Source organism: Pseudomonas sp. GM55, assembly GCF_000282395.1.
GTDB lineage: Bacteria > Pseudomonadota > Gammaproteobacteria > Pseudomonadales > Pseudomonadaceae > Aquipseudomonas > Aquipseudomonas fluorescens_CC.
On sequence record NZ_AKJJ01000036.1, the window covers coordinates 1 to 57671 of the forward strand.

Below are 57671 nucleotides of genomic sequence, written 5' to 3' on the forward strand. Positions count from 1 at the left end.
TCAGGCGCCGGTTCTGTGGCGAAAAAATCTTTGTCAGTTCCATTAACAAATGTCCTGCGGTATCAGCAACCCGTGTTCGCCCCAAGCGCTGCCAGCACCTGTGACGAACTCAAAGACGGGGATTAAGGCGCGCAGGAATTTGTTTGTATGTAGGACGCTTCTTTTTTTGAGGCGGATTGATCGACACAATCGCGATCGACGTAGCGGCTCTGTCTTTTTTTTTGTTTTAGAGGACGGAAGATACGTGGGTACTGGGGGGAGCGAGTCCTGAAACAGGAGTAAACCTGTTTCAGGACTAGACAAAATGGCACGCAGCGGCCATCAATTTCCGGTTTGCTTGTTCAATGCCGCTTCCGCCGCAGCGATATCAGCCTGGCGCTTGACGATCATGTCACCCACTGGCGGCCCCTGGAACCGTCGTGCTTCAAAACCGAACCAGACGATGGCGGTCAGGATCAGAAAACCGATGGTGATGTACAGCGCCCAATCGTTCGGTGGCTGGATGCCGATGACGAAGATGATGATCATCGACAGGATCGAGAGGATGGCGAACACCGAGTACCAGAAGCGCCCCATGTTCCATGGCCCCATGGTCGGCCACTTCGACGTCCCGTAGGTAAACAGGCCGAGCACGATGGGAATGGCGAAGGAGAAGAACAGGAAGATCACCGTGCAGGACACCACGATGGTATAGACCGGCGTTGCCCCGATCGAGATCACCGAAGATCCCCAGTCGAACAGCACCGCGAGGGTGGCACCGGTCCAGATGGCCGCGACCGGGCTGCGATGGGTCGATGAAACCGAGGACAGCGCTTTTGAGCAGGGCAGGCCACCGTCCCGGGAGAACGCGAAGATCATGCGCGAAACCGAGGTCACGGTGGCCAGTCCGCAGAGCACCTGCGAGATGAAAATCGCCACGTACAGCACGTCCCGAAGCAACGGGTTCACTTGCGTATTCATGGCCCAGAAAAACACGTTCCAGCCTTGTTTGGCCGCCTCGTCCATGCTCGGCAGCATCAGCACGAACGCGCTGAGCATCAGCCAGCCGAACAGCAAAGACCAGACCACCGACATGACCATGCCACGGGGCACCGACATGGCCGCATTGCGGGTTTCCTCGGAGGTGTGCGCAGAGGCGTCATAACCGGTGATGGTGTAGATCGGCAACAGCAGGCCAAGCATGAAAATCCAGCCGTTCGAGACCTGCGGCCAGACGCTGCCGCCCACCTCGCCGGAATAGTTGTTGAAGGTCCACAACCGGGCGAATTCGTAGCTGGGTGCCGAGATCAGGCAGACGATGGTCAGCGCCAGCGCCGTGGCGAAAATCAGGTAGCCGGAGAAGTCGGTGAGCTTGGCGGTGAGTCCGATGCCCAGGTGGTTGCACAAGGCCTGCAGGCCGGTGAGGATCGCCAGGAAAATCACCCTGACCGTGGTCGTGTCCTCCATGCCCAGTGCCGGTCCGAAGGCCCCGAAAAAGAAGTAATAGGTGCCGACGTTGATCGCCCCGAGCACCGTGACCAGCCCCAGCAGGTTGAACCACGCGGTCAGCCAGCCCGTGAAGCGGTTACCCAGGATCGAGCCCCAGTGGTACAGGCCGCCAGCGGTGGGGTAGGCTGAGGAAATCTGCGCCATGGCCATGGCGAACACCCCGGAGATCAGGCAGCCGATCGGCCAGCCGATGCCGATGGATATACCCCCCGCGCCCGAGGTGCCCTGGGCCAGGGAGTTGATGCCACCCGAGAGGATGCAGATGATCGAAAAGGAAATGGCAAAGTTGGAGAAAACGCCCATTCGTCGTGACAGTTGCTGGGCATAGCCCATGCTGTGCAGCACTTTGACGTCATCGTCGTGCGCGTCGGTGCCGGGCTGGCTTGCTGGGTTCATGATGTGTGCCCCTTCAGGTTTTGGACAGGCCGAACTGAGCCGCCGTAGGCTCGACCTTGGTTTTCTGTAGGAGCGAGCTTGCTCGCGATGAACGTCAACGATGACGCGGGGAGCCTGACACCCCGCGTCATCCTCAAGTCCATCGCGAGCAAGCTCGCTCCTACAGACGGCCGTGAAACGCCGCGTCGAAAATCCTTGCCACGCCGTCCCGGGTCAATGGCAGCGGGTTGCCGCCGGCGGAGGGGTCGACAATCGCCATGTCCGCGATCAGATCGGCCTGCCGGTCATCCACGCCCAGTTCAACCAGGGTATGGGGCACGCCGATGTCCTTGCGCAGCTTGAGGACGAAGGCCTGGAAACTGTCGAATCCCGGGGAGGGCAGGCGCAGGTACGCCGCCAGGCGGGTGATGCGCTCCTCGATGGCCGTGCGATTGAACTGCAGGACATAGGGCATGAAGGTGGCGTTGGTCATGCCGTGATGGGTGTCGTACAGCGCGCCCACCGGATGCGAGAGCGCATGCATTCCGCCCAGGCCTTTCTGGAATGCCGTGGCGCCCATCGCCGCCGCCGCGAGCATCTGCGCGCGCGCCTCAAGGTCCGACGGCGTGTGTACTGCCTTCACCAGTGAATTGGCCACCAGGCGCATGCCTTCCACGGCAATGCCATCGGCCAGGGGGTGAAAGCCGGGGGCGCAGTACGCTTCCAGGCAGTGGGAGAATGCATCCATGCCGGTGCCGGCGGTGATTTTGGCCGGCATGCCGACGGTGAGGGCCGGGTCGCTGATCACCACGCGCGGCATCATTTTCGGGTGGAAGATGATGCGTTTGGTGTGGGTGCGCTCGTCGATGATCACCGCCGCACGACCGACTTCGGAACCGGTTCCCGCCGTGGTTGGCACCGCAATGACCGGGGCGATGCGGCTGTCGTCGGCGCGGGTCCAGTAGTCGCCGATGTCTTCGAAGTCCCAGACCGGGCGGGTCTGGCCGCTCATGAAGGCAATCAGCTTGCCCATGTCCAGGCCACTGCCGCCGCCGAAGGCGATCACGCCGTCGTGCCGGCCGGCACGCCAGGCGTCGAGCCCGCCAGCCAGGTTGGCTTCTACCGGGTTGGGCTTGAGGTCACAGAACAGCGCGACGCCAAGGCCGGCGGCGCGCAACGCGTCCAGGGCCGCCGTGGTGATCGGCGCGCGCGCCAGGCCGCTGTCGGTCACCAGCAACGGCCGCTGGATACCCTGGCTGCGACAGACGTCGGCCAGTTCGGCGATGCGCCCGACACCGAAACGAACGCTCGTGGGGTAGTTCCAGTTTCCTGTCAGGTTCATGGTCTACACCTCGTGACGCAGATGAAAGGATTTGGCCCGGGTCAGGTGCTCGTAGCCCAATGGCGACAGAGTGACGCCGCGCCCGCTGTGCTTCACGCCGGTCCAGGCCAGTGCCGGATCCAGGTAATCGCAGCGGTTCATGAACACTGTGCCGGTGGCGATTTCGTTGCCCAGGCGCTCGGCCGCTGCGAGGTCCTGGGTCCAAATGGAAGCGCTGAGCCCGAATTCGCTGTCGTTCATCAAGGCAATGGCCTCGTCATCGCTGGCCACCGGCATGATGCCGACCACCGGGCCAAAGCTTTCGTCGCGCATGACCGACATTTGATGGGTGACATCGACCAGGACCTGCGGCGCGAGGTAGGCGCTGCCCGGTACGTCGGCGGCAAATGCCTGCGGATCGATCAGCGCCGTCGCACCCTGGGCCAGCGCTTCGGCGATCTGGCCACGAACGAAGAATGCGGCGCCCGGTGTCACCAGCGGACCGAGGGTAGTGGCTTCGTCCAGCGGGTTGCCCAGCACGTACTGGCGTGTCAGTTCGGCGAAGCGCTCGACAAACACCGGGAAGATTTTCTGGTCGACGTAGATACGTTCCACGGCGCAGCAACTCTGCCCGGAATTGAAGAAGCTGCCGTCCACCAGATTTTCCACCGCATGTTCAAGGTTGGCGTCTGCGCGGACATAGGCCGGGTCTTTTCCGCCGAGCTCCAGGCCCATGCCGAGAAATTGTCCGCTGGCGGCGCTTTCCATGACTTTGCCCGCCTCCACGGAACCGGTGAAGTTCACTTGCTGCACACGCCCGGAAGCAATGATCGCCCCGGTCGATACATGGTTGAGCAGCAGATTCTGGAACAGCCCCTCGGGCAGTTTTGCGCGACGCATGGCCTCGGCAAAACGCTCGCCCACCAGCAGCGTCTGGGACGCATGTTTGAGGATCACGCTGTTGCCGGCCATCAGCGCCGGGATAATCGTGTTCACCGCCGTCAGATAGGGGTAGTTCCACGGAGCGACGACCAGCACCGTGCCCAGCGGCTCGCGTTTGATATAGCGTCGAAATCCCGCGACAGGCTCGGGTTCTACCCGGTCAAGGACCTGCGGCGCGATGGCGATCATGTGCCGGGCGCGTTCGGCAAAACCGCGCAGTTCGCCGGCGCCATAACGCACCGGTCGGCCCATCTGCCAGGCCAGCTCCGGCACGATGTCCGCCTGCATCGACAGCATCGCGTCCACCGCGGCAGTGCAAAACGCTGCGCGTTCGCTCAGTGAGCGGCGTTGCCATGACGCCTGTGCACTGGCAGCGGCCGTCAGCGCCTGTTCGACCTGCGCCGCATCGGCCACCTCGCGTTCGACGTACACCCGGCCATCGACCGGGGAGATCAGTTGAACCGTCTCAGTCATGATGTTCTCAATAGCGCTCGAAGCCGCGCTGCAATTCCCAGTCGGTGATTCGCCGGTCGTACTCTTTCTGCTCCCACTCGGCGGTGTGCACGTAATGGTCGACCACCTCATCGCCGAACGCCTTGCGCAACATGCTGGAGGCCTTGAGTGCGGCGCTCGCCTCGCGCAGGGTCTTGGACACTTCCGGCAAATGCTCATCCAGGTAGGCGTCACCTTCGAACGGCGGGGCGAGGTCGAGCTTCTCGTCGATACCGGCCAGGCCCGCCGCGATCAATGCGGCGAAGGCCAGATAGGGGTTGAGGTCGGCGCCACCGATGCGGCATTCGATGCGGATGGCTTTGCTGCCTTCGGCGCACAAGCGAAAGCCGGCGGTGCGATTGTCGCGGCTCCACACCGCCCGCGTTGGCGCAAAAGTGCCAGCCTGAAAGCGCTTGTAGGAGTTGATATAGGGCGCGAGAAAGCAGGTGATGTCGTTGGCGTACCTGAGCTGCCCGGCGACCCAGGCACGCATCAGTTTCGACATGCCGAACTCGGCTTTGGCATCGAAGAACAGCGGCTTTTTGGCGTTCTTGTCCCACAGCGAATTATGGATGTGGCTGCTGGAACCGGCGGCGTCGTAGCGCCACTTGGCCATGAAGGTGATCGCCTTGCCCTGCAACTGGGCGATCTCTTTGCAGGCGTGCTTGATGATGACGTGGTGGTCGGCCATGGTCATGGCATCGGCGTAGCGGATGTTGATCTCTTCCTGGCCCGGGCCCCATTCCCCCTTGGAGTTTTCCACGGGAATGCCCGATGCCTGCAGATGCTTGCGAATCGCCCGCAGCACCGGCTCTTCGCGGGTGGTCTGGAGGATGTTGTAGTCCTCGATGTAATGGCCGGCGGTTTTCGGTTTGTGATAGTTGCGCTCGTGGATCGCCTCGTAGCTCTCATCGAACAGATAGAACTCGAGTTCCGAGGCAAACATGCCGGTATAGCCGCGCGCGTGCAGGCGCTCGACCTGTTTTTTCAGAATCGCCCGAGGGCTGTGGGGCAGGTCCTGGCGATGGTGATGATCGAGTACGTCGCACAGCACCAGCGCCGTGCATTCAAGCCAGGGCACGCGCCGCAGGGTGGACATGTCTGGCTTGAGCACGAAATCGCCGTAGCCTTTGCTCCAACTGGCCGCGGCGTAACCCGGCACCGGCTCCATGTCGATGTCATCGGCCAGCAGGTAGTTGCAGCAGTGGGTTTCTTCGTGGCCGCTGTCGATGAAAAACTCGACCTGGAATCGTTTGCCGACCAGGCGTCCCTGCATGTCGATCATGCAGACCAGCACGGTATCGATTTCGCCGGCAGCCGCGGCGCGTTTGAGTGCATCAAAACTGAGGAGGGGCTCGGTCATCACGTCAATCCTGCGTGAAAGGTTTGGGCCAGTCTGAGATCGCTGTTGCAGACGCTCTCCAGAAACACCCAAAACCTGCAGAACCGAGCATCATGAGCAACGAGTAGTTCCAAGCTTAGCCTACCGTTGCAAACTGTGAGTTTTGCCAGGTGAAAGCCAACGCACGACCGAAATGGCGCATGAGGTTTGATGCTGAACGCTGAACGCTGAACGCTGAACGTTGAACGTTGAACGCTGAACCCTGTAGGAGCGAGCTTGCTCGCGATGGTCGTTAACGATTACGAGGGGCTACTGGCTAATCGCAGTGCTCTTGAGTTCTTCGCGAGCAAGCTCGCTCCTACAGGTACAGGTACAGGTACAGGTACAGGTACAGGTACAGGTACAGGTACAGGTACGGGCGCCTTCACTCCGGCAACCCGGCCAGCCGCAGTCCATCGACGAAACGGGCGAAGTCCTCGGGCCGTTGAATGGGTAACCAGTCCTTGAGGGTGGCGAGGCGCAAAGAGGGATCGAGCTCTCGCAGGCGTTGCATCGCCCACTTCGCTTTATCCATACGCCCGCCGAGTGCATGACTGGCTGCCACCAGCGTCGCCGCGGGCAGCAGGCTGGGCAGGTTGCCCAGTGCCTTTTCCGCCCAGTCTGCTGCGACATCGAAGTGCCCGGCGAAGAAATGCGCGAGTGCCATCCCGACTTGCATCCTGAACATTTCCGGATCCAGCGGGCTCAAGCGAACGGCATGGTTCAAATGCTCGATGGCGGCGTCTGTTTCACCGTGCAGCGCCCGCAGGATACCGCCCAGAAACCAGGCGGGGGCGAGGTTGGGATTGAGCAGGCGCGCCCTGTCGAGCAGTGCGATGCCGCCGTCGATTTCACCGGCGAGATGGCTCAGTGCATGTCCGCCGCGTGTCAGTGCGACCGCATCGTCCCGGCCGAGGGCCACCGCCAGACGCGCCAGCCGTATGCCCTCGGTGACTTCTGCAGGCCGATCGATCATCCAGCCATTGATCTTGCGCCAGAAGTGGCACCAGGCGGCCATGCCATAGGCCGAGGCGAATTCCGCGTCGAGTTCGATGGCCTTGTAAAACATCGGCAGTGCCTGCTCGATGGCTTCCCGGCTGCCGCTGTGCAGTTTTGCCATGCCGCGCAGGTAATAGTCGTAGGCGTCCAGGCTTTCCGTCGGCTTGCGCTTGGCGCGTTCGATTTCCGCCCGTTCCAGTTGCGGCGCGATCGCGCCGACGACGCTTTCGGCAATCTGGTCCTGCAGCTCGAAGATATCGTCGAGCGTGCCTTCGAAGCGCTCCGCCCAGATGTGCGTCCCGCTCGTCGCGTCGATCAGTTGCCCGGTAATGCGCACCTTGTTCCCGCACTTGCGCACGCTGCCTTCGAGCACGTAGCGAACGCCCAGCTCCTGGCCGACACCCTGGGCGTCCACCGCCCGGCCCTTGTAGGTGAAGCTCGAATTGCGCGCGATGACGAACAGCCAGCGAATACGCGACAGGGCAGCGATGATGTCCTCCACGACGCCATCGGCGAAATATTCCTGCTCCGGATCGCCGCTCAGGTTCTGGAAGGGCAGGACGGTGATCGAGGGCTTATCCGGCAGGACGAGGGTAGAGGAGGGGATTTGTTTCGGGGCGACGGTCGAGTCTTCATCGATGTCAGGCTGTCGCGCTTGCCCGGTCATCTCACCGTTGATCCGGCCAACGAAGCGGTAGCCCTTGCGGGCGACGGTGCGCACCAGGCGCTGTTCCTCCCCGGTGTCACCGATGGCCTTGCGCACCGCATTGATGTGGCTGGTGATCGTCGATTCCGAAACGATCCGGCCACCCCATACCGCGGTGAGCAATTCGTCCTTGCTGACGACCCGATCGGGGTTGTTGACGAACAGCAGCAACAGGTCGAAGACCTGCGGTCCGACGGCCACGACTTGCCCGCGCAGGGTCAGCTCCCGGCGCTCCTGATCGAGTACGTAGTCTTCAAACGCGAATGGCAAGTTGAGCATCCCCTGGCGAAGCGCCCTCAACTCCGTGTTCCAGGCGGCTGGCGGTTGGTAACAGGGGAAGATGATAAGGCAGCTCGACATCCGCTGCACAGTCTGCGGCAAGGGCGGCTGGAGCAGCCTCAGTAGCCTTGGACATAAATCCAAGCGTTCGCCAAGGCAAACCCAAGCCCGGCGCAAGGACTTGCCCGGTGCGCGCAGGCAATCTCTCTACACCGACGCAATGGTTGCGTTCGACAAGTGGAGAGAAAAAACCATGAAGATCGTCGTCATCGGAGGCTCCGGCCTCATCGGATCGAAACTTGTGAACACCCTGCGCGAGCGAGGCCATGAGGCGCTCGCCGCCAGCCCCAGCACGGGCGTGAACAGCATCACCCGCGAAGGCCTGGCCGAAGCGATGGATGGCGCTGATGTGGTGGTCGACGTGGCGAACGCGCCGTCGTGGGAAGACCAGGCCGTTCTCGATTTCTTTGAAACGTCGAGCCGTAACCTGCTGGCCGCCGAAGCCGCTGCCGGGGTTCGTCATCATGTTGCCCTGTCGATTGTCGGCAGCGAACGGCTTCCCGATACCGGCTATTTCCGGGCCAAGGTCGCGCAGGAAGCCCTTATCAAGGCGTCCGGCATGCCTTACTCCATTTTGCGTGCCACGCAGTTCTCCGAGTTTGCCGGCGGCATTGTCCAGTCGTTCGCCGTTGGCGAGGAAATTCATGCTTCGCCGGCGCTGATCCAGCCGATCGCGTCCGACGACGTGGTAGCGGCGCTGGCCGATGTCGTGCTGGCAGCACCGGTCAATGGCACGGTTGAAGTCGGCGGCCCGGAAACCATGCCGATCGATGAACTGGCCAGGCGTTATCTGCGGGCGACCCAGGACAGCCGCAAGGTCGTGCCGGACGTGCATGCGCGTTACTTCGGTGCCGTGCTCAACGATCAATCGCTGGTCACCGGCAAGAATGCACGCCTGGGGGCGATCCGCTTCGACGACTGGCTGGCCCGGTCGACAGCGCAGTAACGGATCTCACCTCACATTTCCCTACGCACCCAGGAGAAATCCAATGGTTACCCGATTGCTTATGGCCGCTGTCTTTGCAGCGCTCTCGATCAGCGCGTCGGCCGCCGAGCCGCCCCCCGGCAAGGTGACGGTGGTGTTTGACCGTCCCATTCCCAACATCCCTGGCAAGAGCATGAGGGGCGTGGTCGTCGAGTATGGGCCGGGTGCCGCGTCGCCGGCCCACACCCATCCGAAGACGGCCTTCATCTACGCAACGGTGCTGGAGGGCTCGTTTCGCATCCAGGTCAAAGGCCAGCCGGAAAAGATCTACAACGTCGGCGAAAACTTCGTAGAGGAGCCAGGCTCCGTGCACCTGGTCAGCGCCAACGCCAGCGACACCCAGCCTGCACGCCTGTTGGCGGTGTTCGTCCTCGACACCGACGAAAAGGTGCTTGTGACACCGATCAAACAGTGAGCCGACCAACGCGCTCATGAGGGCTCGACAGCCGGGCGGCAGGCCCTGCCGCCCTGTGGCTGCTGGAGTACAAGGCACTGCACAGGAAATGAAAAAATGAACTCGCTCCAGGACAACGCGGCCATTGCCGCCAGCACCAGCCCCCCGGGCGGCGTGGCACGACGTAGCCGGCGCAAGTCCATCGGCCTGTTGCTGTGCGTCAGTGCCCTGGTGGTCGTGGCGGCCTGGGGGGCGCTGGCGTTTTCAAGTGGCGTGACCTCGACCGACAACGCCTATGTCCGCGGGGACGTCACCTCGCTGGCCGCCAAGGTCGCCGGCTATGTCACGGCGCTGGAGGTCGAGGACAACCAGACCGTGCACGCGGGAGATGTGCTGTTTCGGATCGATGACCGCGACTATCGCGCCAGACTCGCGCAAGCCGAGGCCAATGTCAGCGCCGCCCAGGCGCGCCTGACCCATGTCGATGCACAGGTCCAGCTTCAGCATGCGCTGATCCGGCAGGCCGAAGCACAAAGACGCTCGGCCACCGCCGACATGAGCCTGGCGACCAAGACCCACGACCGCAGCCGCAAGTTGATTGTCAGCAACGCAGTCAGCCAGGCACTGGTCGATGAAACCGGCACGGCGCAATCCAGAGCCGCCGCCTCGGTATCGGCCGCTTCGGCAACGGTCGAGGCGCAACAGCAAAACATCGCGGTGTTGGTGGCCGAAAGAGAGGCGGCCGTGGCGGCTGTGAGCCAGGCACAGGCCGCCCGCGATCTCGCCCGGATCGATCTCGAGCACACCGTGGTGCACGCGCCGGTCGATGGCGTGGTCGGTAACCGTCAGGTTCGCCTCGGCCGCTTTGTCACGCCGGGCGTATCCCTGCTCGATATCGTGCCGGTCAACGATGTGTGGGTCGTGGCGAACTTCAAGGAAACCCAACTCGAACAGATTCGCCCTGGCCAGCACGTGCGCGTCACGGTCGATGGCTACCCCGATGCAGCACTCAATGGTGTGGTCGACAGCTTCGCACCGGGCAGTGGCTCGGCGTTCAGCCTGCTGCCGCCCGACAACGCCACGGGAAACTTTGTGCGTGTCGTGCAGCGTGTTCCGGTGAAAATCCGCCTGGCCGGCAACCCGCTGCCGGGGCGCATCGTGCCGGGTCTGTCCGCACGGGTGGAGGTATCGCAAGGAGCCGGCTCATGAACAGCGTTGCCTGCGCCACGCCGAGTAGCACCAGGGCGACGACCGGCATCCTGCTCATCGCGGGCATCGTGCTGGCGGCATTGACGGAAGCGATCGCCAGCACCGTGCTGGCTCTCGGTCGCAGCGACATCATCGGCGACACCCATGCCACGCCCGACGAGTTCGCCTGGCTGGATGTCGGCTACATCGCGCTCAAACTGATCGGGTTCATGCTCGCCCCTTGGCTGATGCAGCGGTTTACTGCGCGAAACGCGATCATCGGCGCCACCCTGGTCATGGGCCTGGCGTGCGCAGTGGCTGCCATCACCGCTCGGCTGGAGTTGCTGATTGCACTTCGCATCCTGCAAGGCTTCGCCGGCGGTACTTTGCTGGTGGCGGGCCAAGCGATCATCTTTCGCGCCTATCCGCGCGCGCTTCAGCCGATCCTGCAAGCCCTGTTCGCCATGGCGGCCGTGGTTGCGTCCGCGACCCTCGCACCGGCCTTGCAAGGGTGGTTGATCGACAGCCAGTCCTGGACCTGGATCTTCTTCAGCGTGGTGCCGCTGGCCCTGGCGGCGGCCGGCCTCTTGCTCATCGCCGAACACCCCGTGCCTGCCCGGGTCCGGCAACGCTCGTTCGACTGGCTCGGGTTCTCGCTGCTCTCTGCGGCCCTGTTCTGCTTCACCTACGTACTCAGCCAAGGCAGCCGCTGGGACTGGTTCGAGGAACCGCGCATCCTGGTGCTGACGGTGATCGGTGCCGCCGCGCTGCTGGCCTTTCTCGGCCAACAGGTTCTGGCCAACGGCCAAGGGCTGCTCGACTTCAGCCTGTTCAGATCAAGCGATTTCACCTTTGCTTTTTGCGTCAGTTTCGTTGCCGGTGCCGCTCTGTTCGGCAGTGCGTACCTGATCCCGGCGTTCGCCCTGTCGGTACTCGCGTTCACACCGACCGATGCCGGTTTGCTGCTGTTGCCCAGTGGCGGTTTTTTTGTCGGCTCGCTGCTCATCGCTGCCTATCTGTTCAAGGTACGCCGCGTGCCGCCGGTGGCGACCGTGCCCTTGGGCATCCTGCTGATCATGGTGGCGATGTGGATGCTGTCCGGCTCCACCAGCGAAAGCGGCAGCGGAGACATGATGGCGGCCATCCTGCTGCGCGGCCTGGGTCTTGGCTTCCTGTTTCTGTCGATCACGCTGATCGCCTTCAGTCACCTCAACAGCCGCAACCTGGCCAGCGGCATCGGCCTGTTCAATACAGGGCGTCAGTTGGGGGGCTTGATGGGGGTCGCCGGGCTACAGACCTTGATCGACCATCAGGTGGTCAGCAATGGCGTGGTCCTGGGCGCCAACGTCACCCCGGGAGGGCACGCGCTCATCGAACGGCTGATGACCACAAGCGCGATGCTGGCAGGGAAGGGCATGGATCAGGTGGCCGCTGGCCGGGCAGCCACCAGCCTGCTGGGCAAAGCGGTGTCAGGTCAGGCCACGGTGATTGCCTTCGATACGGCATTCTTCGCCGTGGCCCTGCTGTTTGTCTTTGCCGCGCCCATCTTGGTCGGCATCAAGATTGGCCTCTCGCGATACGCGAAAGTGCATGAGCAAGCGGCGAGTTGATGACCTACTCACTGTAGGAGCGAGCTTGCTCGCGATGGACTCAAGAGCGCCGCGTTTAGCCAGTAAACACGCGTAATCGTTAACGTCCATCGCGAGCAAGCTCGCTCCTGCAATGAGGGGGGCATTCAGGCCTCGCTGATCTGGCTCACACTGGTGATCTGCCCATTCCACACCATCTCGTAATGCGCCGTCTGCACAATCGACGAAACCGGACGCGGCGTCATCATTGCCCAGCAATGACTGCCCGGCATCCGCACCGAGTGATATCGCAGACCGGGACAACCGGCGTCCCGCACCGCCCGCCCCAGGACACGGGAGTGGCTGTAGTCGTCCGGCGCATACACAGGATCGCTTATCGGCAGGGCCGCAGCGTCCTTCATCCCGCCATTGCCAAAGGCGCAGGTCAACCCACGAAACACAAAGCGCTCATAGTTCAGGCTCGGCACCTTCGACCAGTACAGGGCCTGGTGATGCCGTACTTCGGCCAACGCCGCTTCCATCGAATCCGCCAGGTACAACACACCAAAACTGCCATCACTGAAGCGCGAACCTGCCGGGTTAACGTGGGTAAACGGCGCGATAGCGTAAGAACAACCCGCAATTCCGAACGGAATCTCGCTGCGCGCAATCAACTCAATCTGACCCAGCTCATTCTTCAACCGCGGATTGGTCAGCGCCTGAATCTCGAACAACACTTCAAATTCATCCGCGTCTGCCACGTCATCAAACAACGCAATGGGCGGAAACTTCGAATTGACCAGGCGATAGGCCTGCAAAGACTGGCCGGCAAACACCGCCAGTTCACTGACCATCACCATTGCGCCCCCCGCAACATGTCGATGCGGCGGAAGGTTTCATACAGCGAAATCATGTCGCCCTGCGCCATGATCTCCAGCGGCGAACGCCCGTTGAAAAACTCGTTGTCGTTGGTCATCGAGGCAAAGCCATACACGTTGTCCGGGTTGTCGAACACCAGCCGCAACGTCGCATGAATGTTCAGCACAAAACTGATGCGCTGCATCTGGTCCGCATCCAGCGCCACCGCCCAATCCGGGTCACTCTGGCGGGCGCGGGTGTAGGTGCTGCGGGAAATGCGCAGGATGCGACAGGCCTGATCGCCGGTGGCCTTCCACTTTTCCAGAATGCCCACGGCGGCGCGCAGGCCGGTGACGCATTGGCTTTTTGTGAAGGATTGAGCCTGGATGGGGACGGCCATGTTTGTGTGCTCGATTTGCATCTGTAGATTTAAATGTAGGTATATTGAATCTATAGAGCAATATTGGTGCGACCAATGGGCAAAGGATCCCGGCGCGCCAATGCGATAGAGCTGCGATTTTGCTTAGGAGATGCGTTACTGAAATCGGCAATGCAGGTCTGGAAAAACATCCTGGGCAAACCAGGCGGAACAACTGTAGATTTTTTCGGCAAAGGGGGGGGATTCAGGTAAGCCCATGACGGTAGGGCAGCGAAGGTATCAACTGATAGCGAGGTCTGTTTGGAGGCAAAAGCTTGACTGAATGTGTTACAGCATCGCCTCAAAAGCTGAAACATCCGGTGCATCATGATTGCCGACGGTGGTTCTTCACATTTCATTTCACATAGATAATCGTTTAGAAAGCCTTAAATTGTTGGGTGATAGGTGATTTTGTAGAGGTTCTTAACGGGGTTACCTTCATATTTTTTGCACAAATTTTCTGAAGTGTCTTTAGAGGTAAAAGTGCCAATCGCCAACTAATACAGATCAGGCACCCGTGTTCAATTACTTCGCTGCAGTGCCCTCAATCACCGCCTGCAACTTGCCCAACAATCGGGTTACCCGCCGCTTTCCCATTGGGAATAAACGCCGCACTGCCATTTTCCTTTGAATGAAACAACCGGGCGCCGTTGTTGGGTTTGGTGGTGATCAGTTGATGGTCCGCCGTCAGATAATCCAGCGGCAATTGATGGAGGTCCTTGTACTGCTCCACGATGATGGTGCGGTCTGGATTCCAGGTCTCGCCACTTTTCCTTTCCAGCCACGCCATCAGCGCAGCACTGCCGCCGGTTTGTGGAATGTCCGAATCCGGGAGCACGTAGTAGAACGGTGAGCCGTGATTTTGCAGGTACATGGGCAGCTTGTTGTCGACATCCACCAGCACCATGCGCCATTCGTTCCACGGCGCGGTCTTGATGGCTTCGGCGCGCACATCCTGGGCGAACTGCATGACTCCGCCGTCACCGCCGTTGGTCCAGGGGTAGACAACGCCAAGGATCAACAACAGGAACCCGGCCGTCCCGGCAATGCCCTTCGTCCAGCCGGGGCCGCTGACTTTGCCGGCCGCCTGACGCGCAGCCATGCGCCGGGTGACCCACCAGGCCGCCAGCAATTGCGCAAACGGCACCAGCGGCAACACGTAATAGCTGCGCCGGCTGCCACTGGCGGTGAAAAACAGAAACAGCAAGCCGAGGCCCAGGATCAGCCAGCGAACGTTGGCTTCGGTGTGCTTCCAGCTGCGTACTGCCACCCACAAACCGAACATCCAGCAGGGAGCCCAGGGCAGGGTATACACCGGCAGATACAGCAGGTAGGTATAGATCGGGCCGATGTTGTCGAACGGTTTGAAGAATCGAACCACGTTCTCCTGAAACACCAGGCCCAGCCCACTCGGCCCGAAAGTCGGCGTGCCATAACGCTGCGACAGCATGAACGGCAGCATGTAGACCACGCCGCCCACCAGGATCGCCAGGAACAGGCGTGGATTGAGATGGTTTTTCCAGCGTCCCTCGCCAAGCAGATGCGGCAACAGCATCAGCCCCGGCAGGATGAACCCGATCAAGCCCTTGAATAGCGAGGTCAGTGCCAGCATCAGGAAAAACACGCAGTACCGACTCAGCCGTGTGTCATCCGGGCCGCGCCAATACCACCAGACCGCCGCCAGCACACCGCAAACCGTCAGCACGTCCGCCGTGGCGACCCGCGCCCAGAACACGAAAAAGAACGTCGTCGCCAGAAACCAGCCGGCAATCAAACCGGTGCCTTTGCCATAGAGCCGTTCACCGATCAGGTAGACCAGCCACACACTCAGCCACGCCGCCAGAACCGAAGGCAGACGCAGCGACCAGTGCCCGAGGCCACCCATCAGATGGGCAGTGGCCGTAATCAACCAATAGGACGGCAGTGGCTTGTCGTAATAGGGCATGCCCTTGAGGTAAGGGTCGAAATAATCGCCGGTCTGCAACATCTGCAACGCGATATTCGCCCAGCGGGTTTCCGCCCCCCAAAGCTCCCTTGCCCCCAATCCGGACAGCAACAGCAGCGCAGACACGCCAAGCAAGAGGATCAGCGCACCCTGGTCACTTTTCACAAACCTGACTAACGAATTTTTCATCAGTGTTTCGCACGTGGCGCTCACCGTGGCGACGGAGAAGCGGCTGGAACTGCAAGGTTATCGGGCGAAATGTGATGGGATTGTCAGCAGATTGCGAATAAACCATTAGCTCCGGTTGAGGGGGGCGCGACATCAATAGGCGCAAGGCCGTGATCTGCACGATGAACAATTGTTCATGCAAACCACGCCGCATTCATTGATGAAAGGTACGCCCCAGCGCATCCAGGCGCGTGGCAATAGGCGGCAAGCGCCGACTGCTCGACGCCAGCGTCTCTACGTCATTCGCGGTGTTCTGCGCAATGCTCTGCACCGACTGCAAGCGCCCGACAATCTCGAAACTCGCCGTGGACTGCTCCCGGGTCGTAGTGACAATTCGCCCATTGAGCTCATCGATCTGCGAGATATCACTGCCCACGGCCTGCAACATCGCCGCCGCCAACTGACTGTCCTCGACACAACGCTCCACACCTTCGCGACTGTCCTGCATGGCCTCCACGGCTTTGCGGCTGCCTTGCTGCAGGGCCTCGATGATGGTCCGGATTTCCTTGGTGGACACCGCCGTGCGCTGCGCCAGGCTGCGCACTTCATCGGCCACTACCGCAAAGCCCCGGCCTTGCTCGCCGGCGCGCGCGGCTTCGATGGCAGCGTTGAGCGCCAGCAAGTTGGTCTGCTCGGCAATGCTGCTGATCACCTCCAGCACCTTGCCGATCTGCTGTGCCTGTCCGGCCAGCACCTGCACGGTTTCATTGGTGCCCTCCAGACGCGAGGCCAACAGAGTGATTTCCTGCTGCGCACGGTTCACGCTTTGCTGCCCGCGGGTGATCTGCGCAGTGGCCTGGCCCGCATGCTCAACGGCATGCTCGACATGCACCACAATGTGCTCCATCGCATCGCCCATGCGCTGCATCGACCCGGTCATTTGCGCGATTTCGGTCAACTGATGCTTCGCGCCTTTCTCCAGCGTGTTACTGGCCTTGGCCAACTCCTGGCCCAACTCACCCAAACCCTGAGAGTCACGCACCACGCCGTCCACCAACGCGGTGATCTGCATCAAGAACTGATCGAAGCGCTGGGCCAGCGACACATGCACCCGCGCCTTGTCACCCTGGCCGGCACCAGCAGTGAACTGGGACGTGGTGGCGAGCATCTTGTCCAGCATGTCCTGGCTCTCCACCGCGTCAGCCTGGCTGTGCACCGCCAGATAGAGCAACGCGACCGTCTCCATTACCACATAAAAAGCGTGAACGAACACCATCGTCCAGCCCCCGTGATGGGCCATCACAAATACTGGATAACCCTGATGCTGCAGCACATGAAACACCACGTGATGCAGCGCAATCGTCACCGCCGCCACCAGGATCGGCAGCCAGTCCCGATAAAACGTCAACACCGCCAACAACGCAAAAATCCCGAAGTGCGACTCAATGACCCCCTCGGCCTGATTGATATGCAGCGCCGCCATCACCATCAGGCCAACCCCCAGCAAACAACGCATTAACCGCGACCCGCCGATGGCGCGATACAACAGCGTCAACAGCACACTGGTGCCGCCACCCACCAGCAACGCCTGCTTGAACGTGTCGTGCCAGAGCGCCAGGCCCACCGCGAAGACGAACATCAGCCAGATCAGGCCCAGCATGATGCGGTCGGCTTTGCGGTAGTGGTCGAGGAAACGAGGGGGAAAGGGCATGTACGCTTACTCCATGTAAATGAGCCAGAAAAAAGCAGGGTTTATGGCAACACGGGACATCGCGAAAGACTTGGGTGCGTTAAGGGGGTAGACGTTTTCAGAGTCAGGGATGCGAATCTGTTGGCGGCATGGTCGGGCTGTATTTGAGACGCCGTGAAGAGCGTAGCCCTTGGCCATCATTCTTGGCGGATACGACGTCGCTCGTGGAAAAAAATGTCCGATATAGAGGCATGTAATGCTGAATTGGCGGGGAGTACGACAGGCTCCATTGCAAAGCCTGTCGTACTCCAGGGGCCATTACGATTTCTTCGACGGATAGTTACCGCGCAAGCCACCGGACTTGTTGCCGGTTTTGCTCGGCAGGTTCGGCACGAGCGGGCGGGACCTGGGTTGGGGGTTGGAGCGGCTTTGGGGTTGAGGTTGCTTGCTCATTGCTCGCCTCCTGACTTTCAGGGATTCGCGAAGTGGTTTACTGAGAAAGTTTAGCTAATTGACTGTGGGTAGGGTTGTTTGGCACTTGGGGAAGGTGCTCTGAGCGACCAAAACCCGCTACATGCAGCGCAAGCAAAACAGGCGTCTGATCAGGCACCCGTTTTCGTTTATTCCACTGCTTGTGCTCGCAAGCGTCGACTGATCGCATCCATCAAATCGCAGCCATCGCGCAATGGAATGGCCAGTGCCTGGAAAAGTCGGCCAACACCATCGTGTCGCAACCGAGTGCGCAACGGTAGGCGATGTTTTCCAGCACCTGCGTGACCGCCAGAGCACGACAATCAGCCATTGCTTACTGAACATCGTTAAAAAATCAGACCCCTTTGTTCTTCAAATTTCAAAGCCCTCCGCCGAAGCGATACTGCCAGGCTATGCCAATAGCATCGTATTCGCTGCCGGTACGGGTATGCGCACCTTCACTCGCAAACAGCTTTAGCGAGTTATTTCGGTTCAACGGCAGCGAGAGGGTGCCCCCATAGCGTGTATTTTCCTGAAAGTCGTGGTTACCGACCCCATCGACTGAGGTACTCCCGCCAGCGAAGTAGGTCCCATCCAGCGACGCCCAGACACCGTTACTAAAGGCATAGATAAGATGCATCTGTGCCTGGTAAGTCGGGTTCTGGGAAAATGTACGGTCGCCAAGGTACTGGTCATTGTCGGTGTAAAAGGTTCCCGCACCGGATAATTCCAGGGTCACGGGTCCCAGGCGCTTGGAAATTTCAAGTTCGGGCTTGAATGACCAGCGGTTGTTACCGAGATTTACCAGCTTACTGGAGTCGTATTGGCCAAGTGGCGCCGTAATTGCCAGGCTGGCGCCGATAATCACATCCTGTTGATAGCTGGGGAACTCAGCCAGGGACATCGCCGGGGCGCCATATAAGTTGACCGAGAGCCGGAATCTTGGATCTATCAACCCAGTCACATTTCGTTCCTTGGGTTCACCGGCGAACAGAGCTGAGCCCGTCAATCTGGCTTCAGGCACGACGATATCGAACTTCCCGGAGCGGCCCCAGATGTCCAGGGACCTGGCAAAGGCAAACACGACAGTCTTGATGTTGAGCTTGGCATCCTGGAGTGGGACTGAGGGGTTGGCGGTCACGCTACCATGGAGATCGCTGTAGCCCATGAGCAGGAAATTGATATCGACCGGCGTATTGGCGTAGGACCTGGGTTCGAGATCCTCTGCGACTGCACTGGGGGCTACCATGATGAGCGAAGCGGATGCGAACCGAGCCAGCCTGACGACGCAGAGTTTGTGTTTCATCCACATTCGCTCGCTTCCTGTCAGGACCTCAAGGCTCTATGTATTGTTGTAGTGCATCTGCATTCGTTTAGCACTTATGGCTGCCGCCAGCATTGTGTGACGGCACATACTGTTTGATCGGATACTCTTGGTCGATCAGTGACCAGGCATACTGTTTAACGGATGAGGGTTGCCTCCCTGGTTTCGTGGACAGCTCGAACTCTTATAACAAAGCGCTGCAAGAGACAGATTGCCAGGGTTTCCTGAGACGAAATCGACGGGCAGATTTTGGCCGATTGGTGCCTGTTGTGAGGGGCTTCAACCGACCCATTGCAGCCACTCCCCAACAACTTTGATCGGGACAAAGCTACCTGCCGCAAACGGCACCAAATGCGGCCCGACCGATTGTCAACAATTGGATCAAAGTGAGTGCAGGATACCAATGGTAAACAACCAGCCGATGCTGAGGGTAATAGTCAGGTAGACAAACGTGAGCATCAGAGGGTGATTCCACATGATACTAACCTCCCGTAACCGTTGTCTTTACATGGGTGCTTGGTAAATTGGGAGCTGTGAAGCTCATGAGCTCGTATGGGCAGTAACGCAATAATTAAGCCATTTGAGTGAAGGGCGCCTGGATGCGCTTTTGGCCTGTAAGGCTGCGTTCCCGGCTACTTCTTTCAGACGAAAACTGTCCCTGAATCCCCCCCAAAAAAACAAGATTCCCCACATGCGGGGGAACACGCGTCCAGATGGCAATCAATGGGATTGAATACCTGAGCTAACGCTTTGCCGCAGGGAGGCACACGGCAGAACAAGGCATATAGGAAGCCCGGGGACGATTTAGCAGGCGGGCAATGTCAAATGGCTGTTTTTGGCCGATTGCTGCCTGTATCGAAGGGCTGCAACCGACCTGCAACTGTCAGGCTGAATCCTCTCACATGCATTCGCGACTAGAATTTCACTGCCGACTCTTCTAAAGCCAGGTCAGATTTCAACCGTGCAACGTCAGGTCTCGAGCGTTATTTCGGTCTATGGGAATCCGGTATGACAAATCCGCATGAAAAAGCTGAATCCGACGAGGATTTAGGTCAGATGGTAATAGGGCAAGGGCCCTGCACCTATCTATTGCTGCTCTTGCTGGGATTGATCCTCCTGTTCCCCTTTCTTGAGGAGGGTATATTTGCTCGTACGTTGCTCGGCATTCTGTTTTCAATCGTGCTGCTCGTGGGCGCTTTCGCCACCAGGCAGACTCGGCGGGGGTTTATCCTCAAACTGGGCCTGGCGTTGCTTGGAGTTGGCCTTCAATGGGTAGCGTTGTGGGCTCAGAGCATCGCGATTCTTGACCTTGCCGGGATATCTTATGCGGCGTCTCTTGCCGTCTCGTTTAGCGGAGTGCTTCGCTATATTCTCAAACGCGGGCCGATTACCGCCGACAAGCTGCATGGCGCGCTTGCGGGCTACATCATGCTGGCCTTCGTCTGGTCCTTCGTTTATGCCCTGGTCGAGATATCCAGCGCTGGCTCATTCGGCCCGGAGCTCCTCGACTTCGGACAGCCCGGCACTTTCTTCAAACTCATCTATTTTAGCCTCACGACGCTCACAACCACTGGTTATGGCGATGTTCTCCCGTTGACTAACCACGCCCGCTCACTTGTGATGGTCGAAGAGTTTTCAGGCGTCTTTTACGTTGGTGTTGTGATAGCGCGGCTTGCCGGTCTGTACCCGTCGAATCAGGTTAAGTGACTTTCGACTTTACTGAGCCGCCTCCAGGTATTAGTGATCGGTTGCTACCTGTTACGACTGGTCGAAATCGACCCATTGCAGCCACTCCTCAACGACTGTGATCGGGACAAAACTACCTGCCGAAAACGGCACCCATTGCGGACCGACCGATCGTCACCAGTTGGATCAAAACCAATGCAGGAGCGCAATGGTATACAACCAGCCGATGCAGAGGGTGATGATCAGGTAGACCACCACGAGCATCAGCGCGTGATTCCACATGACACTGACCTCCCATAACCACGGTTTGAGGCGCGTCAGGGGCGTCTGATAAACCGAACAAACATATGTTACGTACCACAGCATCCGCGCTGCTCCTGAATCGGCGGGCATTTCACCGTGCCAAACGAACAGAACACACAGCAGTCTCCGGGGTTCGGGCGTAGCAGGGTTTTGCAATTGCCACACTCGTAGAAGAACTGGCAGGCATCCGTAGGCATGGCTTCCTGCTTGGCGAAACCGCAATGTGGGCAGGTCAGCACGGATTCGAGGATGACGGCGCTCATGATTGCCTCGTTTGTGCACGGTGGAGGGATAATCCGCATTCGTCGTCGCTTTGGTTAACGCCTCGGAATCTGCCGATCTGTTGAGTCATCGTTTTCTCCTTTGAATCGATCTAACCTAGAGTCACTCTACACTCCGTACCCGGGTACAGAATCAAGGGGCATGTGATGACAACAGGGCTGAGTATCGGCAAGTTGGCGGCAGCTGCCGGGGTGAACATCGAGACCATTCGCTATTACCAGCGACGCGGCTTGCTGGATGAACCGCCAAAGCCGCTCAGCGGTTGTCGGTGCTATCTACCGGAGCAGGTCAAACGGTTGCGCTTCATCAAGAGGGCGCAGGCGCTGGGGTTCACGCTGGATGAGGTGGGCATGCTGCTGACGCTTGATGCGGCCTGCACTTGTAGCGAGACTCGGGCACTGGCCGTGCGCAAGCTGGCCATGATCGAGCAAAAGATGGCCGACCTTGCCGCCATTCGGCAGGTGCTGGGCGGACTGGTGCACAAATGCGATGCAGGCGACGGCGGGGCTGATTGCCCGATCATCGATGTGCTGAACAGGGAGTGATGCCTGGATGCGGGGGCATCCTGCACAGGCGTCAGGCCAGCACCCCGTACCCTGTAATCGTAAGGCTGCTTGCTAGCGGTCAGAACGGACCGATTCTGGCCGACAGGCTCCAGCTGCAAAGGGGGCGCAACCGATCCATGGCTGCCGGTCAACACCGGCAGAAATCGGCCAACAGCAGTTACGGTTCAGCATGTTTCACCGGCAGCACCCTATGACGCTTCGCCGCCCAGACGACCCCGCCCACCAACAACACGATTGACATCACTTCCATCAAGCCAGGAACCCGCTGGCTGAACAGAAAACCGTATACACAGGCAAACAGCGTTTCAAACACGATCATCTGGCCACTCAACGACGTGGCCATTCGACGCGAGCAAGCATTCCACAGCCCATTGGCAACCCAAGAACCACAAAGTGCAAGGAACAGGCAGACCCACAGCAAAGTCATCCAGCGGCTGCTTTCTACCTGAGCGGGTACCAGATTCGGGAACAACATCAAGGCAGCGATGCCGAACACGACCGCCACGATGCCCGTCACGATACCCAGCAGCGTCGACCATTCGCCGCTGTTGAAATGGCTTTGTTTGAGATAACGGGCATTGTGGGTGGCGTACCACGACCAGCAGACAACACCGCTGAGTCCGCAGGCAAGGCCCAGCAACAGGGAAGACAGTGAGGTACTCTCCGCCCGCGCGCCGGAATGTTCCAGGTTGACCGATACGATGCCCAGGAATACCAGCAACAAGGGCAGCTTGAGCTTTGTCGGGGGCAGGGACCCTGTATCGCCACGCCCCAGAAAGGTAATGGCAACCGGCATCATGCCGTTGATGAGGGCGGCCGCAGTCACCCCGCTCAGTTGTACGGAGGCGCCCAACAGCGCGTAGTTCAGGACATTTCCGGTCAATGACAGACGCAACAGCATCAAGGCATCGCTGCGCGTCAATCGTGAGAGCAGGCGGGATGCGATCGGTAAGGCTACGAGGAGCGAGAACAGCCCGTACAAGGCAAACCGCACACTGCTGATCAGCACGGCATTGAATTCCGGCAGCAGCGAAGGGGCGATAATCACCCCACCCCAGATGGCACCCGCCAATATCGCAAATACAATCCCGCTGTTCATCATCTCGGCTCTGACAGGCTATTTAGCGGCATTCTAGCCATGGTATATAGGCGCCACCTGCGATAAAAAGTTGGCCACCCATTCCTGTGCGGAATGTCGTTGCACAGTCATCAGCCTGGGAGAATCCTCATCAACCGTTACCTGCGTACCTTGCCCCCATTGGAGACTCTGATCACGTTTGAGGCCGTGGGACGACACGCCAGCTTCACGGGTGCCGCCGGCGAGCTGTTTCTTACCCAGAGCGCCGTGAGCAAACAGATGCGCCAGCTTGAGGACTGCATGGGCGTTCCGCTTTTCGAGCGAAAACCACGGGGTGTCAAGTTGACCGGCGCAGGAGATGAGTTGCTGATGACAGTCAACGTTCTCCTCGCCACGATGTACCAAAGCGTCACGCGAATTCGCAATGTCCATCAGTCCAACGCTGTCTCGGTGCTGGCGACCCATGCCCTGGCCCAGTTCTGGCTGTTCCCGAAGCTGATCGAATTCAACAAGGCGTACCCCGACATCGCCGTGCATGTTCACGCGATCAACGAGTTCGATGAGGCCAGCCTCAATGATTACGACCTGGGCGTTCTCTATGGTTCTGGCGAATGGCCCTCGCTTGACAGCGACTTCCTGCTGCCTGAAATCGTCTATGCGGTGGCTCATCCTTCACTGGATGTCTCGGGGATCAAGACGCTGGAACAATTGGCGCAGGCCAACCTGGTGCAGATCGACACTTGCGCCTGGCAGTGCCTGGACTGGCATCAGTGGTTCAGCCACTTTGGCATCGACTACGTACCGCAGGACAAAGCCCCGGTCTTTAACCAGTTGACGTTGGCGTATCGGGCCGTGCAGCAAGGCATGGGCATCGGCCTGGCGTGGACGTTCATGGCCGATGAGGCGCTGGCAAAAGGAGAATTGCAGCGGGTGACATCTTTCGAATGCGTGACAGGCAATGGCGAGTTCCTTGTGTCGCTGAAACATCGCAAACGTTCTGCCTGTGCCGAGATATTTCGGCAGTGGCTCCTGGGATCGAGGGGCGACTGACAACCCAGGCAGTGAGTCGTGAAGGGCAGAAAACGGCCGTTCTTGTTGATTCGATCGAGACATGGAACGGTTCTTTTCTGGTCAACGTCTGAGTCCGGATGCCGTTGCGTGGTCTTCATGTTGACGCTCACACATTCGCCGAACACGCTCACGTCATGCGGCTCCAGCGACTAAGACCCTTGCCAGTCATTAATCAACGGCAAGGGACTCGTTTCAAGCAACTTGAAATAGTCGGAGATACCGGGATCATTGAATGTGTTTCTTGACGAAGGTAGCTGTCGTCGAAATCAGCTCGTCGATCTGCTTCTCGTCTTTGGTCATGTTGAAGGCATGGTCCATGGGCCGGACAAACAGCTCATGTTCTCCAGGGTGATAGCTGATAAAGCTTTTCCCGAGGGTTGGCTGCGGAGAAACGATGTCGTCGTCAGTGCCGACGGCGACGAGCAGTGCTCCCTTGTAACGGGTGATCTCGGCGGCGGCATCGAGGGTCATCAAGCTGACAAAGAACGCGGATTTAAGCTTGACCTCGCCACCACCCGGTACTGCCAGTGCGACGGGGGTGTCACCGCTGTGCAACGCTTCCTTTATCTTCTCGGAGCCCCACAACAGCGGGAAAGCGGCTCCCATATTGGTCGCGGGGTTCCAGAGTGCGACCGCGTCGAGTTCATGCGGGGTCCGTCCTGCTACAGCAGCACCAATTGCTCCGCCCATACTCCATCCAACAAGCGCCATGCGGTTGGCGTCGACGCGCCCGGACCTGGCCAGAAAGTCGAGCGCAGCCAGCCCATCCTCAACATCCGTATCGAGTGTGCCGTCGCTCTTGGCACCATCACTGTCGCCATCAAAACGGTAATCGATGCGCAGGCTGGCAATGCCTTGTTCGGCCCAAAGACGTGCGGCACGGGCATAGACACCTTCATTGACGGCCGGAATGATCCTCTCATCCCTACTGCCCCCGAAACTGTGAAGTAACAGAATTACCGGGGGCTTCTTGACGCCGTCGGGCAGGTTCAGAGTGCCGACGACGTTCATTCCCTCAACGGAAAAGGTGACTTTTTCTTCAGCCGCAGACGCGAGATACGGGGCTGTAACCAGGCTTGCGAGAAGTACTATACGGGTCAAAAAAACAGGCATGGGGGGATCCTCAGCTAGACGCGTAAAGTTAAATTCCCGGGCTTGGGGACAACGTCCGAAGATGCAGTCGGGGCTCCGAGCAGTCCGAAAACGCTGTACCAGAGCGGTCCTTGATTGATGCGATCGGGGTGGAGTTCGATCATCTTGTCGAAGAACTCCTGTGGGGGGCTGCTCCAGAATGACTGGATCATCGGCACGATTTTTCTGTTTGTGCCCAGCAATAACGATGCGCGGTTTCAAAGCTTCTACTTGGTCAATCACCTTGATCCAGGTTTGTAGCCCCCCCGTTGCCGCCTTCGAGGAGATATTGGTGTACGCCGTTGCAGGCAAAGTCGCCGGCCACCACCCGTCCCATGTGCGTAAAACCAGAAGGGCGGGGGCTGGTGTATTCATTCAGGGGATGGTGGTTTCCAGGGGCAAACAAAATTGCCCCCCACCTGGGCTGAGTGTGGGGCAATTGAACGAATGTCCCGTTACTCGTAAAGCGTGGGACTTCCTACGCGACGGTAAATCCGCCCGACTTTGGCGCGGTGTTGTCTTTGGGCTTACCCACCACGTAGTGCACCTGGATGCGCGTCGGGTCGGTCACGCTCGATGCTGACATCACGGCCAACAGCTTCCAGCCGTCCTGTAACGCCATGTTCACCTCGCGGTAATTGGTCAATTCATTCACGACGTGGGCTTCATGTAACTGCATTGTTCTGCCTCCTGGGGGATACCTTCAGCGTAGCAGGGCCTCGGCTAGCGGCGCGGGGGTTCCTTTCTGGTTGAGCGAAGTGGGACTTTCTCACTTCGGTTCGGGTGGTTACGGGTAACGCTGTGGATCAGTCCGGAAGGCGAGCGGCCTCATCCACCCGTTGGCGCATCCACTGCGAGTCTCCCCGCTGCTCGACCCGGTTCGTCAGTTCCATGATGGCAGCTTCCAGGGGGAGTTGATTTTCGTTGATCTTGAAAAGCAAGGAGGGGAGCAGGTCTGAATTGGGCATCGCGATTCCTCCGTGAAAAGAAAAGCGTAGCAACTTGAGAACTTCATCGAGCGAGTCGATTGGGGGAGACCGGGTACCCGCGTGCATGGGGTGGACAGTTGTGGCAGTGCTCGGGAGTCAAAGCAGATACAGGATAGCCATGGACCACAACCAGCCAATGGTGAGGGTGAAAAGCAGGTAGTAAGCCGCAAACATCAAAGGATGATTCCACATGGCATTAATCTCCCAGAAACCACAGTTTTTGTTGGTGCTCTGTAGTTTGGGTGCTGAGATACTCATGAAATGTAATAAGCAATAATCAAGCCGTTTGTGTGAAAGAGGCCTGGTGCCTCTAGCGCTACGTTCTTAGCTGCCTCCGGCCGAAAATTGACCCTGAATCCCCCCCCAAAAAAGTGATATTCCCCACCTATGGGGAACAGTCGTTCGGATGCCACCCAGCGGGAGCTTGAAACCGAAGCTAATGCTTTATGTCTGGGGTGATTCAGAAGATAGAATTTTTCAAATGACTGCTTTTGACTGTGGATTACAGCCTGTTGCAAAAGAGTGCCATCGACCCATTATAGATAGTCCGTCCCACCTTCACCGATACTGGTAACGGTTGGCAGGTAGCTGTCAGCGAGGGTGGAACATGCACCTGTAGACTACGAATAAGCGCAAGTTAGATCTCGTATTACGATGATGTTAAATCGACCGTCTCTTGCGCTTTTGGAAAAGCCGCATCCCTGCTTCGGGCCCTTGTTTGAGTGGAATCAAGGGCCACATATTGAGAAATTATTCGAAAAACCTGTCTATGCCCATTGAATGGGGGCCTTTACGCCGATTACTGCCTTGACGAAAAACTGTAATCGACCTCATGCCACTCTAATTCGGTTCCCGCCGTGGATCGACGCGTGGTAAGCATCGGCGATCGAGGAACTAAACGGTTCTGACTGCCAAAGCTTTTTGCCGACGATACAGAATCGTCGTCGCCGTGAACCCGCACACCGCTGCGAACATCAGCCAGTAGGCAGGTGATGCCTTATCGCCCGTGGCCTGGACAAGCAGCGTCGAGATTGCCGGGGTAAAGCCGCCAAACACTGCGGTGGCCAAACTGAAGGCCAGTGAAAACCCGACTACCCGCACGTTCTGTGGCATGACTTCGGTCAGTGCCGCGACCATGGCGCCGTTGTAAATGCCAAAGAAGAATGAGAAGTAGAGCAGAACAGCGAGCAGTCGTTCGAAACTCGCCGCCTCTGCCAGCCAGTGCATGGCGGGATAGGCGGTGAAGATGCACAGCAACGATATCGCCAGCAACAGTGGCCGACGGCCAATGCGGTCGGAGAGGGCGCCGCCGATAGGCAGCCAGATAAAGTTGCTGATACCGACCAGCAGTGTGACCGCCAGGCTGTCGGTGGTGCTTAGGTTCAGTACTGTCCTGCCAAACGTCGGTGTGTAGACCGTAATCAGGTAGAACGTGGTGGTGGTCATGGACGCCAGCAAGCCGCCCGCCAGTACGGTGCGCCAGTTGTCACGCATCGAGCGAAAAACTTCGCGAGTTGTTGGGCGATGGCTGCGAGCAGTGAAGGCAGCGGTTTCTTCCAGTGAGCGGCGAATAATGAAAATGAACGGGATGATCACGCAGCCAATGAAGAACGGAATACGCCAGCCCCAATCGGCGATTTCAGCGGCTTGCATCGTGGCATTGATCGTGTAGCCCAACGCAGCCGCGACGACGATCGCCACCTGTTGGCTGGCCGATTGCCAACTGGTGTAGAAACCGGTGTGACCGGGGGTGGAAATTTCCGACAGATACACGGAAACACCGCCCATTTCCGCGCCGGCAGAGAAGCCCTGGAGCAGCCTGCCCAACAACACCAGAATCGGTGCCGCCACGCCGATGGCGGCATAGCCCGGCACTAGGGCGATCAATACGGTACCGGCGGCCATGATCGACAGCGTCACGATCAGCCCCTTGCGACGGCCCACCTTGTCGATGTACGCCCCCAGCACAATGGCGCCTAACGGACGCATCAGGAATCCGGAGCCGAATACCGCGAAGGTCATCATCAACGAGGCAAACTCGTTGGTGGCTGGAAAGAAAGTTTGGGAGATGTAGGTCGCGTAGAACCCAAACAGAAAGAAGTCGAACTGCTCGAGAAAATTACCGCTGGTGACCCGCAAAATCGCGCCCAATTTGGACCCCTTGGCTCGGGTTGTTGCCGTTATCGTTTTCATCATGGCTACCGTTATGCTCACTATTGTTTTTGGATTGAGTGCTTTAACCGTCAGTCGCTGCCGGCGTTGATCGGGTTGGGTTGACGCTTCTCGATGGCGTGTTTGAGCAGCGCAGCGCTGCGGAATATTCCATGGGCGAATTTGCTGTAGGGCATGGTCAAGAAAAACGCCATGACCAGGCCGAGATGGATAACCAAGATCAAGCCCAAGGCGCTGGTTTCACGGAAAGCCAGTAGCGCCAGGCCGCTTGCGCTGACCAGAAACAGCAGCGCGATGAAGCCGCGATCCATGGGTTTTTGGTTTTCATCGCCGTGCGCAGGGTTGCGACGCAGGTTCAGCCAAAGAAGACCCGCCGGGCCGATCAGCAGGCCGATGCCACCGGCAATACCCAACATCACCGGCAAGCTGAAGATCGGATAAGGCGCCGACCACTTCAGCAGATAGTGAAAGAGCGTGGCGACGCCGGTGGCGGCGAAGCACAGCATGAAACCGTAAAAGGTGAGGTGGTGGAATCGGCGTCGCCACAAGGTGAATTGATCGTCGGCGTTGTTGCAGCCTTCGCCATGGCCGCCGTCCAGGTATTTGAGCTTCGCGACGTTGGCCGTAGCCTCCAATGCTGCAGAGGTTTTCAGCGGCAGTGGCGCTGCGACCGGTGAAACGTTGCGCCAGAAGCGCCGTACACCCATGGTCAGGGCAAGTACCGCAAAGCCGAACACTGAGCCGAACATCAGCGCCAGGGTGTTATGCGGGAAAATCTTGTAGAAGTTGCCCCCGGGAATGGCCGTGAACAGGTTGCCCATGAGCATCAGGGTCAGGCATAAAAACAAGGCCAGTCCCCCACCGGAAGCCAGCGCCAGAGTCAGGCCGTTGCGCTGATACAACCTGCCCATCACTTGCGGCCAGGCGTATTCGGCGTAAGTATCCAGGCGCACTTTGGCCATGGCTTTGGGTATGTTGACGTCGAATTCGTGTGGGGCGGCGTACTGACAGGCGTGCAGGCACGCGCCGCAGTTATGGCACAAGTTCGCCAGGTAATGGATGTCGGCCTGAGTGAATTCCAAGCGCCGGGTCATCGCCGGAAATACCGCGCAAAAGCCTTCGCAATAACGGCAGGCATTGCAGATGGTCATCTGCCGCTGGACTTCACTTTCGTCAAGATTCAACACCGGGATCAACCCGCCCGACGCTTGGGGATCAAACAGTTGCATGTCGAGACTCCGTGTTTGCAGATGAAACGCCAAAGCCCACCGAAGCGGCCGCCTGCACACCGGCGATGCGGCCAAACGCGGTACCGATGGCCATGCCGATGCCGGCGGTGTAGCCCTTGCCCAAAACATTGCCGGCCATCATTTCTCCCGCGACGAACAGGTTGGGGCTCGCTTTGCCATTGAAATGCACGGCAGCGGTTTCGTCGGTGGCGAGGCCGAGGTAGGTGAACGTGACACCCGGTTTAAGCGGGTAGGCGTAGAAAGGTGGTTTCACCAATGGCCGCGCCCAATGCGTTTTGGCGGGCATCAGTCCTTGAGTGTGGCAGTCGTCCAACGACGTGTGATCGAACGTGCCAACGCGGCAGGCGCTGTTGTAGTCCTCGACAGTCTTGACGAATTTTTCTTGAGGCAGCTTCAACTGGCGGGCAAGGTCTTGCAGAGTATTGGCGGTAGTTCCGGGAAACACCGGCGGCATGAAGCGGCCGATGGCTTGTTGATCGATGATCGAATACGCCTGCTGACCGGGTTGTCCGGCCACCAGGCGCCCCCAGATCGCATAACGTTTTGGCCAGAAATCCTCACCTTCGTCGTAGAAGCGTTCGCCATCACGATTGACCACCACACCGAGAGATACGCAGTCGATTCGGGTGCAGATGCCGCCGTCGTAGAGTGGCGCGCGGGCATCAATCGCGACCATGTGTGCTTGCGTCGGATCGCCGATCACATCTGCGCCAAGGTCGAGCATGCGCCGTAGCAAAATTCCGGTGTTGAATCGGGTACCCCGGATCAGGAAATTATCCGATGGCCATTCACCGTGTTCGTTCTGACCCCAGGCTTCGCGCAGCCATTCACGGTTGGATTCGAAGCCGCCGGCCGCCAACACGCAGGCTCGGGCTTCAATGCGTTCTGCGGCGAAACGCTGACCATCCACCTCATGTTCGCCCACGTGGGCGGCGACGAATTTACCCTCGTCCAACTCGATGTCGGTCACTTGCGTGTTGTAGCGAACTTTTACACCCAGGCGCTCGGCGCTGCGGAAATAGGCATTGACCAGCGCTTTGCCGCCCCCCATAAAAAATGCATTGGTCCGCGCCACGTGCAGCGCGCCGGACAGCGGTGGCTGAAAATGCACGCCGTGTGAACGCATCCAATCGCGGCAAGAGGACGATGCCCGAATTGCAATGCGTGCAAGCTTTTCATTCGTAAGGCCACCGGTGACCTTCAGCAGGTCTTGCCAGTATTCTTCTTCCGGATAGGCATCGATCAGCACGTCCTGCGGTTCGTCGTGCATGCACCGCAGGTTACGGGTGTGTTGGGAGTTGCCACCGCGCCAGATTTTCGGAGAGGCTTCCAGCAGCATCACGCTGGCGCCCGCTTCTCGCGCCATCAGAGCGGCGCACAAGGCAGCGTTGCCACCCCCTATGATTAAGACATCGATCATTATTGCTCCTCGATTTGCAAGGAAGCGGGAACGAAGTGCTCCTTGCGAGTGGGGAGAACGATAGGGTGAGGAAGGAGTAGCCGAAAGGCTGCGTTTGACGCGGGGTGTTTAGTTTTTCTAAAGGCTTTGTCGTCAAGAGAGACTAATGTGTCCGGAGTGAAGGAGGATTATGCGTCTACACCTTCTATCCATGTAGCTCCAGGCCACAGTTTGTCGACGACCAGCTGTCGCGCCACATCGACGATGACCAACCGCGTTGCCAGCGCCGCCGGAGAGAGTTCGTCGTCAGCCAGCGTCGCCAGAAGATTACGCCGGCCCACATGCGGATCGGTAATCCTGATCAGTGAAAGTCCGGACCTGTCATTCAATGCAGCGGCCGCCCCCGGTTGTATCGTTGCCGCATGACCTGCCCGAACAGCGTTCATCAAAACAGCGAGACCGTCGACTTCCATAATGACATTGGGTGTTAGCCCGACCCGCTCGAACGCGCTCATCAATGCCGAACGCAATCCATGTTGCGAGCTGGGCATCACCAGCGGCAGGCCGCCGAGGTCTGCTAACTGCACGCTTTCACCAGAAGGCGCTTGAGGCAGGCTGGGCGAGGCAATGACAAACAGCTTTTCATCCAGCAGCGGAGTCACGCTCCAGCGTTTACCCCCTTCGAGCTGGAACAGGATGGCCAGATCAATTTGCCGTGCGTTGAGCTGCGCCGCCAAGTGGCCGGAAAGCATTTCCACCAAATGCAGTTGTATGTCCGGGTAACGCGCACGCATTGCGTTGATCAACGGCAACGCGAGCACCGTTGCGGTAGTCGGCGGTAAACCGACGCTGACATAACCGCTCATTCGCCCGCGATGGGCGGCCATGATTGCGTTTTCCGCCTGGCGTAGCGTCAATTGGGCATGGTGTAAAAACGCAAATCCGGCGCTAGTGGGCGTCACGCCGGTAGAGGTTCGATTCAGGAGGCGGGTGCACAGTTCGCTTTCCAGCTTGGAGATTTGCTGACTAAGGGCTGACACGCCAACGTCCAGTTCAAGTGCCGCACGCCCCAAGCTGCCAAGCTCGATGATTTTTACGAAATAGCGCAGTTGTCTCAATTCCAATGTGGCTGCTCCCCACGAATTTGTTATTCAAATACCTGAACGTTCCCCACACAAGTTGCGAAGCCCGAAGAGGCAGCATTCTCGCAGGTTTGGGTTGACCGTTGAGCGCGTGCGCTTTTGTCGAGGACTGTTAGCAGTTGACCCGAAGCTGTCATCGAGACTGTGGTCACTGATCCTGGATTTCATACCAGGGTGCCTTGGACGTGACTTCGATATGTTGCTGCTTGTCGGTAGTAAAGGTCATGTCTAGCGAACCCCAACGCTATAAATATCCAGTCTGCGTATGCACCCCGACTTCGCGATCAGAACAGCGACGAACCGCACTGGGCGCAGAACTGAGAAAGCACTGATTCGGAAGAGCGGTAAGTCGTGATGCACTCCGCGCCCTGGATGATATGCAGGTCAGTTCGCAGCACGCTGCCATAGCTGGCAAACGCTGCCCCATGTTTTACGGCATTGGTTGCAATGGCAATGTGAAAGCGCTTTGGGGCGTGATTTGATTTCGTAACTGACGGCGCTGCAGAGAAAGCCGCCTTGGAAAGTGCTGGCCATTGTTTGAGGCCGCATGGTAACCAAATGGGTCAATTTAAGCGATTGGCAAGGGGAGTGTCGAATGACTGTATATGGACTCCTCCTCGTTGCAAGCCCCCTTCGCTTTGGCGCCCGTGCCGACTGCACACGTATATTCGGCCTCTGATTTCAGCATCGATTCGATGCAGGGCCATGATGGGCTATTCGCGCGTCGGCTCCCAATTGCTTCTACGTGCTTTACGCACCTGGTCATTAGAGGGTTTTTCCGACGCCGGTTCGACCGGTTTGCCATTGTTCGGGTTGCTTCGCAATCGTGGTGTAGAGGGGCTTCTCCTTGGGTAAATGGGTCAGGCGGCTGCCCGATCCGGTTGGTAATCAGTGCCGTTGCGTAGCATCGCCCAAGCCATGCGCGCAGTTTTGTTGGCTAGCGCAATAGCCGCCACATTAGGATGTGAGCGCTCAGCTAAACGGACAGCCCACTGGCTGAGCCGGTCATCTTTAAATTTGGCCGTGCGTAGTGCCGATCGTGCATCATGGATCATCAGCGTTCGCGGATAAGCATCCCCACGTTTGCTGATGTCCAGCAGTCGATCCTTGCCGCCGGAGCTGTGTTGCCTCGGCGTCAGCCCTAACGAGGCGGCCAACTGCCGGCCATTGGCAAACTGTCGGGCATCACCAATGGCAGCAACGAGTGCGGTGGCGATCATCGGGCCGACCCCGCGCAGCTGCTGCAGGCGAACGGCCATTGGTTCACTTGCCGCGATTGCCGATATCTCGCTGTCGAGTTCGCCCACACGTTCATCCAGTGTGCGAAGGTCGCCCCACAAGCCATCCAGCAGACGACGAAAACGTACCGTCAAACCGTTATCCGCCTCTTCCAACCAGCACGGTATGGCACGACGTAGCATCGGCAACTCTTTCGGAGCGACGAGGCCGTACTCGGCAACCAGGCCACGGATCTGATTGGCTTTGGCCGTCCGCTGTTCGATCAAGCCGGCCCGGATGCGGTGCGTCGCCTGGATATCCTGTTGCTCAATCGTCTTGATGGCGACGAAGCGCATGCTGGGGCGGCTCATTGCCTCACAGATTGCTTCGGCATCGTTGGCGTCATTCTTGTTGCTCTTGACGTACGGTATGACGAACTGCGGCGCGATCAGTCTCACTCGAAATCCGCGTGCCTGTAGTTGTCGCGCCCAATGATGGGCTCCACCGCAACTCTCCATACCGATTTCACAGCCGGGTTCGATTTTCTCCAGCACCGTTTGCAGCCAGCGATCACGCGGTAGGCATTGCCGCCAGATGGGTTGTTCATGACAATCCACGCCGTGGATCTGAAACACGTTCTTGGCCAGGTCGACCCCAATGCGCATAAGTTTCATGTGTGGACTCCTTCTCACGGTTGACTGTGGTTCGCACCTTCAGTCTGGCACTCAAGATGCCGAAGTGAGGAGGAGTCCATCCCATTGCTTCTGGTTGTGGATTCCTGCCCTTGGCGATACGCGGCTAACCGGACCTTGCACTTGGGTGAGCGGTATGGCCTGAAGGTCGGGTGTCCGGCCAATCTGTTGATTCTATCCGCGCCGGACGACTTCGAGATGATACGTAGCCAAGACCAGGTGCTGATGTCGATTCGGGATGGCAAGGTGCTCATGCAATGCAGCCCGATACGGGTGGAACGGTTCGCCAGCTAAGGTAGCGCGTTGCTCGGGACAGTAATTGGTGGGGGTTACGTGGCCCTCTTTTTTGCCAGCGTCATTTGCCAGGACTGTCAGTCCTGAGGTGGTGTCTCCTGGCCGGAGGCCTTGAGAAGGCATTGGCGAAAATCCACAACGGCATTATCGATGTAGGGCTCGTCGCGCCAGCAGACACCGATGCAACCTTCTGCGTCCATTTCAAAGTTCAGTGCCTTGACCAGACCGCGATGAGTGAAATGCTCGGCGACCCGGCCAGAGGCGATTGAAAGCATATCGCTGGTTTGTAGCAGCCACAGATTGGCCATCAGCGATGACGACTCGACCCGGCTGGGCAAAGGCTTAAGCCCTGCGTTACTCAAGGCAGAGTCCAGTCGCTGGCGAATGGGCGTCCCCTCTGGCCAGAGAATCCAGTCGAACCTATAGAGGTCGTCCCAGCTTAGACGCGGTTTCAAGGTCAACGGGTGTCCGGGGCGGGCGATGACCTGCATGGGTTCGCGAAACAGCATCTGGCTGTTCAGCGTCTGCCGGGGCTGATAGCTGTCGAGGCGTCCGACCACCAGATCCAATTGGCCGAGCTCCAGGCGCTCGAGCAAAACGTTCATGGTGCTCTCTTGCAGAGAAACATGTGCCCGTGGGTGCATGGCCAGGAAGAGAGCGATGGCATCGGGTATCAGGCTGGGTGCCGATGCGGGTGAAGTGCCGACAGCGATGTTCGGTGCGTTGCCTTCCTTGAGTGCATCCATATTGTCCTGTGCGCGTTCCATTTCACTCAAGATGCGTCGCACATGGTTGATCAGCAACTCGCCTTGAGTCGTTGGGCGCAACCCGCGAGCGTGGCGCTCGAACAGTGTGGCACCGGCATCTTCCTCCAGGTCCTTGAGCCATTTCGACAGGCCGGGTTGAGTGGTATTGGCGCTCCGTGCGGCATCGCTGACGCTGCCGGTTTCGGCCAGGGTGATCAGCAATTGCAGGTGCCGAAGGCGCAAACGTGTCGTCCAGGTCATGGCGCTCATATACGAAAATAAGTATGGATGCATCGGAAAATATCATTATTCGCATAGGGACGGCAGGTTTTTAATAGGTCAACGCCGGTGGTAGCTGTATGCCAGCGCAATCTGCTTGTCGTGGTCAGCATGACCCGCCTTTTTACCTGGAGCCCTCCCATGAGCTACGTATTCGAGCCACAAGCCCCCGTGACCCTGGCAGTGGTCGGCACTGAGCAAAAATTTCCGGTACGCCGCGTTTATTGCGTGGGCCGTAACTATGCCGCTCACGCCCGCGAAATGGGCTTCGATCCTGACCGCGAACCGCCGTTCTTCTTTTGCAAGCCTGCCGATGCGGTGATTTCGGTTGCCTATGAGCAAGCCCTGGAGCTGCCTTACCCGGCTGAAACCAGCAACTACCACTACGAAATCGAGCTAGTCGTCGCCATTGGTAAAGCTGGCCGCGATATCTCACTGGAACAGGCCAATGATCACGTCTATGGCTATGCCGTAGGCCTGGACATGACCCGTCGCGACCTGCAGATGAAAATGCGTGAGATGGGACGCCCCTGGGAAATCGGCAAAGCCTTCGATGCGTCGGCGCCGATCGGTCCATTGCACCCAGCCAACCAGATCGGTCACCCGAGCAAGGCCGGTCTGTGGTTGCAGGTCAATGGCACCGATAAACAACGCAGCGACATCGACAAGCTGATCTGGTCGGTACCGGAAACCATCAGCTATCTCTCGCGGTTCTTCGAATTGCAGCCCGGTGATTTGATCATGACCGGTACCCCTGAAGGTGTCGGTCCGGTGGTGGCAGGCGAACGCATGACTGGCGGGGTCGAAGGTCTGGGCGAGATCCAGGTCAGCGTCATCTAACCCTGTTCGGGGCCGGCTCCACGCCGTCGGCCCTGAATCGAAATCCCACTACGTGGTCCGCACAATGTGCAGGCCCGGAGAATTCGCTCATGTCTTCCACTGATAACAATAACAGTGTGGATGTACAGGATTTCATCGACAGCCGACCGGTCAGCCGTTTTCAGTGGATGATTCTGGGGTTGTGCTTTCTGGTGACGGCCATTGATGGCCTTGATACTGCCGCCGTCGGTTTCATCGCCCCGGCCCTGCGCGACGAATGGGGTCTGACCCCTGCGCAACTCAACCCGGTCCTCGGTGCTTCATTGCTGGGCCTGATGCTCGGCGCATTCATTGCCGGCCCGCTGGCTGACCGTTTCGGCCGCAAAACCATCTTGCTGGTTTCCGTCCTGTTCTTCGGCGGATGGAGCCTTGCTGCCTGTTTATCACAAGATGTCTTCAGCCTGACCATCATGCGCTTCATGACCGGCCTTGGCTTGGGTGGCGCCATGCCCCAGGCGATCACATTGACGTCGGAATACTGCCCGCAACGCCGGCGCTCATTGATGGTTACCACGATGTTCTGCGGCTTCACCTTGGGATCGGCCCTGGGAGGTGTGTTAGCCGCCCAGATGGTGCCGCTCTATGGCTGGCGCAGCGTGTTGTTGCTGGGGGGCGTATTGCCGCTGTTGTGCGTGCCGCTTCTTTACGTGTTCCTGCCGGAGTCGGTGCGATTCCTGGTGCAGCGCGCGGCGCCTGCGAAGAAAATCAGCGCTATTTTGCAACGCATTTCGGGGCAACCGCTGCCAAGCGATCGTCGCTACGACATTCACGACGGTGTCGGTGAGTTCAACACGCGCCAATCGCCGATCCGCCAGATCCTGAGCGGCAGCCATCGTGCCGGAACCCTGCTGCTGTGGACGTCATTTTTCATGAGCCTGCTGATCATCTACATGATGACCAGCTGGCTGCCGATCCTGGTCAAGGACACCGGCCTGTCACTCAGCCAGGCGGCGCGGGTCAGCGCCATGTTCCAGGTCGGTGGCACCCTTGGGGCAATCCTGCTGGGGGCCGCAATGGACCGGTTCAATCCCTTCCGGGTGCTGGTCGGTGCCTACGTCACCGGCGCCTTCTGCCTGATGCTCATCAGCTTGTTCCACGACCAATTTGCCTTGTTGGCCGTCGGGGTGTTCGGCATGGGCTTTTGCATCAGTGGCTCGCAAGTCGGGGCCAACGCGCTGGCCGCAAGTTTCTACCCGACCACCATGCGTTCGACCGGGGTCAGTTGGGCCCACGGTGTCGGCCGTATCGGTTCGGTGCTGGGTACCCTGGGCGGTGGCTGGATGCTGGGCGTGGGCATGGGCTTCAACGGCATCTTTACCGTTCTGATGTTGCCCGCCTTGCTGGCCGGTGCCGCGATTTTCCTGATGGGCCTGCGCTACAACCGCTCGCTGGCGCAGCCCTCAATCGCCGTTCTTTGATACACCATAGGAAACTCCACCATGAAGCTCTACAGTTTCTTCAATAGCTCCACCTCGTACCGGGTGCGTATCGCGCTCGCATTGAAGGGGCTGCCTTACGATTACCAAGGCGTCAATCTGCGCGAGGGCCAGCAGTACAGTCCCGCCCACCGTACGCTCAGCCCGATTGGCGGCGTACCGGTGCTGGAGGTCGATGGCGCTGTCTTGAGCCAATCCCTGGCCATCATCGACTACCTCGACGGCCAATACCCCGCGCCTGGACTGATTCCGGTCGATGCCCGGCAGCGTGCCCGCGTACTGGAAATCGCCAACCTGATTGGCTGCGATATCCACCCGGTGAACAACGTGCGCGTACTCAATTACCTGCAGAACGTGCTGGCCGTAAGTGCCGAGCAAAAAACAGCCTGGTACAGACATTGGGTCGCCGAAGGCCTGAGTGCCGTGGAAGCGTTGCTGCAACGTCATGGCAGCGGCAACTACTGCGTGGGTGACGAACCGGGCCTGGCCGAATGCTGCCTGATCCCGCAGGTGGCCAATGCAGAGCGCATGGGCTGCGACCTGTCCGGCTACCCGCGGATCATGGCCGTGTATCGCCATTGCCTGCAACTGCCGGCCTTTCTGGCCGCGGCACCGGCACGACAAACCGATTTCATTGCATGACTTGGCCGCAGGCTTCGCTGCCCCTTGAAGAAGCCCGCACGGCAACAGACTGGAGATTCGAATCATGACTGCACAAAACCAAAAACAGTCGATTATCGTCGTCGGCGGCGGCATCGGTGGCCTCGCGGCCGCTCAGGCGCTGACCCAACAAGGTATCGCGGTGTTGTTGCTGGAGCAGGCGGACCATATCGGTGAGATTGGCGCCGGCATCCAGCTTGGACCCAATGCCTATGCTGCGCTCGATGCGCTGGGCGCCGGAGAGGCTGCCCGCAGCCGCTCGGTGTTCACCGATCACCTGATCATGATGGATGCCATTGATGCCCACGAAGTGGCGCGCATCGATGTCGGACAGCCGTTTCGCGACCGCTTCGGCAATCCTTATGGGGTGATCCACCGTGCCGACATTCACTTGTCGATTCTTGAGGCGGTGCAGAACAATCCACTGATTCAGTTCAAGACATCCGTGCGTATCGAACGAATCGAGCAGGATGACGAAGGTGTCACCTTGAGCGACCAGAATGGCAACCATTACCGGGCTGATGCGGTGATTGGCTGCGACGGAGTGCGTTCGGTGGTTCGCGACGCCCTGCATGGCGAACCGCCGCGTGTGACCGGGCATGTGGTGTATCGCGCTGTAGTGGATGAGAAAGACATGCCCGAGGACTTGCGCGTCAACGCGCCAATGCTGTGGGCGGGCCCGCGTTGTCACCTCGTGCACTACCCGTTGCGCGGTGGCAAGCAATACAACCTGGTGGTGACCTTCCACAGCAAGGACCAGGAAGAGTGGGGCGTCACTGAGGGCAGCAAGGAGGAAGTGCTGCAATATTTCGAGGGTATCCACCCGCGTCCAAGGCAGATGCTCGATCGTCCGACTTCGTGGCGTCGGTGGGCCACTGCAGACCGTGATCCGGTGGAAAAATGGGGCAAGGGGCGCATCACCATCCTTGGCGATGCGGCGCATCCGATGACCCAGTACCTGGCTCAGGGAGCCTGCAGCGCGCTGGAAGATGCCGTGGTCCTGGGGCAGGCGATCAAGCAGTGTGGCTTTGACCTGCAGGCAGCCTTCCTCTTGTACGAAACCATCCGCATCCCTCGAACGGCTCGCATCCTCTGGTCGGCCAGGGAGATGGGGCGTCTTTACCACGCCAAAGGCGTCGAGCGTCAAGTGCGCAATCAACTGTGGGATGGTCGCACCCAAGAGCAGTTCTACGACGCCTTGCAATGGCTGTACGGCTGGAGCCTCGACAACTGCATGAAGCACTGACTCGGTCATTGCTTCCCTTGACGCCAGCGCGGGCCTTCGGAATTGACCCGGGCCCGCACATCGCCACCTAATTGAAAGAGGATTCGTAGCCATGTCCAATCATGATGGATTCCAACAGGCCCCCGTTCACAACGCCATGGCGCCGGACGATAGCCCCGAGCTGCGTCAACTCTATGCCGATTTCGAAGCCGGGCACATGATGCCGCTGTGGACCCAGATCGGTAACCTGATGCCCAGGCACCCCATGCCGCGAGCCGTGCCACACGTGTGGAAATGGTCCGATCTATATCCTTTGGCCAAGCGCTCCGGCGACCTGGTACCGGTCGGTCGTGGCGGCGAGCGCCGGGCCATCGGCCTCGGTAACCCTGGTCTTGAGGGACGGCCCTACATCAGCCCGACCTTATGGTGTGCCATCCAGTACCTGGGCCCACGTGAAACAGCGCCGGAACATCGCCATGCGCAGAATGCCTTCCGCTTCGTGATCGAAGGGGAGGGAGTCTGGACCGTGGTCAATGGTGACCCGGTGCGCATGAGCCGGGGGGATCTGTTGTTGACCCCGGGTTGGAACTTTCACGGCCACCAGAACGTAACCGACAAACCAATGGCCTGGATCGACGGTCTTGATATCCCGTTCTCCTACCAGAACGATGTCGGCTTCTTTGAGTTCGGCTCGGAAAATCTGACCGATATCACCACGCCGCAATATTCCCGTGGCGAACGTCTGTGGTGCCATCCGGGTCTTCGCCCGCTATCAGGTCTTGCAAACACGGTCAGTTCACCCATCGGCGCCTACCGTTGGGAGCACACCGATCGTGCCCTCGACGAGCAATTGCGCCTCGAAGAGGAAGGCTTCCCCGGTGTCCTGGAGAAAGGCCATGCCGCGGTCCGCTTCATCAACCCGACCACAGGTGGCGACATCATGTCTACCATTCGTGCCGAGTTTCATCGTTTGCGTGCTGGCGCAGTGTCGGCCGAGCGTCGGGAAGTGGGTTCGCGGGTCTTCCAGGTGTTCGAGGGCAGAGGGCAGGTGATGCTCGACGGCGTCACGCGACACCTGGAAAAAGGCGACCTCTTTGTCGTTCCCTCCTGGATCAGTTGGTCGCTGCAGGCCGAAAGCCAATTCGACCTGTTCTGTTTCTCGGACGCGCCGATCATGGAGCGGCTGAATTTCGACCGCACCATGGTCAATGGCCAGTTGGTCTGATCGGACTTTCAGGGGCTGCCAGCCCATGTGCCGGCGCCCTTGATTGCCCGGCGACCTGCCAGGACTTGAAGGTGTGGGTGACGATCAGACGATTTTCGTCGACGTCCGTCGTTTCGCTGCCGCGATCAGTCACGTTGCGCCAACGCACGCTCAGGTTCGGCAAAGGACCGCTCTGAATGACATAGTCGATGTCGGTATTGCGTTACCGCTCTTTGGGCGCCACCCCCACGAATATTGAGGTCATCGCCGCGCATGTAGCGGGTCACTGCGGGATTCGCCTTGCTGGACAACCTGTGGCTGCCACCGCAGGCGTGTGAGGCAGTGTTGCAACGAGAATAAGCAACAGGTGGACGCTCGTGACATGCCTTCGGCTGTTGTCGAGAGAAGAGGACATTCATGTGCCGAGGCTGCCTCCCTGCAGAGGGGAGGCTGTCATCACGGGTTTTGTAGAGGTTGAGCGTTGGTATCTCAATACGGTGCTTGCGTCGTTAGAAGTCGAAGAACACTGTTTCCGATTCGCCTTGAAGGTGGATATCGAAGCAGTAGGCCAACTTCCCGTCAAACGCGCAGCGCCTGGCAATCAGGGACTCACGCCGATGTGGCTGTTCGATCAGATTCAATACGGGATCCACTGCATTCGCCTCCGACTCATCGTCGAAATACAGTCGCGTCTGCAAGTGAATGTTGATGCCCCGAGCGAACAGCGACACATTGATATGCGCTGCCATCGGGACACCCGAGGCATTCTTCACCGGGCCAGGTTTCACGGTTTCGATCATCCATTCACCGACATCTGTGGTGGCCGTACGGCCAAAGCCGTTAAATGGTTTTTCCTGATCGTAAGCGGTGTCGTAAAGGCCGTCGTGGTTCGCCTGCCAGAACTCCAGAAATGCGTCACGAATCAAATGCCCATTGCCATCGTAAACGTGGCCCATCAATAAAATGTGCTCACCGGGCGCGCCTGGTTTAGCCATGACGTTCCAGATTTCCTGCTCGCGCGGCGGGTTGCCGGCCGCCTCCAGTGCCAGTCCGATATGCACATAGGGGCCGGCTGTTTGCGACGGGGTTTCAGGCAGCAGTTGAACGGGCATGTGCAGGCCTCCTCAGCAGTTTTCGAAGTGAGTCTTGCGCTGGCCGCGCAGGACGATATCAAAGCGATAAGCCAGGCAATCCATAGGATTGGCCATGCTCATATCAAGCCTGGCGATCAGGCTCTGCACCGCATCCGGATTGGCGATCGACTTGACGATCGGGCACATGGGGATGAGCGGATCACCTTCGAAATACAGCTGGGTAATAAGACGCGTGGAAATTGACGGGCCACTGATGGAGACATGGATATGGGCCGGCCGCCAGTCGTTGGGGCCGTTGCGCCATGGATAGGGGCCGGGCTTGATCGTGCGGAAGCTGTAGTTGCCATCGCGGTCGGTCAATGCACGGCCGACGCCGCCGAAATTCGGATCAAGGGGAGCCAGATAACTGTCTTTTTTATGCCGGTAACGGCCACCGGCATTGGCTTGCCACATCTCCACCAGGGTATGGGGAACCGGCTTGCCGTACTGATCGCAAACCCGACCCGCGACAATGATGCGTTCGCCAACGGGCAAGCCGCCATGATTGAAGTTCAGCAGCAGATCGTTATCGTGCCGGCCCATCTTCAGGTGGGAAAAATCCGGACCGCTGGTTTCGGATAAAGATTGGGGGATGCTCACCAGTGCCTGGCGGGGGGATCGCAGGATCGAAGTCTTGTAGTCAGGTGTCAGGGCTTTGGGGTGCCAGTTACGGTCACGAATGACGAAGCGGCTGTCATGCGCATCAGACATGTCGGTCTTCCTGTTGTTATGGTTAGTCAGAGGCAAGCGCTGCATTGGCGGCTACCTGTGGCTCAGTCTCCCTCGTTACGCCCCTACCCAAAATTGAAAAAACCGACTTTATCCATATCCAAAAGGTTATGGGTATTTTCCCTCACGATATTCTTGCCCGACCTCACGCAGAACCTCCGCGCACCACTGCGCTGCGGGTGTCACAGGCATCGCAGGGTTTGTACATAACCCTACAGAACCGCCTGGTTCACGCATCCCCAGGTCCAATTCCACCAACTCGCCTTGCCGCAAGTCCTGGCGGACAGCGTCGAGCGGCGCGACCCAGATTGCCTGACTGCATTGCACGTAGCGCCGGCTCAGGGCTACTGACAGGGTTTCCAGACGTTGGCGTGACGGAGTAATTCCGTGCTGCACAAACAGGCCGTCGGCGAATTTCCGGATCGTCGTTCCCGCCAATGGCAATACCACTGGATAGTCTTCGAGGTTTTTATGCCCTGGTGGATCAGTCAGCAACGGATGGCCGCAACGTACCACCAGCGTCATGGACTCGCTGTAAAGGTGCTCGAACGTCAACCCGAGAATCGATGGGCTATCGGTCATTCTGCCAATCACCAGATCCAGCTCACCGACACGCAATTGGGACAACAGGTAGGCGCTTGGCCCGGTCACGACACTGACCGCCAACGCGGGTTGTCGGTCGTGTAAACGGCAGACAACTTCAGGAACCAACAGGCTTTCGACGGTGGATAGCACGCCTAGTCGTACGGTAATCGGCTCATGTACACCGGAGCGCAGGCTGTTGACCCCTTCACGCAGCGATTGCACGCTCGGTCCCGCATATCGCAAAAAGGCCATTCCGGCCTCGGTCAGCGTCGAGCCCTTTTTTCCCCGCTCAAACAACGTGGCAGCCAGCAGGGTTTCCAGTTCCTTCAGCGTTTTGGATAGCGCTGGCTGGCTGATGGCCAACTTGTCGCAAGCACGTGCCAGGCTACCCTGGCGCGCGACCTCGAGAAAGCAAACAAGATGACGGAATTTAATTCGGGTATCGATGTTCAATCGGGTGCGCCGCCTTCGTGGTGTGGCATTCAGTGTTCCTGGTGACCGATGTTGGGAATGCGGTGGTTATCGGTCGACGTTCGGCAGTTCGCGCCCGGGATCACTCGTCCTGGTTTGACCGCCTGGCGATAAAGCACCTGCATGGCGGATTCGCAAAGCGGTTCAAATCGCGAATAGGCAAAGCTGATATCAGGGGGATCAGTCCTGTTGTACGCCGCAGGTCCAGATTGGTACTGACGTTGGCTGACCGCGAAGAGATTGCGTGTGCAGTGGTTCAATATACTGACGATGGGGCGTGGAGGTAAGTAAGGAAAAGGTGACTTCGGTGACTTCGATTGACTAGTCGGGTTCGATTGCTGATTCAGCGACTACTTCTTCAGGCAAGGCATGTGGCGCTTCGATTCTTTCTTTGAGTGTGGCCGCATAGTCCCAGGCACTCTGCTCATCGCGAAACTGAATGTTACGGCCACCGAAGCAAACCGACCAAAGCTCTTCGCGCTGGTTAGACAACCGCTCAACCTTGACTGACATGATCAAACTCCGGACGCAGGGTAATTAGAAGTGAACTTCGGCAGATTTGATGCCAATGTCCCGAAGCTCATGAATCACGTCATCCAGGTGCCTAAATGACTCGATTTCTTCGTTGTCATTGACCAGGAAATAACTTCTTCCTGCCTCTTTTTTGAACAGGATGATCCACTCATTCGTGTTGGCCGGGTTGGCGATCACATGCGTGTCGAAGCGCATGCCTTCACCGTGTTTGGTTTTGACCTCTTCGCGTTTCATGCGGGTCTCCGAGTGTGGACGCATTCTGTCCACAAGTGTGATTGGGGGCTTGCCGTGCTGGATTTTCAGTGAACACAGGGACTGCGCCAAGGGTGGTTCGATTGCTTTACTGTTATCACTGGATGTGAATATTATGCACATGCCAACCGAGAGAGGCCAGTCATGATTGCGATACGAGAAGCGTGGAAAGCAGGCCTGTTAAGGCCAGAGCACTGGCTTCGAAATATCGTCTCTGGAGTAATCGTCGGCGTCGTGGCGTTGCCCTTGGCCATGGCGTTTGCCATCGCCTCAGGTGTCAAGCCTGAGCAAGGGATTTACACGGCCATTATCGGTGGCCTCTTGGTTTCTCTCTTCGGAGGGAGCCGTCTTCAGATTGCTGGCCCGACAGGGGCATTCATCGTCATTCTGGCTGGCGTGACCGCCAAGTACGGTGTTGACGGTTTGCAGATAGCAACGATGATGGCCGGGGTGATCCTGTTGCTGCTCGGTATCACCAAGCTTGGGGCCATCATCAAGTTCATCCCCGACCCTGTGATTGTCGGGTTCACCGCCGGCATCGGTGTGATCATTTGGGTGGGGCAATGGAAAGATTTTTTCGGTTTGCCGAAAATCAGCGGTGAGCATTTTCATCAGCGGCTCTGGCACCTGTTCCAGGCGCTTCCCCACCTACATGTGCCCACAACACTGTTGGCGCTTTTGAGTTTGCTGCTGGTCATCATGGCTCCCAGAGTTCCTGGCATAAAGCGTGTGCCGGGGCCCCTGATCGCCATGGTCATTGTGACGGTCATTCAGTCTTGTTTTCAGTTTACCGGCGTTGCGACGATTGGCAGTGCGTTTGGGGGGATTCCTCAAGGGCTGCCAACAATTGGTCTGCCTGAAATAACCATACCGCAGGTGATCGAGTTGATCGGCCCGGCGTTCGCGATTGCAATGTTGGGGGCTATCGAGTCATTACTGTCTGCTGTTGTCGCTGACGGGATGGCGGGCACCAGGCACGACTCCAATCAGGAGCTGATCGGCCAAGGCGTCGCCAACCTGGTCACTCCTTTGTTCGGCGGTTTTGCTGCGACCGGCGCGATCGCTCGAACGGCCACCAACATCCGCAATGGCGGAACCGGCCCGATTGCCGGGGTTGTCCATGCGTTCACATTGATTTTACTGATTTCTTTGCTGGCGCCTCTGGCCTCGGATATTCCGCTGTGCACTCTGGCTGCGATCCTGTTTGTCGTTGCTTACAACATGAGTGAGATGAAGCACTTCAAACGCATGGTCGAGCGTGCCCCAAAAGCCGACGTCGCGATACTTCTCATAACCTTCAGTCTGACCGTTTTGAGTGATTTAACGATCGCCGTGAACATCGGTGTCATTCTCGCCATGCTGCAATTCATGCGTCGGATGGCGTCTTCAGTGGAGGTGCAGCAAATGGTCGAAAAAGAGCTGGAAGTTGAGTTACGGTTCAATGGGCATGCTCATCTTCCGCCTGGCGTTTTGGTGTATACCATTGAAGGGCCGCTCTTCTTTGGCGCAGCAGAAACCTTTGAACGTGTTCTGGCTCAAACGCACACGGATCCGGGGACATTGATTCTTCGTCTAAAGCGAGTGCCGTTCATGGATATAACGGGCTTACAAACACTACTCGAAGTCATTGAGCACTTACGTAAGCGCAGCATCGTCGTAAAACTGTGCGAAGCCAACGAGAAAGTTCTTGGCAAGCTGGACAGGGCAGGGATACTTCAGGCGCTCGGTTCAGAGCATTATCATGCTGACTTCAAGGGAGCACTGAACAGTTATGTCGCGAGTGAGAAGTCGCCAGGCGATAGCTGAACTGGAATGCTGCAGGTAGAGCGATGAGCTGACCCCTTTTCACGCCAGCCCATTCGCGAACGCATTATTTAGTCGTCACTTTATTGTTTTTGGTCGAGTAGGACACGCCATGCGTCTCCAGGTAGTCTCGAATAAGCTGCCGGACGACCTGTGAAGGCGTCAGATCCTGAGCTGCACAGAGCTCCTCAAGGGCTTTTTTCTTGACGGGATCAATGAGCACAGTCAGTCGTGCAGTCTTGTTTTCCATGGAGTTGCCGGGACCCTGATTTGATCAATGATAATCAAATTGTAATGCCGAGGGTTTTGTTTGTCACCGTCCAGGTGCGTCAGGGCTCGCGGGGTTGACGGCGATCAATATTATCCGATTCAGCGAAGTCACAGTACCCGACCAGGCCTATGGGTACTCGGCTCGGTTTCATTGCAACATGAGCTATCTTGAGCAGCGAGCCAAATGCGGCGTCGGATGTCTCCCAAGAGATCTAAAATCATGGCTGCACAGGTTTCGAATGTTGGATGTTTACGCCAGTAGTCGCCATGAGTAGCGCTTGCCAACGAGCGATCAAACCAGCCCTGCAGCAATTGAAGGACACCTTTGATCCGCTCGTCGACGGTCTGGTTAGGTGAGGCCAGGTCGTGCCCGTAACGCTTTATGATTTCCCGCAGTAACTGAGTGCCGGGGCGATAGCCCGAGGTCTCACAAGCATCATGAAATTGCTCCTGCCGTTCGCGGTGGTCCTGGCGATCCCTCGTTGAGGTTTACCGCGAAGATGAATCCACAATAGGTGCACATGCTGACCGCCAATCTGTAGTGGTCCAATGAAACCGGACGCTGGTTAGTGCTGGTAGGCGGCGAGCATGTGGATGCTCAAGGAAGTAGCGAGGCAGCTAAACAGCCGTCCTCGGAAAACAAAAAACTTCGAAACGCTCGCTGAACGATTTAGCCAATCTGTTGCGTCCACCGGTTGAATCCACAGCCGAAAGCAGACGAAATTTTTGCAACTGTCCAGTCCTGAAACAGGTGTAAACCTTACTCAGGACGAGACAGAGAACAAAGCCGCTTTTCTCGCAGGACAAAAAAACGGGCGCCTTCAGCGTCCGTTCATTCATTCATTCCGCAGCCTGTGCCCGCAACCGCCGACCCATCACATCCATCAAATCACAACCATCGCGCAACGGAATGGCCAGCAGCCTGGAAAAGTCGGCCAACACCACCGTGTCGCAACCAATCTCGGCCCGGTAGGCAATGTTCTCCAGCACCTGCGTAACCGCACGAATTCGGTAATCCGCCAGCCATAATGGGCGACGGCGCCGACTATAAGCCGCACGAGATCAGCGAGGGAAGGTCAGGCATTCCGAGCTTTGTGCAGGACCTTTGATGATGAAACTTCAGACCTTTCACCTCACGTCGCTGGAAATATAAACACAGACCTGAGATGTTCACCGCCCCTTGTTTGCAGCCAACGACGCTATCCTTAATCACCGCTTCTGCCGTCGAGATGGACCTTCGCTCATGCAAACCGCAAACCCCCAACGCCCCCTCTGGAAAACCTACCTGCTGTTTCTCGCCCCGATGGTCCTGTCGAACTTCCTGCAATCCATGTCCGGCACGGTCAACAGCATCTACATCGGCCAGATGCTCGGCACCCAGGCGCTGGCGGCGGTGTCGGGGATGTTCCCCATCGTGTTTTTCTTCATCGCCCTGGTCATCGGTCTCGGTGCGGGCGCGGGGGTGTTGATCGGGCAGGCGTGGGGGGCGCGGGAGATACATCTGGTGAAGGCGATTGCCGGGGCGACGTTGTTGTTGGGGGGGGGTGATCGGGTTGGCGGCGGCGGTGGTGGGCAGTGTGTTTGCGCGGTCGGCGTTGGTGGGGTTGGGGACGCCGGCGGATGTGCTGGACGATGCGGTGGCGTATGCCCATGTGATGTTGTGGATCATGCCGTCGCTGTTGGTGTTTGTGTTGTTCACGCAATTATTGCGTGGGGTGAGCGATACCTTGTCGCCGTTGTTGGCGCTGGTGGTGTCAACCATTGTCGGGCTGGCGCTGACGCCGGCGTTGATTCGCGGGTGGTTGGGTTTTGCGCCGATGGGGATTCAGAGTGCGGCGTTTGCCGGGTTGGTGGGTAACCTGGTGGCGATGGGGTTGCTGGCGTGGCGGTTGATTGGCAAGGGCCATCCGCTGGCGCCGGACCGTGAGTTCTTTGCGGCGATGAAGCTGGACATGGCGATTCTCGGCAAGGTGCTGCGCATCGGTTTGCCCACTGGTTTGCAGATGGTGGTGTTGTCGCTGTCGGAACTGGTGATTCTGGCGCTGGTGAACCAGCACGGTTCCCAGGCGACGGCGGCGTATGGCGCGGTGACGCAGATCGTCAATTACGTGCAGTTCCCGGCGCTGTCGATTGCGATTACCGCGTCGATCCTCGGGGCGCAGGCGATCGGGGCCGGGCGCATCGAGCGCATGGGGCCGATTTTGCGTACAGGGTTGATGATCAATATGTGCCTGACCGGTGGCTTGGTGGTGCTCGGGTACTTGCTGTCGCATTGGCTGCTGGCGTCGTTCCTCACTGAGGAGGCGACGCGGACCATGGCTCAGCACCTGTTGCACATCATGCTCTGGAGTCTGTTGGTGTTCGGCTTCCAGGCGATCATCGGCGGCATCATGCGTGCCAGCGGCACGGTGATGGTGCCGGTGGCGATTTCCATTGTGTGCGTGGTGGGTTTGCAGTTGCCGGCGGCGTATCTGCTGGATGCGAAGTTCGGGCTGCAAGGGGTGTGGATGGCGTTTCCTGTGGCGTATCTGGGGATGCTGGTGTTGCAGACGCTGTATTACAAACGGGTGTGGCAGCATCAGAAGATTGAGCGGTTGGTGTAGGTGGTTTTTTTGATTGCCTGTTCGCGATAGTGGTGGTTCAGTTGATGTAGAGGTTGATTGTACTGACGTCTTCGCGGGCAAGCCCGCTCCCACAGGGACTGTGGTGTTTGTAATCTTGTGCACACTGAAAATCAGGCACTTCATCAGTGGGAGCAGGATTCACCGACAGGCGCCATCGCCTGGGGAGGTTTTCACATGAGCCCCTTGTCCCATTCCATCCTGCAAGACCGGCCAGCGGCCGGGCGGCGTTTGATTGAGCCGCTGCTGCCTTATGCCCACCGAGCCGATGTCATCGTTCTGGCCTTGCCCCGTGGCGGTGTGCCGGTGGCCTATGAAGTGGCCACGGCGCTGAAGGTTCGCCTGGACCTGATGCTGGTGCGCAAGCTTGGCGTGCCATCCCACCCGGAGTACGCCATGGGCGCGATTGCCAGCGGCGGTATCCGGATTCTCAATGAAGAGGCGCTGCGGGCGCACCCGATTGATCGCGCCGCGTTCGACGCCGTGGTCGAACGGGAAACCCGCGAGTTGCTGCGCCGCGAGAAGGTCTACCGCGGCACGCGGCCGCCGGTGCAACTCAAGGATCAGGTGGTGATCCTGATCGACGACGGCCTGGCCACCGGCGCTTCGATGAGGGCGGCGATCCAGGCGCTGCGGGTGCAGGCGCCATCGCGCATCGTGGTGGCGGTGCCGGTGGCACCGATCGATACGGTGGAGGTACTGCGCAGCGAGGTGGATGAACTGGTTTGCCCGCTGATGCCCGAGTGGTTCACTTCGATTGGGCATTGGTACATGGATTTTGCCCAGACCTCGGATGCCGAGGTGATCGAGCTGTTGCAGCGGGCGTGGCAACGCGGGGAGTGCGGGTAGCGCTGGTGGCCATCGACAGGTGGTCGCAAATCAACGCGTGAGGTGGAATAAACGCCAGTTGTTTGCTTTAGTCCATCTGGTGCCAGCCTTCGTGTGCTGCACGCCAACTCAAGACGGGAGCCCTCCCGGAGAGTGCCATGAACCTTCGATCCGCGCGTTGCGTCGCTCTGGCCGGCACGTTTGTGTTCGGCCCGGTGCAGTTCAGCCTGGCGCCGTTCGCTGAAGCCGTGGAATACAAGGAAGTGAACGCCAGGGCCAGCACCTTGAGTTTCACCTATGAGCAGATGGGGTCGAGAACCTATGGCACCTTCGGCAAGTTCAAGGCCGATCTCGACTTCGACACCGAAAACCCTGGCGCCGCCCATGCCGGTCTGACCATCGACCTCAAAAGCATCGACGCCGGCAGCAGCGACGCCAACACCGAGCTGCAAAAACCGGCGTGGTTCGACACGGCGACTTATCCGGTGGCGACGTTCAAGTCGACGTCCATCAAGGCCCTCGGCAATAACCGCTACACCATCACCGGCAAACTGTCCCTGCGCGGGCTCACGCGGGAGGTGAGTGTGCCGGTGCTGCTGAAATCGGAGAGCTCCATTGGCATCTTCGATGGCGAACTGGTGCTCAAGCGTGACGACTTCAAGATGGGCGAGGGCGAGTGGGCGGACAGTGTGGTGTCCAACGAGATCAATATCCGTTTTCGGATGGTGGCGCCGCAGCGGTGACTGCCAGGTGCTTTGCTCGGTACCACCTTGCGACTCACAAAAGAAAAACGCCCGATCCACATTGCATGGACCGGGCGTCGATCAATCCGCTCTAGTGCGCCACTACTGGCACCGTCACGGTTTTGCCGAAGGCTGATTTGACGGTCGCCGTCGGGCTGGGCGACGGGCCACTGCCGACGGTCGTCACCGCTATCTGCCAGCTCGCGCCTGTCGCCGTAGGCGTCAGGGTGGCGGTGCCAAGGTTCACCGTACCGGTTGTGGTCGTGACAGTCGCCGTGATGGTATTGCCCGTGCCACGCGAGGTGGTGCCGGACAGGACCCAGTAGTAGCGGCTGTTGCTGCGGGCGGTGACGGTAGCGCTGGTGACGATCAGGTTCTCGACGACCGCTGCCGAGACCGCCACGGACACCGTCGCCGGTGCCGACTCCGCACCCTTGGCATCCCTGGCCTGATAGGTAAAGGTCGCAGTGAACGGCGCGGGAACCGTGGCCGGTGGTGTGTAGATCACGCGCAGACCATCGGTGCTGACCGTGCCCTTGCCGGAGTCCGGTTGTTCCAGACCCACCACTTTAAGGGGCACGTTGCCGTCAGGGTCGCTGTCGTTGGCCAGGACGTTGATGGTCAGCGGTTGGCCGTTGTTGCTGATCGCGCTGTCGGGGTTGGCGATCGGTTTTTTGTTATCGCCATCGTTATTGTTACGCGGATCGCCAGTGCGGAAGGTCGGCAGCGCGGCGGAGTTGACGTAGGTGACGCCGTCCCAGCCGGGCAGGGGCGTTGGCATCAACTGGAACTGACCCGGATGCTCGACGTCCCAGCGCAGCAGCATTGAGGTGTCCTCATGCTGGGTGTTGTGGCAGTGCTCCATGTAGGTCCCGGCGAATTCGCGGAAGCGGATGGCTATGTCCACGTCCACCGAACTGTCGATGCCTTCGCCAATGAGATAGACGTCCTTGCGCGCCCATTTTTCCCATTCCGGCGGCGCCTTGCCGTCACGGTTGAGAACAATGCCTTCTTCGAAATGCACGTGCACCGGGTGGCTCCAGCCATTGCCGCCGTTTCTGATTTTCCACACTTCCAGTGTGCCGTCGCCGGAGAACCCGCCAGGGGTCGGGCCGTTGGCCAGTTGCGGAGCGGCGCTGATGATCCGAGGATCCATGGGGAAGCCGAAACCGCCGTCGGTCTTGATCGTCCAGGGTTGTTCGTCGGTGCCGTCGGAGCGACCGAAAGTGAACTCACGATGGCGTGCCAGCTTCAGTTTGGCCTGCATCGCCGGATCGTCGCGGTTGATCGTCAGCGGGATCATGACCTTGCCGACCGGTTTACCCGGTTTGGCGGGTTCGTAGTCGGCGGGGTTCATGCTCACGTCCTGGCCGGCATAAGGCTGGACCACCATCTGCAGGAACTTGCCCACCGCCGGGTCGCCGTTGTCCCATTCCAGCCCTTTGCTGCCCAGCTTGAGCACCGCCTTGTACTTCCCGGACAGGACGTCGGCCAGGCTCAGCGGTACAGGCTCCGGCCCCTTGCCGTTCTGGTGCTCCATCAGGTTGACGAAGTACAGCTTGTCGCCGGTCCTGATCCCGTTTTTCGCGAAGTTGACGATGATGTCGAACCGCTCGGCAATGCCCTGGGTGGGCAGGATGGCGTTGTGGTCCTGCACATCGCCGTCACCGTCCAGGTCCATGCTGCCGTCGAACGGCACGGCGTGTTCCATGAGGTTGCCGTCGTTGGCGATCATATGGAACGGCACGCGGGTATAAGACAGGCCAGAACCTGCCGGGCCGGGGAATTCGCCACCGGTGCCGACGATTTCGCGCACCAGCGCGATCCTGAAGAAGCGCGACACCGAGCCATTGAGAATGCGGAAACGATAGCTGCGCGCGCGCACATTCAGACGTGGCTGGTACTGCCAGTTGACCAGGATCTGATCGCCCAGGAAGCCATCGGTGTTGAACGGGTTGAACCACAGCTGGCCATTGGCGTCCCAGGCCTTGTCGGCCACCAGCAGGTTGACGTCATAGTCGCGGTTGCCCCAGGGCAGGGCCGAACCGCTGGGCAGGCGCAGGTTGACGCCGTCTTCGAAGGCTTCGTTGCCACGATCCAGGGCGCTGTAGTAGTTCATCATCGTCGCGTTGCCCTTGTAGACGTTCTGCGCGGTGAATTCGTGCATGTGGTCATGAAACCAGTGGGTGCTCATGGTTTCGCGCCAGTCGCCACGGATCTTGATGCTGCCGTTGTTGCACGTCTTGAGGCCTGGAGTGGCGTCGTTGACAAACAGGGTTTCGCCCGGGGCGCAGGGGAACGCCGCGCGCGGATCCTGAGCACTGGTGTTGATGGTGTCGTAGCCGGCCAGTTGTATCGGCCAGCGATAGTCGTAGTACTGCCCCGGAAAGAAAAATGCATTGGCATAGCCGTCGCTTTCGGCCGGGGAGTGGCCGTTGTGTTCGTGGGTGCTGAGGGTGTGCAGGCCAAACCCCATGTTGGCCGACGGATCGATCGGCAGGGCGTTGTAGTGACGCATCAGCACCGGTTGGCCATAGCGCACCATCAGCAGTTTCGCCGGAAAGGTGCCGTCGAAGGTCCAGAGCGCCTTGTGGTTCTGAATCGGCATGTTGGGGTGAAAGCGGGTGTCGATGCCTTTGGTGGTGCCCGTCGTGGTCGGGATGTCTGAAGTCTGGTAGTACAGCCCGCCAGGCCCGAACTCACCGACAGCATAGTTGTGCAGTTGGCGACGGTCGCGCATGCCGCCGTTGAGCTTGGCGCCTGCTTGCGCGGTCTTGAAGGCGACCTGCGGGTAGAACTCGTTCCAGCGCTGGTGCGACCAGCCTTTTCCTGGCGGACGACCTTCGGCCGGCGAGCCGACCGGATGGCGGTTGAGGAAGGCTTCGATCTGCGCTTTCCACGGGTTGCGGTCCAGCACGTTGGAGTACTGCGACGGAAACGGGTACAGCCCGGGCTGGCGCATGAAGGCTTCCAGCGCCGCGGCCGAAGGACCGCTGCGGGCGATGTTGTTCGGGTCCTGCACGGGAGCCGGGCCGACGGTCGGCACCGGGAAGGTCAGGGGCGGTGGCGGTAGTGTCGGGTCGAGTTTTTCCGTGCCGAACTCTTCGAACAGCAGCAATTGCTGGGTGTACGGCTGTGCCCCGAACAATGGGCTGGGCTTGCCATTGGTGGGGATTTTGAAGAATGTCTGCAGGGCTGGCGGCAGCACGTTATCAGTCGTTGGCGTGGTGCGGGTGCCAAAAGCGCCATTGGGCAGGGCGAGGGCGCCCTGGTTGGCGGGTGGCATGGCCAGTATGGCATCCAGCGCGGCCTTGGGGTCGGGCGGCGGATTGGTAAACGCCGAGGGGTCGGTCGGTGGTGGCGGGCCGAAATCATCCAGCGGGGCGGCGTCTGCCGTGGCCAGGGACAGCAGCATCGCGCAAGGCAAGCTTGATTTGCGCAGCCGGTCGAAGGAATCGCGTGGTGGTATCGTGCTTTTCATTGTTCACCCCTCCCTTGATGCCCCGCTGCCTCCATGTCCGGAACGACAGCTGTTGCGGGCGTAAGGGGGGCGAGTGCAACTAATGAGCCATCATCCGTGCGAAGAAAAAGTTCAGATGAATTAACAAGTTGTTCTGAGCGTTACAGACGGGAGAAGCGGGGCGGGGGAAATAGTCCTCGAATCAGGTGGTAAACACCCGGTTGGGTGGGTGAAGTACCCCATTTGTGGGGAAAGTAGCGGCCCTGTTTCACCGACCGCTTTTGACAGGATTTGCATGCCCTGAGGCGATATGGATTCAACTGCTCGAGAAGGGCGCTATTGGCCGCTGCAGGCCATTGGTGATGGGATGGTTTGCTTGAGTCGACCGCAGACGCCACTGGCGCATCCGGTCAAAACAGGAGGGTCATACTGACATAGGACACTATAGTGTTTGTCAGATGGCGGAACGAGGTAGGCGCAATTGCTGCCAGATGGGGCTTCTGGCATATGGGTGTGTTCTCTACATGCTACAAGCAGCTTTTTGGCGAGCCCCCATCGACCACACTCAAAGCTAAGCCTGCACCTCGTATCAAGTGCTGGAACCAGGTGCCCCAGGCCAGGCACACGGACGTACTGACTCCTCGCCCCTTTACACGAATACGTGTCCGGCCCCAAGCCAAGGCCGAAGCGAAGAGTAACCCCCTGCGCTACACCAGCGTCGTGCCCAGTTCGGGACAGACCAAATCGATCTTTGTATTGCACTGTATCAGTCCGCAGCAGAGATACGTGCTCCGACAAAATCAGCCTTCACGCGATACACGCACGATACATGGATCTCCTTAACTACAAACGCGTTCTTGGCCAGTTGGTGAAAAGCCACGTCGCGATTACCGCCGGCGCGATGATCAACGCACCCATCAGAAGGTTGTTCTGATCTGAACTCAAAACTGAGGAAACTGTTATGACCAAGCTCGAAAAAGTCATTTACTCGGGTACGACCCACACCACGGTCAACCGCGACCCAAGTGCCCAACGTGGCGATTACGGCGTCGTCGACATCAGACTGTCTGCGCCTGGTGGTGACAGCCATGAAATAATCGCGGCCGAACCGCACCCGACCGCCGAGCAGTTGTTTGCAGGTGCCTGGTCGGCCTGCTACATCACTGCGCTGGGGCTCGTGGCCGCACAAAAAAAGGTCGTGCTGCCGCCGGACTATTCCGTGGATATCCAGATCGACCTGGGCCAGACGGGGCCTGGCTGGTTCTTCAATGCCCGGTTCACTGTCCGCATGCCTGGCCTGGCACAGAATGTCGCCGAAACCATTGTGCACTCGGCGCATCAGCTGTGCCCATATTCGAGGGCAGTGCACGAAACCGTTTATCTCGAGCAAACCATTATTACGTCTTGATGAGCTGCCGGCTGGGCGACCAGTCCAGCCTGCGTCGCACTGGCCTGCAGTTACGGCGAACGCCAGTCCGATTACTGAAGCGGCCCACGCTCTCGCCTGCGACAAAAGCCGCAGGGTGGTGGGTCGCCGTTTTCGCCGGAGGTCTGCCGGCCTATGTCATGCCGGCTAACGGAGGCGTGTTATGAATGATCTTCTGAAGCAAGTGATTGCTGCCCATGGCGGCCTTGAGCGCTGGAATGCCTTCGGGACGGTCAGTGCCAGAATCGTTACCGGGGGTGAATTCTGGGCGACCAAGGGTATTGTCACGGATGCTAACCCGCGCAGTATTACTACGAAGACACAGCAAGAATGGGTGACCCTCACGCCCTATGGAGCCCCGGGGGTTGTCATGACTTTCGTTCCGGACCGGGTCGTGATCAGGAACAGCCAGGGCGAGACCATTGCGCAGCGCGAAAATCCCAGGTCAGCGTTTGACGGGCACGGCGCGGACACACCCTGGGATCCACTGCACCGGGCCTATTTCAGTGGCTATGCGCTGTGGACCTATCTGTCGACGCCATTCTTGCTTGTCATGCCAGGGGTTACCGTACAAGAGGTCGCACCTTGGTACGAGCACGGTGAAATGTGGCGGGTTCTGCGCGCAAAGTTTCCCCCGGCAATCGCCACCCACAGTGTTGTTCAGGATTTCTACTTCGGGCCTGATTTCCTGCTGCGACGCCACGACTATCAGGTGGACGTGTCCGGTGGCCTGGCGGCGGCTCAATATGTTTATGACTTCATTGAAATGCAGGGCATCCGCTTTCCGAGTCGCAGGCGGGTACACCCATGTGGCGCTGACTTGCAACCGGATCGCAGCCGCACTTTGGTCTGGATTGATCTGTCTGATTTCGAGTTGCGCTAAGCCAACCGCTATCCGACCGATTGTTTCTGGCCGGTTTCTGCCTGTCGCCACCGGCGGGTTCAGGTGTTCCTTGCCAGGACAGTGCAACACAGTCTGGCTTCGAACGGGGTACGCCAGCGTGACTCAGGCCGTTCCGAACCGCTTGCCACTCAGGCGGGGAATTGGGCTATCCAGTGCCTGGCAATCTCTTCGCGTCGGCAGATCCACACCGCGTCGTGGCCTTGCACGTAATCGAGGAAGCGCGCCAGCGCCATCGCACGACCAGGATGGCCACTGATCCGCCCATGCAGGCCGACGCTCATCATCTTCGGGTGTTGCGCGCCCTCCTGCCACAGCAGGTCGAAAGCATCCTTGAGCAGCCGGAAGAAGTCTTCACCGCAGGCGAAACCATTCGGCAGCAGATAGCGGGCGTCGTTGTTGACCAGTGTGTAAGGGATCACCAGATGGGCGGGCGTTCCTGGGAGCCAATAGGGCAAGTCATCGTTGTAGGCGTCCGAGCTATAGAGAAACCCACCTTCCTCGCGCAACAGGCGGCGGGTGTTCTGGCTGACCCTTCCTGTGTACCAGCCTACGGGGCGTTTACCGCAGATCTGCTCGATCACGTCGAGGGTGAGGCGGATATGGCGCCGCTCCTGGTCTTCAGGCATGTCGCGATAGTCCAGCCAACGGTAGCCATGCCCGGCAATCTCATGCCCGGCAGCGCAGAGCGCATGGCCAATCGCCGGGGTGAGTTCCAGTGCCCGGCCGACGGCGAAGGCGGTCAGCGGCAGGCCTCGGGCGCTGAACAGCTGCAGAATGCGCCACACACCTGCGCGCGATCCGTATTCGTACATGCCCTCGACGCTCAAGTCCGGTTCCCCCACACGCGGCGGGCGGCCCGGTAGCTCGTGAAGCCAGGCCTCCGACTGTGCATCGCCATTGAGGATGCATGATTCCGCGCCCTCTTCGATGTTGAGGACGAACTGGACCGCGACGCGCGCCCCACCGGGCCATCGCGGGTGGGGTGGGCAGCCGCCATAACCGATGAGGTCGCGAGCGGACATCAGCCCAGCTCGAAGGTCGTGACGCCGAACACACGTTCGTGCGCGATCGGCGGAGGAGGGCCGAGGTACATGCGTGCGCAGCCGAAAACCTCGATCATGCCCTGCTGGTGCACGAGCGCCATCGCGGCGGGGTTAT

Annotated in this window: 49 protein-coding genes and 6 pseudogenes (1 of these 55 running past the window's edge); 20 read left to right on the top strand and 35 right to left on the bottom strand. The window is 59.0% G+C overall.

The features are described 5' to 3' along the window. Positions 1-321: 321 nt before the first annotated feature. The 5 genes from PMI31_RS07395 to PMI31_RS07415 all read right to left on the bottom strand — a co-directional run bounded on the left by PMI31_RS07395 (position 322) and on the right by PMI31_RS07415 (position 7974). Positions 322-1884, bottom strand: coding sequence for an amino acid permease (locus PMI31_RS07395; protein WP_008017218.1), 1563 nt, complete (start codon positions 1882-1884; stop codon positions 322-324). A 160-nt stretch (positions 1885-2044) separates the two neighbouring features. Further along, positions 2045-3205 carry an iron-containing alcohol dehydrogenase gene (locus tag PMI31_RS07400; RefSeq protein ID WP_008017221.1) on the bottom strand — a complete coding sequence of 387 codons (1161 nt, stop codon included), beginning with the start codon at positions 3203-3205 and terminating at the stop codon, positions 2045-2047. A 3-nt stretch (positions 3206-3208) separates the two neighbouring features. Further along, positions 3209-4600, bottom strand: a complete 1392-nt coding sequence (locus tag PMI31_RS07405; RefSeq protein WP_008017222.1) for an aldehyde dehydrogenase family protein — start codon at positions 4598-4600, stop codon at positions 3209-3211. A 7-nt stretch (positions 4601-4607) separates the two neighbouring features. After that, entirely contained in the window at positions 4608-5981 is a 1374-nt protein-coding gene (locus PMI31_RS07410) for a glutamine synthetase family protein (RefSeq protein WP_008017223.1), read from the bottom strand. 403 nt (positions 5982-6384) lie between these two features. Continuing rightward, a complete protein-coding gene (locus PMI31_RS07415; RefSeq protein ID WP_043302265.1) occupies positions 6385-7974 on the bottom strand; it encodes a winged helix-turn-helix domain-containing tetratricopeptide repeat protein in 1590 nt (529 codons plus the stop codon). A 262-nt stretch (positions 7975-8236) separates the two neighbouring features. Here PMI31_RS07415 and PMI31_RS07420 point away from each other — a divergent pair, with 262 nt between their 5' ends. The 4 genes from PMI31_RS07420 to PMI31_RS07435 all read left to right on the top strand — a co-directional run bounded on the left by PMI31_RS07420 (position 8237) and on the right by PMI31_RS07435 (position 12220). Then, entirely contained in the window at positions 8237-8989 is a 753-nt protein-coding gene (locus tag PMI31_RS07420; RefSeq protein ID WP_008017226.1) for an SDR family oxidoreductase, read from the top strand. A 43-nt stretch (positions 8990-9032) separates the two neighbouring features. Beyond that, positions 9033-9443: a cupin domain-containing protein gene (locus PMI31_RS07425; protein ID WP_008017227.1), complete on the top strand. Its 411-nt coding sequence runs from the start codon at positions 9033-9035 to the stop codon at positions 9441-9443. 96 nt (positions 9444-9539) lie between these two features. Beyond that, positions 9540-10631: an HlyD family secretion protein gene (locus PMI31_RS07430; protein WP_008017228.1), complete on the top strand. Its 1092-nt coding sequence runs from the start codon at positions 9540-9542 to the stop codon at positions 10629-10631. Next, positions 10628-12220 (top strand): DHA2 family efflux MFS transporter permease subunit, encoded by a 1593-nt coding sequence (locus PMI31_RS07435; protein WP_008017229.1) that lies wholly within the window; start codon positions 10628-10630, stop codon positions 12218-12220. The genes PMI31_RS07430 and PMI31_RS07435 overlap by 4 nt, the downstream gene beginning before the upstream one ends. 125 nt (positions 12221-12345) lie before the next feature. On the opposite strand, the gene PMI31_RS07440 is transcribed toward PMI31_RS07435, so the two are convergent. From PMI31_RS07440 to PMI31_RS07465, 7 genes and pseudogenes are all read right to left on the bottom strand, one after another. After that, entirely contained in the window at positions 12346-13038 is a 693-nt protein-coding gene (locus tag PMI31_RS07440) for an RES family NAD+ phosphorylase (RefSeq protein ID WP_008017230.1), read from the bottom strand. Then, complete coding sequence (locus PMI31_RS07445; protein WP_008017231.1) at positions 13032-13436, bottom strand: hypothetical protein; 405 nt, start codon at positions 13434-13436, stop codon at positions 13032-13034. Before PMI31_RS07445 ends, PMI31_RS07440 begins: the two co-directional genes overlap by 7 nt. Before the next feature lie 562 nt (positions 13437-13998). Continuing rightward, a complete protein-coding gene (locus tag PMI31_RS07450) occupies positions 13999-15588 on the bottom strand; it encodes an ArnT family glycosyltransferase (RefSeq protein ID WP_008017232.1) in 1590 nt (529 codons plus the stop codon). A gap of 193 nt (positions 15589-15781) precedes the next feature. Continuing rightward, positions 15782-17278 (bottom strand): methyl-accepting chemotaxis protein, encoded by a 1497-nt coding sequence (locus PMI31_RS07455; RefSeq protein ID WP_008017233.1) that lies wholly within the window; start codon positions 17276-17278, stop codon positions 15782-15784. Positions 17279-17575: 297 nt separating this feature from the next. Beyond that, positions 17576-17710, bottom strand: a complete 135-nt coding sequence (locus PMI31_RS31620) for a hypothetical protein (RefSeq protein WP_008017234.1) — start codon at positions 17708-17710, stop codon at positions 17576-17578. Between the two features lie 167 nt (positions 17711-17877). Beyond that, positions 17878-18062 (bottom strand): annotated as a pseudogene (locus PMI31_RS07460) (hypothetical protein); the annotation flags it as partial. 45 nt (positions 18063-18107) lie between these two features. Continuing rightward, on the bottom strand, positions 18108-19040 hold the full coding sequence (locus PMI31_RS07465; RefSeq protein ID WP_008017235.1) for a transporter: 933 nt from the start codon (positions 19038-19040) through the stop codon (positions 18108-18110). Positions 19041-20060: 1020 nt separating this feature from the next. On the opposite strand from PMI31_RS07465, the gene PMI31_RS07470 reads away from it, so the two are divergent. Next, complete coding sequence (locus PMI31_RS07470) at positions 20061-20759, top strand: ion channel (protein WP_043302259.1); 699 nt, start codon at positions 20061-20063, stop codon at positions 20757-20759. A gap of 329 nt (positions 20760-21088) precedes the next feature. On the opposite strand, the gene PMI31_RS07475 is transcribed toward PMI31_RS07470, so the two are convergent. Further along, complete coding sequence (locus PMI31_RS07475) at positions 21089-21304, bottom strand: GDCCVxC domain-containing (seleno)protein (RefSeq protein ID WP_008017239.1); 216 nt, start codon at positions 21302-21304, stop codon at positions 21089-21091. 165 nt (positions 21305-21469) lie between these two features. On the opposite strand from PMI31_RS07475, the gene merR reads away from it, so the two are divergent. Then, positions 21470-21868 (top strand): Hg(II)-responsive transcriptional regulator, encoded by a 399-nt coding sequence (gene merR / locus PMI31_RS07480; RefSeq protein WP_008017240.1) that lies wholly within the window; start codon positions 21470-21472, stop codon positions 21866-21868. A 178-nt stretch (positions 21869-22046) separates the two neighbouring features. Here merR and PMI31_RS07485 read toward each other — a convergent pair whose 3' ends face one another. After that, positions 22047-22991 (bottom strand): DMT family transporter, encoded by a 945-nt coding sequence (locus PMI31_RS07485; protein WP_008017244.1) that lies wholly within the window; start codon positions 22989-22991, stop codon positions 22047-22049. A 90-nt stretch (positions 22992-23081) separates the two neighbouring features. On the opposite strand from PMI31_RS07485, the gene PMI31_RS07490 reads away from it, so the two are divergent. Further along, positions 23082-24017 (top strand): LysR substrate-binding domain-containing protein, encoded by a 936-nt coding sequence (locus tag PMI31_RS07490; RefSeq protein ID WP_008017245.1) that lies wholly within the window; start codon positions 23082-23084, stop codon positions 24015-24017. A gap of 246 nt (positions 24018-24263) precedes the next feature. On the opposite strand, the gene PMI31_RS07495 is transcribed toward PMI31_RS07490, so the two are convergent. From PMI31_RS07495 to PMI31_RS07525, 9 genes and pseudogenes are all read right to left on the bottom strand, one after another. Further along, positions 24264-25151, bottom strand: a complete 888-nt coding sequence (locus PMI31_RS07495; protein ID WP_008017246.1) for an alpha/beta hydrolase family protein — start codon at positions 25149-25151, stop codon at positions 24264-24266. A gap of 496 nt (positions 25152-25647) precedes the next feature. Further along, positions 25648-25848, bottom strand: a complete 201-nt coding sequence (locus PMI31_RS07500) for a hypothetical protein (protein ID WP_008017247.1) — start codon at positions 25846-25848, stop codon at positions 25648-25650. A 127-nt stretch (positions 25849-25975) separates the two neighbouring features. Then, positions 25976-26137, bottom strand: a complete 162-nt coding sequence (locus PMI31_RS31045) for a hypothetical protein (protein ID WP_008017248.1) — start codon at positions 26135-26137, stop codon at positions 25976-25978. 915 nt (positions 26138-27052) lie between these two features. Then, positions 27053-28354, bottom strand: coding sequence for an MFS transporter (locus PMI31_RS07505; RefSeq protein WP_008017250.1), 1302 nt, complete (start codon positions 28352-28354; stop codon positions 27053-27055). Between the two features lie 47 nt (positions 28355-28401). Then, a complete protein-coding gene (gene tcuB / locus PMI31_RS07510) occupies positions 28402-29559 on the bottom strand; it encodes a tricarballylate utilization 4Fe-4S protein TcuB (protein ID WP_008017252.1) in 1158 nt (385 codons plus the stop codon). Then, the gene (gene tcuA, locus PMI31_RS07515) at positions 29546-31000 is read right to left on the bottom strand and encodes an FAD-dependent tricarballylate dehydrogenase TcuA (protein WP_008017253.1); all 1455 of its coding nucleotides are present in this window, start codon (positions 30998-31000) and stop codon (positions 29546-29548) included. The genes tcuB and tcuA overlap by 14 nt, the downstream gene beginning before the upstream one ends. Positions 31001-31167: 167 nt before the next feature. Further along, the gene (locus PMI31_RS07520; RefSeq protein ID WP_008017255.1) at positions 31168-32103 is read right to left on the bottom strand and encodes a LysR family transcriptional regulator; all 936 of its coding nucleotides are present in this window, start codon (positions 32101-32103) and stop codon (positions 31168-31170) included. Positions 32104-32269: 166 nt separating this feature from the next. Further along, positions 32270-32655 (bottom strand): annotated as a pseudogene (locus tag PMI31_RS31255) (GFA family protein). A 326-nt stretch (positions 32656-32981) separates the two neighbouring features. Beyond that, positions 32982-34013, bottom strand: coding sequence for an IS110 family transposase (locus PMI31_RS07525; protein WP_008017256.1), 1032 nt, complete (start codon positions 34011-34013; stop codon positions 32982-32984). Positions 34014-34142: 129 nt separating this feature from the next. Between PMI31_RS07525 and PMI31_RS31260 the strand changes: the two are divergent. After that, positions 34143-34325 (top strand): annotated as a pseudogene (locus PMI31_RS31260) (cytosine deaminase); the annotation flags it as partial. A 77-nt stretch (positions 34326-34402) separates the two neighbouring features. Here the strand turns inward: PMI31_RS31260 and PMI31_RS07535 are convergent. Beyond that, complete coding sequence (locus PMI31_RS07535) at positions 34403-35332, bottom strand: LysR substrate-binding domain-containing protein (RefSeq protein ID WP_043302268.1); 930 nt, start codon at positions 35330-35332, stop codon at positions 34403-34405. A 159-nt stretch (positions 35333-35491) separates the two neighbouring features. Here PMI31_RS07535 and PMI31_RS07540 point away from each other — a divergent pair, with 159 nt between their 5' ends. The 5 genes from PMI31_RS07540 to PMI31_RS07560 all read left to right on the top strand — a co-directional run bounded on the left by PMI31_RS07540 (position 35492) and on the right by PMI31_RS07560 (position 40775). After that, positions 35492-36190: a fumarylacetoacetate hydrolase family protein gene (locus tag PMI31_RS07540; protein WP_008017260.1), complete on the top strand. Its 699-nt coding sequence runs from the start codon at positions 35492-35494 to the stop codon at positions 36188-36190. An 89-nt stretch (positions 36191-36279) separates the two neighbouring features. Next, positions 36280-37647, top strand: a complete 1368-nt coding sequence (locus tag PMI31_RS07545; RefSeq protein ID WP_008017261.1) for an MFS transporter — start codon at positions 36280-36282, stop codon at positions 37645-37647. 21 nt (positions 37648-37668) lie between these two features. Then, positions 37669-38307, top strand: coding sequence for a maleylacetoacetate isomerase (gene maiA / locus PMI31_RS07550; protein ID WP_008017262.1), 639 nt, complete (start codon positions 37669-37671; stop codon positions 38305-38307). 64 nt (positions 38308-38371) lie between these two features. Further along, complete coding sequence (locus PMI31_RS07555) at positions 38372-39571, top strand: 3-hydroxybenzoate 6-monooxygenase (protein ID WP_008017263.1); 1200 nt, start codon at positions 38372-38374, stop codon at positions 39569-39571. Between the two features lie 91 nt (positions 39572-39662). Then, positions 39663-40775 (top strand): cupin domain-containing protein, encoded by a 1113-nt coding sequence (locus PMI31_RS07560; RefSeq protein WP_008017264.1) that lies wholly within the window; start codon positions 39663-39665, stop codon positions 40773-40775. Here the strand turns inward: PMI31_RS07560 and PMI31_RS31265 are convergent. The 6 genes from PMI31_RS31265 to PMI31_RS07585 all read right to left on the bottom strand — a co-directional run bounded on the left by PMI31_RS31265 (position 40756) and on the right by PMI31_RS07585 (position 44440). Beyond that, a complete protein-coding gene (locus PMI31_RS31265; protein ID WP_238539272.1) occupies positions 40756-40923 on the bottom strand; it encodes an OprD family porin in 168 nt (55 codons plus the stop codon). The genes PMI31_RS07560 and PMI31_RS31265 overlap by 20 nt on opposite strands. Positions 40924-41263: 340 nt before the next feature. Beyond that, complete coding sequence (pcaG, locus tag PMI31_RS07565) at positions 41264-41866, bottom strand: protocatechuate 3,4-dioxygenase subunit alpha (protein WP_008017265.1); 603 nt, start codon at positions 41864-41866, stop codon at positions 41264-41266. Positions 41867-41878: 12 nt separating this feature from the next. Beyond that, positions 41879-42598, bottom strand: a complete 720-nt coding sequence (gene pcaH, locus PMI31_RS07570) for a protocatechuate 3,4-dioxygenase subunit beta (protein ID WP_008017266.1) — start codon at positions 42596-42598, stop codon at positions 41879-41881. A gap of 126 nt (positions 42599-42724) precedes the next feature. Continuing rightward, a complete protein-coding gene (gene pcaQ / locus PMI31_RS07575; RefSeq protein ID WP_008017267.1) occupies positions 42725-43654 on the bottom strand; it encodes a pca operon transcription factor PcaQ in 930 nt (309 codons plus the stop codon). 339 nt (positions 43655-43993) lie between these two features. Beyond that, positions 43994-44185: a hypothetical protein gene (locus PMI31_RS07580; protein ID WP_008017269.1), complete on the bottom strand. Its 192-nt coding sequence runs from the start codon at positions 44183-44185 to the stop codon at positions 43994-43996. A 24-nt stretch (positions 44186-44209) separates the two neighbouring features. Further along, positions 44210-44440 (bottom strand): hypothetical protein, encoded by a 231-nt coding sequence (locus tag PMI31_RS07585; protein WP_008017270.1) that lies wholly within the window; start codon positions 44438-44440, stop codon positions 44210-44212. Positions 44441-44602: 162 nt separating this feature from the next. Between PMI31_RS07585 and PMI31_RS07590 the strand changes: the two genes are divergently transcribed. Next, on the top strand, positions 44603-46264 hold the full coding sequence (locus PMI31_RS07590; RefSeq protein ID WP_008017271.1) for a SulP family inorganic anion transporter: 1662 nt from the start codon (positions 44603-44605) through the stop codon (positions 46262-46264). A gap of 64 nt (positions 46265-46328) precedes the next feature. Here the strand turns inward: PMI31_RS07590 and PMI31_RS07595 are convergent, their stop codons facing one another. After that, positions 46329-46511 (bottom strand): ribbon-helix-helix protein, CopG family, encoded by a 183-nt coding sequence (locus tag PMI31_RS07595; protein WP_008017272.1) that lies wholly within the window; start codon positions 46509-46511, stop codon positions 46329-46331. A gap of 860 nt (positions 46512-47371) precedes the next feature. Next, a pseudogene (locus PMI31_RS07600) lies at positions 47372-47554 on the bottom strand (hypothetical protein); the annotation flags it as partial. Between the two features lie 220 nt (positions 47555-47774). On the opposite strand from PMI31_RS07600, the pseudogene PMI31_RS07605 reads away from it, so the two are divergent. The 3 genes and pseudogenes from PMI31_RS07605 (at position 47775) to PMI31_RS07615 (ending at position 50723) form a co-directional block, all read left to right on the top strand. Further along, positions 47775-49134, top strand: a pseudogene (locus PMI31_RS07605) (MATE family efflux transporter). 195 nt (positions 49135-49329) lie between these two features. Beyond that, positions 49330-50001 carry a phosphoribosyltransferase gene (locus tag PMI31_RS07610; protein ID WP_008017274.1) on the top strand — a complete coding sequence of 224 codons (672 nt, stop codon included), beginning with the start codon at positions 49330-49332 and terminating at the stop codon, positions 49999-50001. A gap of 137 nt (positions 50002-50138) precedes the next feature. Next, positions 50139-50723 (top strand): YceI family protein, encoded by a 585-nt coding sequence (locus PMI31_RS07615; protein WP_008017275.1) that lies wholly within the window; start codon positions 50139-50141, stop codon positions 50721-50723. A gap of 91 nt (positions 50724-50814) precedes the next feature. Here the strand turns inward: PMI31_RS07615 and PMI31_RS07620 are convergent, their stop codons facing one another. Continuing rightward, entirely contained in the window at positions 50815-54204 is a 3390-nt protein-coding gene (locus PMI31_RS07620; RefSeq protein ID WP_008017276.1) for an Ig-like domain-containing protein, read from the bottom strand. A gap of 450 nt (positions 54205-54654) precedes the next feature. On the opposite strand from PMI31_RS07620, the pseudogene PMI31_RS31850 reads away from it, so the two are divergent. The 3 genes and pseudogenes from PMI31_RS31850 to PMI31_RS07630 form a co-directional block, all read left to right on the top strand. Beyond that, a pseudogene (locus PMI31_RS31850) lies at positions 54655-54753 on the top strand (helix-turn-helix domain-containing protein); the annotation flags it as partial. Between the two features lie 391 nt (positions 54754-55144). Continuing rightward, on the top strand, positions 55145-55591 hold the full coding sequence (locus PMI31_RS07625) for an Ohr family peroxiredoxin (RefSeq protein ID WP_008017277.1): 447 nt from the start codon (positions 55145-55147) through the stop codon (positions 55589-55591). Positions 55592-55772: 181 nt separating this feature from the next. Next, positions 55773-56492 carry a hypothetical protein gene (locus PMI31_RS07630; protein ID WP_008017278.1) on the top strand — a complete coding sequence of 240 codons (720 nt, stop codon included), beginning with the start codon at positions 55773-55775 and terminating at the stop codon, positions 56490-56492. A 149-nt stretch (positions 56493-56641) separates the two neighbouring features. Here the strand turns inward: PMI31_RS07630 and puuE are convergent, their stop codons facing one another. Beyond that, positions 56642-57535 (bottom strand): allantoinase PuuE, encoded by an 894-nt coding sequence (gene puuE, locus PMI31_RS07635; protein ID WP_008017280.1) that lies wholly within the window; start codon positions 57533-57535, stop codon positions 56642-56644. Beyond that, a protein-coding gene (locus PMI31_RS07640) for a GNAT family N-acetyltransferase (protein WP_008017281.1) crosses the window boundary here: on the bottom strand, positions 57535-57671 show its end. 736 nt of this gene lie beyond the right edge of the window; only the last 137 of its 873 coding nucleotides appear in the window; the start codon falls outside the window, past its right edge — the gene reads right to left on this strand; the stop codon is at positions 57535-57537. Before PMI31_RS07640 ends, puuE begins: the two co-directional genes overlap by 1 nt.

Excerpts from the sequence above, each read along its gene's own strand:
- PMI31_RS07395 (WP_008017218.1), bottom strand. The coding sequence starts at position 1,884 with ATGAACCCAGCAAGCCAGCCCGGCACCGACGCGCACGACGATGACGTC.
- PMI31_RS07400 (WP_008017221.1), bottom strand. The coding sequence starts at position 3,205 with ATGAACCTGACAGGAAACTGGAACTACCCCACGAGCGTTCGTTTCGGT.
- PMI31_RS07405 (WP_008017222.1), bottom strand. The coding sequence starts at position 4,600 with ATGACTGAGACGGTTCAACTGATCTCCCCGGTCGATGGCCGGGTGTAC.
- PMI31_RS07410 (WP_008017223.1), bottom strand. The coding sequence starts at position 5,981 with ATGACCGAGCCCCTCCTCAGTTTTGATGCACTCAAACGCGCCGCGGCT.
- PMI31_RS07420 (WP_008017226.1), top strand. The coding sequence starts at position 8,237 with ATGAAGATCGTCGTCATCGGAGGCTCCGGCCTCATCGGATCGAAACTT.
- PMI31_RS07425 (WP_008017227.1), top strand. The coding sequence starts at position 9,033 with ATGGTTACCCGATTGCTTATGGCCGCTGTCTTTGCAGCGCTCTCGATC.
- PMI31_RS07430 (WP_008017228.1), top strand. The coding sequence starts at position 9,540 with ATGAACTCGCTCCAGGACAACGCGGCCATTGCCGCCAGCACCAGCCCC.
- PMI31_RS07435 (WP_008017229.1), top strand. The coding sequence starts at position 10,628 with ATGAACAGCGTTGCCTGCGCCACGCCGAGTAGCACCAGGGCGACGACC.
- PMI31_RS07440 (WP_008017230.1), bottom strand. The coding sequence starts at position 13,038 with ATGGTGATGGTCAGTGAACTGGCGGTGTTTGCCGGCCAGTCTTTGCAG.
- PMI31_RS07445 (WP_008017231.1), bottom strand. The coding sequence starts at position 13,436 with ATGGCCGTCCCCATCCAGGCTCAATCCTTCACAAAAAGCCAATGCGTC.
- PMI31_RS07450 (WP_008017232.1), bottom strand. The coding sequence starts at position 15,588 with ATGAAAAATTCGTTAGTCAGGTTTGTGAAAAGTGACCAGGGTGCGCTG.
- PMI31_RS07455 (WP_008017233.1), bottom strand. The coding sequence starts at position 17,278 with ATGCCCTTTCCCCCTCGTTTCCTCGACCACTACCGCAAAGCCGACCGC.
- PMI31_RS31620 (WP_008017234.1), bottom strand. The coding sequence starts at position 17,710 with ATGAGCAAGCAACCTCAACCCCAAAGCCGCTCCAACCCCCAACCCAGG.
- PMI31_RS07465 (WP_008017235.1), bottom strand. The coding sequence starts at position 19,040 with ATGTGGATGAAACACAAACTCTGCGTCGTCAGGCTGGCTCGGTTCGCA.
- PMI31_RS07470 (WP_043302259.1), top strand. The coding sequence starts at position 20,061 with ATGACAAATCCGCATGAAAAAGCTGAATCCGACGAGGATTTAGGTCAG.
- PMI31_RS07475 (WP_008017239.1), bottom strand. The coding sequence starts at position 21,304 with ATGAGCGCCGTCATCCTCGAATCCGTGCTGACCTGCCCACATTGCGGT.
- merR (WP_008017240.1), top strand. The coding sequence starts at position 21,470 with ATGACAACAGGGCTGAGTATCGGCAAGTTGGCGGCAGCTGCCGGGGTG.
- PMI31_RS07485 (WP_008017244.1), bottom strand. The coding sequence starts at position 22,991 with ATGATGAACAGCGGGATTGTATTTGCGATATTGGCGGGTGCCATCTGG.
- PMI31_RS07490 (WP_008017245.1), top strand. The coding sequence starts at position 23,082 with ATGTCGTTGCACAGTCATCAGCCTGGGAGAATCCTCATCAACCGTTAC.
- PMI31_RS07495 (WP_008017246.1), bottom strand. The coding sequence starts at position 25,151 with ATGCCTGTTTTTTTGACCCGTATAGTACTTCTCGCAAGCCTGGTTACA.
- PMI31_RS07500 (WP_008017247.1), bottom strand. The coding sequence starts at position 25,848 with ATGCAGTTACATGAAGCCCACGTCGTGAATGAATTGACCAATTACCGC.
- PMI31_RS31045 (WP_008017248.1), bottom strand. The coding sequence starts at position 26,137 with ATGCCCAATTCAGACCTGCTCCCCTCCTTGCTTTTCAAGATCAACGAA.
- PMI31_RS07505 (WP_008017250.1), bottom strand. The coding sequence starts at position 28,354 with ATGATGAAAACGATAACGGCAACAACCCGAGCCAAGGGGTCCAAATTG.
- tcuB (WP_008017252.1), bottom strand. The coding sequence starts at position 29,559 with ATGCAACTGTTTGATCCCCAAGCGTCGGGCGGGTTGATCCCGGTGTTG.
- tcuA (WP_008017253.1), bottom strand. The coding sequence starts at position 31,000 with ATGATCGATGTCTTAATCATAGGGGGTGGCAACGCTGCCTTGTGCGCC.
- PMI31_RS07525 (WP_008017256.1), bottom strand. The coding sequence starts at position 34,013 with ATGAAACTTATGCGCATTGGGGTCGACCTGGCCAAGAACGTGTTTCAG.
- PMI31_RS07535 (WP_043302268.1), bottom strand. The coding sequence starts at position 35,332 with ATGACCTGGACGACACGTTTGCGCCTTCGGCACCTGCAATTGCTGATC.
- PMI31_RS07540 (WP_008017260.1), top strand. The coding sequence starts at position 35,492 with ATGAGCTACGTATTCGAGCCACAAGCCCCCGTGACCCTGGCAGTGGTC.
- PMI31_RS07545 (WP_008017261.1), top strand. The coding sequence starts at position 36,280 with ATGTCTTCCACTGATAACAATAACAGTGTGGATGTACAGGATTTCATC.
- maiA (WP_008017262.1), top strand. The coding sequence starts at position 37,669 with ATGAAGCTCTACAGTTTCTTCAATAGCTCCACCTCGTACCGGGTGCGT.
- PMI31_RS07555 (WP_008017263.1), top strand. The coding sequence starts at position 38,372 with ATGACTGCACAAAACCAAAAACAGTCGATTATCGTCGTCGGCGGCGGC.
- PMI31_RS07560 (WP_008017264.1), top strand. The coding sequence starts at position 39,663 with ATGTCCAATCATGATGGATTCCAACAGGCCCCCGTTCACAACGCCATG.
- pcaG (WP_008017265.1), bottom strand. The coding sequence starts at position 41,866 with ATGCCCGTTCAACTGCTGCCTGAAACCCCGTCGCAAACAGCCGGCCCC.
- pcaH (WP_008017266.1), bottom strand. The coding sequence starts at position 42,598 with ATGTCTGATGCGCATGACAGCCGCTTCGTCATTCGTGACCGTAACTGG.
- PMI31_RS07580 (WP_008017269.1), bottom strand. The coding sequence starts at position 44,185 with ATGTCAGTCAAGGTTGAGCGGTTGTCTAACCAGCGCGAAGAGCTTTGG.
- PMI31_RS07585 (WP_008017270.1), bottom strand. The coding sequence starts at position 44,440 with ATGAAACGCGAAGAGGTCAAAACCAAACACGGTGAAGGCATGCGCTTC.
- PMI31_RS07590 (WP_008017271.1), top strand. The coding sequence starts at position 44,603 with ATGATTGCGATACGAGAAGCGTGGAAAGCAGGCCTGTTAAGGCCAGAG.
- PMI31_RS07595 (WP_008017272.1), bottom strand. The coding sequence starts at position 46,511 with ATGGAAAACAAGACTGCACGACTGACTGTGCTCATTGATCCCGTCAAG.
- PMI31_RS07610 (WP_008017274.1), top strand. The coding sequence starts at position 49,330 with ATGAGCCCCTTGTCCCATTCCATCCTGCAAGACCGGCCAGCGGCCGGG.
- PMI31_RS07615 (WP_008017275.1), top strand. The coding sequence starts at position 50,139 with ATGAACCTTCGATCCGCGCGTTGCGTCGCTCTGGCCGGCACGTTTGTG.
- PMI31_RS07620 (WP_008017276.1), bottom strand. The coding sequence starts at position 54,204 with ATGAAAAGCACGATACCACCACGCGATTCCTTCGACCGGCTGCGCAAA.
- PMI31_RS07625 (WP_008017277.1), top strand. The coding sequence starts at position 55,145 with ATGACCAAGCTCGAAAAAGTCATTTACTCGGGTACGACCCACACCACG.
- PMI31_RS07630 (WP_008017278.1), top strand. The coding sequence starts at position 55,773 with ATGAATGATCTTCTGAAGCAAGTGATTGCTGCCCATGGCGGCCTTGAG.
- puuE (WP_008017280.1), bottom strand. The coding sequence starts at position 57,535 with ATGTCCGCTCGCGACCTCATCGGTTATGGCGGCTGCCCACCCCACCCG.